The following is a 57671-nucleotide window of genomic DNA, read 5'->3' as shown; positions in this document are numbered from 1 at the left end:
AATCGACCGGTGAAGTGATGGGTGTCGGTGACAGCTTCGGTGAAGCCTTCGCCAAGGCCCAGATGGGTGCAAGCGAAGTGCTGCCGACCGGTGGTACTGCGTTCATCAGCGTGCGTGACGACGACAAGCCACAAGTGGCTGGCGTTGCCCGCGACCTGATCGCCCTGGGCTTCGAAGTGGTTGCCACTGCCGGTACCGCCAAGGTTATCGAGGCGGCTGGCCTGAAAGTGCGCCGTGTGAACAAAGTGACCGAAGGTCGCCCACACGTGGTCGACATGATCAAGAACGACGAAGTGTCGCTGATCATCAATACCACCGAAGGTCGCCAGTCGATCGCCGACTCTTACTCGATTCGTCGCAATGCGTTGCAGCACAAGATCTACTGCACCACTACCATTGCGGCTGGTGAAGCCATCTGCGAAGCGCTGAAATTCGGTCCGGAAAAGACCGTTCGTCGCTTGCAAGATCTGCATGCAGGACTGAAAGCATGAGCATTACCAAATACCCGATGACCGTCCAGGGCGCTCGCGCCCTGGAAGAGGAACACCTGTTTCTGAGCAAGACCGAGCGCCCGCGCCTGAGTCAGGCCATTGGTGAGGCACGTGAGCTGGGTGACCTCAAGGAAAACGCTGAATATCATGCAGCCCGTGAGGAGCAGGGCATGGTCGAAGCGCGTATCCGTGACATCGAAGGCCGTCTGCAGAACTCGGTGGTCATCGATGTGACCACTATCCCTCACACCGGCAAGGTGATTTTCGGTACCACCGTGGTACTGGCCAACACCGAAACCGATGAAGAGGTGTCCTACCAGATCGTTGGCGAGGATGAAGCCGACGTGAAGCAGGGCAAGCTGTCGAGTGGCGCACCCATTGCCCGTGCCATCATCGGCAAGGAAGAAGGTGATACTGTCGTCGTCAAGACGCCTAGCGGCACGGTCGAGTACGAGATTGTCGAAGTCAAGCACATCTGACCGGCGCCTGCGGGCGCCATCCCTTGAGGGGATCCTCTGGCAGCTGGCCCAGGTTTTCTGGGTCGGTGGCCTGTGGGTGTTCCATGTGGGGCTGGTGCCTGCGCTCAAGGTCAGTGGCCTGGCGCCGCTGCTGGTGCAGGATGTTGCCGGGCAGATCGACCGCTGGTTGATCGGCGTGGCGATGCTTGGCTTGTTGACTCAGCTGGCGGTGCTGGCGAGGGTGGACGGCCTGGCTGCCTGGTGGCGGCAGTTCCGCGGCCAGATGCTGTTGCTCGGCTTCGGTGCCTGCGTGGGGTATTACACCTTGCGCTACGGTATTTCCGTGGGTGAGCGCTGGCAGATGTTCTGCTTCCTGGTGCTGGGTTTTTCCGGCATCGTGCTGGTGGCCCAGCCGGTACCGGTCAGGGCGCGTTCACCGCGCCACTGATCGGAGCTACCGTTACTTGTAACGGTGGATGTTGGACAGCTGCTTGTTCGGCTGTGGGTTCTTGCGGTAGATCAGGGCTTTCTTGCCGATGGTCTGCACCAGCTCGGCGCGGCCGGCCTTGCACAGCTCGGCGATGGTTTCGGCGCGTTCCTCGCGGTCTTCCGAGCGAATCTCGACCTTGATCAGCTCATGGTCGACCAGCGCGCGCTCCAGTTCGGCGATGACGCCTTCATTCAAACCGTTGCCAGCAACGATCAGGACCGGCTTCAGGTCATGACCAATGGACTTGTATTGCTTCTTCTGCTCGTTATTGAGCGGCATAATCTGACCCTTTCCGTCTGATTCTGTAAAATTGACCGGCATTTTACCCGAGGGCCACCGGCTCCGCCCAGTCAATCACGACGCATATCATCGAGGTGCCCCGTGGTACAACGTTCCAAAAGCAGCGCAAACTGGCTGCGAGAGCATTTCAACGACCCTTTTGTGAAGCAGGCGCAGAAGGATGGCTATCGCTCGCGTGCGAGCTACAAACTGCTGGAGATCCAGGAGAAGGACCGCCTTATCCGCCCAGGCATGAGCGTGATCGATCTCGGCGCGGCCCCTGGTGGCTGGTCCCAGGTGACCAGTCGTCTGATTGGTGGCCAAGGTCGGCTGATCGCTTCGGACATTCTGGAAATGGACGCGATCGCCGACGTGACCTTCATTCAGGGGGACTTCACCCAGGACGAAGTGCTGCAGCGCATTCTCGAAGCGGTCGGCGATTCGCATGTAGACCTTGTGATTTCCGACATGGCCCCCAATATGAGTGGTACGCCCGCGGTAGACATTCCGCGTGCCATGTTCCTCTGCGAGTTGGCCCTCGATCTGGCGACCCGTGTACTCAAGCCCGGGGGCGACTTCCTGATCAAGATTTTCCAGGGCGAAGGTTTTGACGTGTACCTGAAGGACGTGCGCAGCAAGTTCGACAAGGTGCAAATGCGCAAGCCGTCGTCGTCGCGGGACCGTTCCCGGGAGCAATACCTGTTGGGCAGGGGCTTCAAAGGGTAATGAAAGGTGTGAAGCGGGGTGGTCGATAGTTAATTCCAATCGGCCGCTGCGTCAGGATCGTCCGAACTTCGTGTAGTCTAGCTTTCACAAAGGGTTACAGACGGTGCCTGCGGCTGCGTAGGTAATGTAGTAAGTTAGGGCGATGAATATCATGCGAGGCACGGCTGCGTCGTGCGCCGGCCTCAGAGGGTAGCTAATTGAACGACATGGCAAAGAATCTGATCCTGTGGTTGATCATCGCAGCTGTCCTGGTGACAGTGATGAACAACTTCTCCAGCCCTAACGAGCCGCAGACCCTCAACTACTCCGACTTCATCCAGCAGGTCAAGGATGGCAAGGTCGAGCGTGTGACCGTCGATGGCTACATCATTACTGGCAAGCGCACCGATGGCGACAACTTCAAGACTGTGCGCCCGGCCATCACCGACAATGGCCTGATCGGCGATCTGGTCGACAACCACGTGGTCGTCGAAGGCAAGCAGCCTGAGCAACAGAGCATCTGGACGCAGTTGCTGGTGGCGAGCTTCCCGATCCTGGTGATCATTGCCGTATTCATGTTCTTCATGCGCCAGATGCAAGGTGGTGCGGGCGGCAAGGGCGGGCCGATGAGCTTCGGCAAGAGCAAGGCTCGCCTGCTGTCCGAAGACCAGGTCAAGACCACCCTGGCTGACGTTGCCGGCTGCGACGAGGCCAAGGAAGAGGTTGGCGAGCTGGTCGAGTTCCTGCGCGATCCGGGCAAATTCCAGCGTCTGGGTGGCCGTATCCCGCGCGGTGTGCTGATGGTTGGCCCGCCCGGTACCGGTAAGACCCTGCTGGCCAAGGCCATTGCGGGCGAAGCGAAAGTGCCGTTCTTCACCATTTCCGGTTCGGACTTCGTGGAAATGTTCGTGGGTGTCGGTGCCAGCCGTGTCCGCGACATGTTCGAGCAGGCCAAGAAGCATGCCCCGTGCATCATCTTCATCGACGAAATCGACGCCGTTGGTCGCCATCGTGGCGCCGGCATGGGCGGCGGTCACGACGAGCGTGAACAAACCCTCAACCAGTTGCTGGTGGAGATGGACGGCTTCGAGATGAACGATGGCATCATCGTCATCGCCGCTACCAACCGTCCGGATGTGCTCGACCCGGCGCTGCTGCGCCCGGGCCGCTTCGACCGCCAGGTGGTGGTTGGCCTGCCGGACATCCGTGGCCGTGAGCAGATCCTCAAGGTGCACATGCGCAAGGTGCCGATCGGCGAGAACGTCAACCCGGCGGTCATCGCACGTGGTACCCCAGGCTTCTCCGGCGCCGACCTGGCCAACCTGGTCAACGAGGCTTCGCTGTTTGCCGCGCGTTCCAACAAGCGCCTGGTCGAAATGAAGGAGTTCGAGCTGGCCAAGGACAAGATCATGATGGGCGCCGAGCGCAAGACCATGGTCATGTCCGAAAAGGAAAAGAGAAACACCGCCTATCACGAGGCCGGCCACGCCATTGTCGGTCGCCTGGTGCCTGAGCACGACCCGGTCTACAAGGTTTCGATCATCCCGCGTGGTCGTGCCTTGGGTGTGACCATGTTCCTCCCGGAAGAAGACCGCTACAGCCTGTCCAAGCGTGCGCTGATCAGCCAGATCTGCTCGCTGTATGGCGGCCGTATCGCCGAGGAGATGACCTTGGGCTTCGATGGCGTGACCACCGGCGCGTCCAACGACATCATGCGTGCCAGCCAGCTCGCTCGTAACATGGTGACCAAATGGGGCCTGTCCGAGAAGCTCGGCCCGCTGATGTATGCAGAGGAAGAGGGCGAGGTGTTCCTCGGCCGTAGTGCTGGCAGCCAGCATGCCAGTGTGTCCGGCGAGACTGCCAAACTGATCGACTCCGAGGTGCGCAGCATCATCGATCAGTGCTATGCCACTGCCAAGCAGTTGCTGATCGACAACCGCGACAAGCTCGAGGCAATGACCGAAGCGCTGATGAAGTATGAAACCATCGATGCCGATCAGATTGACGACATCATGGCTGGGCGCACACCACGTGAACCGCGTGATTGGGACGACGACAAGCACTCGGGCACGCCTGCTGCCCAGGATGATCGTCCGGAATCGCCAATCGGCGGCCCAGCGGCAGAACACTAAGGGCATCTATGAGCTCAGTGCAGTACCCGACCCGGTTGCCTTGCGGCAACCGGGTTCTTGATTTGTCGCATACCCATGTCATGGGTATTCTCAATATCACCCCCGATTCCTTCTCCGACGGTGGTCGCTTCAGTCAGCGCGACGAGGCCCTGCGCCATGCCGAGGCCATGCTTGCCGCCGGTGCAACGCTGATCGACATCGGTGGCGAGTCCACGCGCCCGGGTGCGCGTGCAGTGTCGGTCACCGAGGAGCTGGAGCGTGTGGCGCCAATGGTCGAGGCCATCAACAGTCGCCTCGATGTGGTCATTTCGGTCGATACCTCCACACCTGCCGTCATGCGCGAAGCTGCACGCCTTGGTGCCGGGCTGATCAACGACGTTCGGGCCCTGGAGCGCGATGGCGCCCTGGACGCTGCAGCGGACACCGGTCTGCCGGTGTGCCTCATGCACATGCGTGGCGAGCCAGGTAACATGCAGGATGATCCGCATTACCAGGACGTGACCGCTGACGTCACGCGTTATCTTGAACAGCGGATGGCCGCCTGCGCAGCAGCGGGCATCGACGCGGACAGAATCATCCTTGACCCGGGCTTCGGTTTCGCCAAGACACTGGCGCACAATCTGAGCCTGTTCAAGCACATGGAAGCGCTCTATCGCCTTGGGCGCCCACTGCTGGTGGGCGTTTCACGAAAGAGCATGATCGGCCTGACGCTGGAACGTCCGGTCGGCGAGCGCTTGTACGGCAGCCTTGCGCTGGCGGCGTTGGCCATGACCAAGGGGGCGAGCATCCTTCGTGTACATGACGTGGCTGAAACCGTCGATGTGGTGCGCATGATCGCTGCAGTGCAAAACGCCGAATAAGAATATTGGAGTCCCTATGAGCAGAAAATACTTTGGTACCGACGGCATTCGTGGCCGCGTCGGGGAATACCCGATCACGCCTGAATTCATGCTGAAGCTCGGCTGGGCGGCCGGCATGGCCTTCCGCAAGCAAGGCCATTGCCGCGTGCTGGTGGGCAAGGACACGCGTATCTCCGGCTACATGTTCGAGTCCGCACTCGAAGCCGGCTTGTCCGCAGCAGGTGCCGATGTGCTGCTGCTCGGGCCGATGCCGACACCGGCCATCGCTTATCTCACGCGCACCTTCCACGCAGAAGCCGGCATCGTCATCAGTGCCTCGCACAACCCACACGATGACAACGGCATCAAGTTCTTCTCGGGCCAGGGCACCAAGCTGCCGGACGAGGTCGAACTGATGATCGAGGAACTGCTCGACCAACCGATGACCGTTGTCGAGTCGGGCAAGCTGGGCAAGGTTTCGCGTATCAATGATGCCGCCGGCCGCTACATCGAATTCTGCAAGAGCAGCGTGCCGAGCAGCACCAGCTTCGATGGCCTCAAGCTGGTGGTCGACTGCGCCCATGGTGCTACCTACAAGGTTGCGCCCAGCGTATTCCGTGAGCTGGGTGCCGACGTGACCGTGCTGCATGCGCAACCGGACGGCCTGAACATCAACGAAGGTTGCGGCTCGACACACATCGAATCGCTGCAGGCCGCTGTACTGGTCGGGCATGCCGATCTCGGCATTGCCTTTGACGGTGACGGCGATCGCGTGCTGATGGTCGACCACACGGGTGCCATCGTCGACGGTGACGAGCTGCTGTTCATCATTGCTCGCGACCTGCAGGAGCATGGCAAGCTGCAGGGCGGGGTGGTCGGTACGCTGATGAGCAACCTTGGTCTGGAGCTGGCGCTCAAGGACCTGGACATCCCGTTTGTGCGGGCCAAGGTCGGCGACCGTTACGTCATGGCCGAGCTGTTGGAGCGTCAATGGCTGGTCGGCGGTGAAAACTCCGGTCACGTCGTGTGCTGCAATCACACCACCACCGGCGACGCGATCATTGCCGCGCTGCAGGTGCTGATGGCGCTCAAGCGCCGTGGCGAAACCCTGGCTCAGGCCCGTCAGGCACTGCGCAAGTGTCCGCAGGTGCTGATCAATGTGCGCTTTGGCGCCAGCAAGGTCGACCCGCTGGAGCATCCCGCCGTCAAGGAAGCCAGTGCCAAGGTTACCGAAGCGCTGGCGGGGCGTGGTCGTGTGCTGTTGCGCAAGTCCGGTACCGAGCCGTTGGTGCGGGTCATGGTTGAGGGCGAAGACGAAAGCCAGGTGCGGGCCCATGCTGAAGCGCTGGCCAAACTGGTCAGCGAAGTTTGTGTCTGAAGGCGCTTGCCAGCGCAGATCTGGTTGGGTAAGATCTGCGCCCACTTTGACCGACGAGGTAAAGCATGCGTCGCCCTATGGTAGCTGGTAACTGGAAGATGCACGGTACCCGCGCTAGCGTCGCTGAGCTGACCAAAGGCTTGAGCAATCTCGCCTTGCCGAGCGGAGTGGAAGTCGCCGTATTTCCACCGTCCTTGTTCATCAATCAAGTGATCGATGGGCTGGCAGGTAAAGAAATTACTGTCGGCGCACAGAATTCTGCTGTACAACCCGAACAGGGTGCGCTGACCGGGGAAGTTGCTCCCGAGCAGCTGGTTGAAGCAGGTTGCAAGTTGGTGTTGATTGGTCATTCGGAACGTCGCCAGATCATTGGTGAAACCGACGAAGTGCTCAATCGCAAGTTTGCAGCGGCCCAGGCCAAAGGCTTGAAACCAGTGCTTTGCATAGGGGAAACCCTTGAAGAGCGCGAAGCTGGCAAGACGCTCGAAGTTGTCGGGCGTCAACTAAGCAGTATCATCGAAGCATTCGGTGTTAAGGCTTTTGCCGATGCAGTAATTGCCTATGAGCCTGTATGGGCCATCGGTACAGGCCTTACGGCCACGCCGCAGCAGGCTCAGGATGTGCACGCAGCCATCCGCAGCCAGTTGGCGGCAGAAGATGCTGAAGTGGCTGCGAAGGTGCAGTTGCTATACGGCGGCAGCGTGAAGGCGGCCAATGCGGCCGAACTGTTCGGCATGCCGGATATCGATGGGGGGCTCATTGGTGGGGCTTCCCTGAACGCAGACGAATTCGGTGCAATTTGTCGCGCCGCAGGAAACTGAACAAATGCTGGAAACAGTCATCGTTGTTTTTCATCTGTTGGCAGCGCTGTCGCTTGTAGTGCTGGTTCTGTTGCAACAGGGTAAAGGTGCTGAAGCAGGTGCATCTTTCGGCGCGGGTGCCTCAAACACCGTGTTCGGGAGCCAAGGCTCTGCAACGTTCCTAAGTAAATTAACTGCTATACTCGCTGCCACTTTCTTTTTGACAGCACTTGGGTTAGGATACTTCGCGAAGCAACAAGCTCACCAGCTTAGCCAAGCAGGTCTTCCAGATCCAGCAGTGCTAGAAGTGAAAGAGCCGCAGAAACCGGCAGTTAATGATGATGTACCGGTGCTCCAACAGCAGAAGAGCGAAACCACCAATAATACGGGTGATGTACCTCCTCCGGCTCAAGAGCAGAAGTAACGGGTTTCAAGTAGTAGTATTGCCGAGGTGGTGGAATTGGTAGACACGCAACCTTGAGGTGGTTGTGCCCATAGGGTGTAGGGGTTCGAGTCCCCTTCTCGGTACCAATTAAAGCTTGAGAGCCCGCTTTAGCGGGCTTTCTTGTAGGTGAATGTTTGGATTTGACCCTCAACAGGGTTCGGTCTTATACTTTTGCCCCAGCTTTGTCGCGGGGTGGAGCAGCTTGGTAGCTCGTCGGGCTCATAACCCGAAGGTCGTTGGTTCAAATCCAGCCCCCGCAACCAGCTTCAGCGGAGCCCCTTTTCAGGGGCTTTTTGCTAACCGAACAGTTTCGGCGTCGTTGTCCTACGGCGCTTTCAGGGATGGGCGCTTCGCCCATTTTTTATTTGCACAGCATGCACGAGGGGGTTCAGGTGTCGAGCAAGCTAGAACAGTTGCAGGCCTTGTTGGCCCCGGTTGTCGAGGGTCTGGGCTATCAGTGCTGGGGGATCGAATACGTTTCCCAGGGTAAGCATTCGGTACTGCGCATCTACATCGACAAGGAAGGCGGTATTCTGGTGGACGACTGCGAAGCAGTCAGCCGTCAGGCCAGCGCAATCCTCGATGTGGAAGATCCAATCAGCAGTGAGTACACCCTCGAGGTGTCTTCTCCAGGCATGGATCGCCCACTGTTCACGCTGGAACAGTTTGCCTCGCATGCCGGCGAACAAGTGAAGATCAAGCTGCGCTCACCCTTCGAGGGTCGTCGTAACTTCCAGGGCCTTCTCCGCGGTGTGGAGGAGCAGGATGTGGTGGTCCAGGTGGACAACCAGGAGTTCCTGTTACCGATCGACTCGATCGACAAGGCCAATATTATTCCCAGTTTTGACTGAGACGTGCCGGGCCCGGCGGACTATCCGGGCCCAATGGCTTGCGCAAGGCGAGGCGTACGATGAGCAAAGAAGTACTGCTGGTTGTTGAATCGGTATCCAACGAAAAAGGTGTACCGCCCGGCGTCATTTTCGAAGCGCTGGAAGTGGCCCTGGCCACTGCAACCAAAAAACGTTTTGAAGACGAAGTCGACCTACGTGTGGAAATCAACCGCCACACGGGTAGCTACGAGACTTTCCGTCGCTGGACCGTGGTCGACGAAGCCGATCTTGATGATCCGGCGATCGAGACCTGGCTGGACAAGATCAAGGACACCCACCCTGAAGCCAAGGTCGGTGACGTGATCGAAGAGAAGATCGAGTCCATCGAGTTCGGTCGTATTGCCGCCCAGACCGCCAAGCAGGTCATCGTGCAGAAGGTCCGTGAGGCCGAGCGTGCCCAGGTGGTCGATGCCTACCGTGAGCGCGTTAGCGAGATCATCTCCGGTACCGTAAAAAAGGTTACCCGCGACAACGTCATCGTTGACCTGGGCAACAACGCAGAGGCCTTGCTGGCCCGCGAAGACATCATTCCGCGCGAAACCTTCCGTGTTGGCGTGCGCCTGCGTGCGCTGCTCAAGGAAATTCGCACTGAAAACCGTGGCCCACAGCTGATCCTGTCGCGCACTGCGCCGCAGATGCTGATCGAGCTTTTCCGCATTGAAGTGCCGGAAATTGCCGAGGGCCTCATTGAAGTCATGGCTGCTTCCCGTGATCCGGGTTCGCGAGCCAAGATTGCCGTCCGCTCCAAGGACAAGCGTATCGATCCGCAAGGTGCCTGCATCGGCATGCGTGGTTCGCGCGTCCAGGCCGTATCCGGGGAGTTGGGTGGTGAGCGTGTGGATATCGTCCTTTGGGACGATAACCCGGCGCAGTTCGTCATCAACGCCATGTCGCCGGCTGAAGTCGCGGCGATCATCGTTGATGAAGATGCCCATGCCATGGACATCGCCGTCGCCGAGGACAACCTGGCCCAGGCCATTGGCCGTGGCGGTCAGAACGTTCGCCTGGCCAGTCAGTTGACCGGCTGGACCCTGAACGTGATGACCGAAAAGGACATCCAGGCCAAGCAACAGGCCGAAACCGGTGACATCCTGCGCAATTTCATCGAGGAACTGGAAGTCGACGAGGAGCTGGCCCAAGTGCTGGTCGACGAAGGCTTCACCAGCCTTGAAGAAATTGCCTACGTACCGTTGGAAGAAATGCTCAACATCGATGGCTTTGACGAAGATATCGTCAATGAGCTCCGCGCTCGAGCCAAGGACCGTTTGTTGACCAAGGCCATCGCTACCGAAGAAAAACTGGCAGACGCCCACCCGGCCGAAGACCTGCTCTCCCTTGAGGGCATGGACAAAGACCTGGCGGCTGAACTGGCGGTGCGCGGCGTGGTTAACCGCGAAGACCTGGCCGAGCAGTCGATCGACGATCTGCTCGACATCGACGGCATCGACGAAGAGCGTGCCGGCAAGTTGATCATGGCCGCCCGAGCCCACTGGTTCGAGTAATTAGGCGCGGCCTGAGGAGAGAAGTGCATGACGCAAGTCACGGTGAAAGAACTGGCCCAAGAGGTCGAGGCACCGGTAGAGCGCCTGCTGCAGCAGATGCGTGAGGCAGGTCTGCCGCACACCGACGCCGGTCAGGTAGTGACCGACAATGAGAAGCAGACCCTGCTGACTCATTTGAAAAGCAGCCACAAGAGCAAGGCGGAAGAGCCGCGCAAGATTACCTTGCAGCGCAAAACCACCAGCACCCTGCGTGTCGCCGGTAGCAAAAGCATCAGCGTAGAAGTACGCAAGAAGAAAGTTTTCGTTCAGCGCAGCCCTGAAGAAATCCAGGCTGAGCAGAAGCGTGAGCAAGATGAGCGCCGCGCGGCTGAAAATGCCGCTCGCGACAAGGTCGAGGCCGAAGTTCGCCAGCGCAACGAAGAGCAGGCTCGCCGTCAGGCGGCCGGCTCCGCAGCCGCCGCTCCTGCACCTGCCGCCAAGCCAGAGCCGGCGCCTGCCGCTGCTCCGGCCCCGGTAGTCGCAGACGCCCCGGCCTCTGAAGACGCCGCAGCCCGTGCTGCAGAGCGCAAGAAAGACGAGACCCGTCGCAACGAAAGCCGTACCCGTGATGACGACCGTCGTCGTGGCGAAGCACCTCGTGTGTCGATCAAGGTCAAGGTCAAGGAGAAGGAAAAAGCGCCGACTCCACGTGCGGCTCCGCGCACTACCGACGAAGAGAGCGATGGCGCTCGTCGTGGCCGCGGTGGCAAGAGCAAGCTGAAAAAGCGTAATCAGCACGGCTTCCAGAACCCGACCGGCCCCGTCATCCGTGACGTGACCATCGGCGAGACCATCACGGTCTCCGAGCTGGCTAACCAGATGTCCGTCAAGGGCGCTGAAGTGGTCAAGTTCATGTTCAAGATGGGTACCCCGGTCACCATCAACCAGGTGCTCGACCAGGAAACCGCTCAGCTGATCGCAGAAGAGCTGGGCCACAAGGTCACGCTGGTCAGCGATACCGCCCTGGAAGACTCCCTGGCCGAATCGCTGAAGTTCGAAGGCCAGACCGAGTCGCGTGCGCCGGTGGTTACCGTCATGGGTCACGTTGACCATGGTAAGACCTCGCTGCTCGACTACATCCGTCGTGCCAAGGTTGCCGCTGGCGAAGCCGGTGGTATTACCCAGCACATCGGTGCCTACCACGTGGAAACCGACCGCGGCATGGTCACCTTCCTCGATACCCCAGGTCACGCTGCGTTTACCCAGATGCGTGCCCGTGGTGCCAAGGCGACCGACATCGTCATCCTGGTGGTGGCGGCGGACGACGGTGTGATGCCACAAACCCGCGAAGCCGTTCAGCATGCCAAGGCAGCCGGTGTTCCGCTGGTCGTTGCGGTGAACAAGATCGACAAGCCAGGTGCTGACCTCGATCGCATCCGTAACGAGCTGTCCGTCGAAGGCGTTACCTCCGAGGACTGGGGTGGTGACACGCCGTTCGTCAAGGTTTCGGCGAAGATGGGTACCGGTGTCGACGAACTGCTCGAAGCCGTTCTGCTGCAGGCCGAGATCCTCGAGCTGACCGCTACCCCGACCGCCCCAGGTCGTGGCGTGGTCGTCGAATCGCGCCTGGACAAGGGCCGCGGCCCGGTGGCGACCATCCTGGTTCAGGACGGTACCCTGCGTCAGGGCGACATGGTCCTGTGCGGTTCCAACTATGGCCGCGTACGCGCCATGCTCGACGAGAACGGCAAGCCTGTGAAGGAAGCCGGCCCGTCGATCCCGGTCGAAATCCTCGGCCTGGACGGTACTCCGGAAGCCGGTGACGAGCTGTCCGTGGTTGCCGACGAGAAGAAAGCCCGTGAAGTTGCCCTGTTCCGTCAAGGCAAGTATCGCGAGGTCAAGCTGGCCCGTGCTCACGCCGGCAAGCTGGAAAACATCTTCGAGACCATGGGTCAGGAAGAGAAGAAAACCCTCAACATCGTTCTCAAGACCGATGTGCGTGGTTCTCTGGAAGCGCTGCAGGGTTCGCTCGGCGGCCTGGGCAACGACGAAGTGCAAGTGCGCGTGATTGGTGGTGGCGTCGGTGGTATCACCGAGAGCGATGCCAACCTGGCGCTGGCTTCGAATGCAGTACTGTTCGGCTTCAACGTGCGTGCCGATGCCGGTGCGCGCAAGATCGTCGAGCAGGAAGGTCTGGATATGCGTTACTACAACGTGATCTACGACATCATCGAAGACGTCAAGAAGGCCCTGACCGGTATGCTCGGCAGCGATGTTCGCGAGAACATCCTGGGTGTCGCCGAAGTACGTGACGTGTTCCGTTCGCCGAAGTTCGGCGCCATCGCTGGCTGTATGGTCATCGAGGGTACCGTGTACCGCAACCGTCCGATTCGCGTACTGCGTGATGACGTTGTGATCTTCGAAGGCGAGCTGGAATCGCTGCGTCGCTTCAAGGACGATGCCTCCGAAGTCCGTTCGGGCATGGAGTGCGGTATTGGCGTCAAGAGCTACAACGACGTCAAGGTCGGCGACAAGATCGAAGTCTTCGAGAAAGTCCAGGTGGCTCGTACCCTTTAAGGGCGAGCGAGCCGCAAGCGCCTGCTACAGGGCGGCTTGCGGTACCTCTTCAGGTAGCGCCCGGTCAGGCATTCGTCTGTCCGGGCGTTTGCCGCTTTAAGTTACAGGTAGCAAGAATGGCCAAAGAATATAGCCGTACCCAACGTATTGGCGATCAGATGCAGCGCGAGCTGGCCGAGCTGATCCGTCGCGAAGTCAAGGACCCGCGTGTCGGTCTGGTGACTATCACCGCCGTGGACGTGAGCCGTGACCTGGGCCATGCCAAGGTGTTCATCACCGTCATGGGCGAGGAAACCCCGGATGCCGTGCAGCAATCGCTCAAGGCATTGAATAGCGCCGCCAGCTTCCTGCGTCTGCACCTGGGGCGTTCGATGCAACTGCGCAGCGTGCCGCAGCTGCACTTCCATTTCGATGAAAGTGTCAGCCGTGGTGTGCACCTGTCGGCGCTGATCGAGCGTGCAGTGGCCGAAGACCGCCTGCACAAGGATGCCGACGAGTCGGACACCAAGGAGTAAGCGGTGGCCCAGGTCAAACGTATCCGCCGCAATGTCAGCGGCATCATCCTGCTCGACAAGCCGCTGGGCTTCACGTCCAATGCCGCCTTGCAGAAAGTGCGTTGGCTGCTCAACGCGGAAAAGGCCGGCCACACCGGTAGCCTCGACCCGCTGGCAACCGGCGTGTTGCCGCTGTGCTTCGGTGAAGCGACCAAGTTTTCGCAGTACTTGCTGGATTCCGACAAGGGCTACGAAACCGTCATGCAGATGGGGCAGACTACCAACACCGGCGATGCCGAAGGTGAGGTGCTGCAGACCCGCGACGTGACCGTTGGTCGCGCCGACATCGAGGCGCTGCTGCCACGTTTTCGCGGCCCGATCAGCCAGATACCGCCTATGTACTCGGCGCTCAAGCGTGACGGCCAGCCGTTGTACAAACTGGCACGTGCAGGAGAGGTAGTGGAGCGCGAGGCGCGTTCTGTTACTATTAACCGCTTGGAGTTGCTCGAGTGCGAAGGCACCCGTGCACGGCTGAGCGTAGGATGCAGCAAAGGCACCTATATCCGCACGCTGGTGGAGGATATCGGTGAAGCCCTTGGTTGCGGCGCCTATGTCGCCGAGCTGCGCAGGACCCAGGCTGGGCCCTTTGCGCTGGCACAGACGGTCACCCTCGAGGAACTCGAACAGGCCCATTCCGAAGGTGGCAACGAAGCGCTCGACCGCTTCCTGATGCCATCGGACAGCGGGCTGCAGGACTGGCCGTTGGTCAGCCTGTCGGAACACAGTGCGTTCTACTGGCTGCATGGGCAGGCTGTACGCGCGCCGGACGCGCCACAATTTGGCATGGTCCGGGTACAGGATCACAATGCGCGCTTCATCGGTATCGGTGAAGTGAGCGAAGACGGGCGCATTGCGCCGCGTCGGCTGATTCGGTCGGAATGACCGAAACCGCGGGGCCAGGCAGTTGCCGAGCCCCACGGCATCAAGGGTGGCTGTCAGTAGGCACGGTCACACCTTTTTTATTAATACAGGGATTTGTCCCTGGCCTATTGGACCCCGCATGCGGGATCCGTTATCAGGAGAAGCCAAATGGCCCTCAGCGTTGAAGAAAAAGCTCAGATCGTTGCCGAATATCAGCAAGCCGCCGGCGATACCGGTAGCCCGGAAGTGCAGGTTGCTCTGCTGACCGCCAACATCAACAAGCTGCAAGGCCACTTCAAGGCCAACGATAAAGACCACCACTCCCGTCGTGGTCTGATCCGTATGGTCAACCAGCGTCGTAAGCTGCTGGATTACCTGAAGGGCAAAGACACCACTCGTTACAGCGCCCTGATCGGTCGCCTGGGCCTGCGTCGCTAATAGCGGCCTGGTCAGTGGTGTGCGTGGGGTGTCGCAGGCTTCGGCAGGGCTGTTTTGCAGCGCTGCCGTTGGACATGCCACGCGTATCTCCGAGGTTGGCAGCCTGGCAATGCTGAGCGGTTTTTCCGCTTGGTGCCAGGCTCCCAGCCTCGTGTTGTATCTGGACGGTCAATGGGGCCGATTCCCCGTTCTGCCCAAGAATTCGCAAGAAACCAGTTCCCCCAAGAGCCACTGAAAAAGGTAGGAAACCGTGAACCCGGTAATCAAGACTTTCCAGTTCGGTCAATCGACCGTCACTCTCGAAACGGGCCGTATTGCCCGTCAGGCAACCGGCGCCGTGCTGGTTACCGTCGACAACGACGTCACCGTGCTGGTGACTGTGGTAGGCGCCAAACAGGCTGATCCAGGCAAGGGTTTCTTCCCGCTGTCGGTTCACTACCAGGAAAAGACCTACGCCGCTGGCAAGATCCCAGGTGGCTTCTTCAAGCGTGAAGGCCGTCCTTCCGAGAAAGAGACGCTGACCTCGCGCCTGATCGACCGTCCGATCCGTCCGCTGTTCCCGGAAGGCTTCATGAACGAAGTGCAGGTCGTCTGCACCGTGGTTTCCACCAGCAAGAAGACCGATCCGGACATCGCTGCGATGATCGGTACCTCGGCTGCCCTGGCCATTTCCGGTATTCCGTTCGAAGGCCCGATCGGCGCTGCCCGCGTTGCCTTCCACGAAAGCACTGGCTACCTGCTGAACCCGACCTACGAGCAACTGGCTGCCTCGAGCCTGGACATGGTCGTTGCCGGTACCTCCGATGCTGTACTGATGGTTGAGTCGGAAGCTCAAGAGCTGACCGAAGACCAGATGCTGGGTGCCGTACTGTTCGCCCACGACGAGTTCCAGGCTGTTATCCAGGCTGTCAAAGAGCTGGCTGCCGAAGCTGGCAAGCCGACTTGGGACTGGAAACCTGCCGTTGCCAACACCGAGCTGTTCAATGCTATCCGCGCCGAGTTCGGCGAAGCGGTTTCGCAGGGCTACACCATCACCGTCAAAGCCGACCGCTATGCGCGTCTGGGTGAGCTGCGCGACCAGGCGGTTGCCAAGTTCTCCGGTGAAGAAGGCCAGCCTTCGGCTTCCGAAGTCAAAGACATCTTCGGCGAAATCGAATACCGCACCGTTCGCGAAAACATCGTCAACGGCAAGCCACGTATCGACGGCCGCGACACCAAGACTGTACGCCCGCTGAACATCGAAGTAGGTGTGCTGCCGAAAACTCACGGTTCTGCACTGTTCACCCGTGGCGAAACCCAGGCCCTGGTCGTTGCGACCCTGGGTACTGCCCGTGATGCCCAGCTGCTGGACACCCTCGAAGGCGAGAAGAAAGACCCCTTCATGCTGCACTACAACTTCCCACCGTTCTCGGTAGGTGAGTGTGGCCGCATGGGCGGTGCTGGCCGTCGCGAAATCGGCCACGGCCGTCTGGCCCGCCGTTCGGTTCAGGCCATGCTGCCTGCTGCTGACGTGTTCCCGTACACCATCCGTGTGGTTTCGGAAATCACCGAATCCAACGGCTCCAGCTCCATGGCTTCGGTCTGCGGTGCTTCCCTGGCCCTGATGGACGCCGGTGTGCCGATGAAGGCGCCGGTTGCCGGTATCGCCATGGGCCTGGTCAAGGAAGGCGACAAGTTCGCGGTCCTGACCGACATCCTGGGTGACGAAGACCACCTGGGCGACATGGACTTCAAGGTAGCCGGTACCGCCAAAGGCGTCACTGCGCTGCAGATGGACATCAAGATCAACGGCATCACCGAAGAGATCATGGAAATCGCCCTGGGCCAGGCCCTGGAAGCGCGCCTGAACATCCTCGGCCAGATGAACCAGGTCATTGGCCAGTCGCGTACCGAACTGTCGGCCAACGCCCCGACCATGATCGCGATGAAGATCGACACCGACAAGATCCGCGACGTCATCGGTAAAGGCGGCGCCACCATTCGCGCCATCTGCGAAGAGACCAAGGCTTCGATCGACATCGAAGACGACGGCTCCATCAAGATCTTCGGCGAAACCAAGGAAGCGGCAGATGCTGCCAAGCAGCGCATCCTGGGCATCACCGCTGAGGCCGAGATCGGCAAGATCTACGTCGGCAAGGTTGAGCGCATTGTCGACTTCGGCGCCTTCGTCAACATCCTGCCTGGCAAGGACGGCCTGGTGCACATCTCCATGCTGAGCGATGCTCGCGTCGAGAAAGTCACCGACATCCTGAAAGAAGGCCAGGAAGTCGAAGTGTTGGTACTGGACGTGGACAACCGCGGCCGTATCAAGCTGTCGATCAAAGACGTTGCTGCGGCCAAGGCCTCGGGCGTCTAAGCGACACACGCTACAGAGAAAGGGCCCCTCGGGGCCCTTTTTTCATGGGCGACGGGAACCTTTTGCGGACTTGCATCTTGCATGCAGGTTTACCGCGCTGATTGCAAAATGCACGACCATCGAAGTGATGGCTGTTTGCTAACTTATTGATTTAAAAGAGAATAATAGAAGCGGCAAAGCTGGCACAGCCCGTGCAACTACCTTCATACCTGCCGCCAGGACATACGGCGCAGACCTTTCGAAAAACAGGAGTGACCCACATGAAGAAGTTCGCCATTGCTGCCGCTACTGCTACCGCTCTGACCCTGACCATGGCTAACGGTGCATTTGCCGCTGAGCCAACCCAGGCTCCAGTCATGTTGGCGGCCAACACCGTCGACAACGCCAAGCAAGAAGGCTCCGACACTTGGATCACTACCAAGGTGAAAGCTGACCTGCTGACTGAAAAAGGCATCCCAGGCAGCGACATCAAAGTCGAGACCAGCCAAGGTGTTGTGTCCCTGTCTTCTGATGTGAAGGTTACCGAATCGCAGAAAGAAGAAGCGGTACGCATCACCAAGAACATCAAAGGCGTCAAGAGCGTAATGTCTGACGGCCTGAAAGCCGAATAAGGAATGTCCCGTCGGCCAAATGGATTTGGCCACTTTCATCAAAGCCCTGGCCCGTGCCAGGGCTTTGTCTTGCGCTCAATACGCCGGGTTGCGTGTGATGACATCGCTTTCGAAGCATTCCTGCTCAAGGATCAGAGGCTCTACCAATGGGCGGCTGTCGCGAAAATGCGCGGTCTGGGTATGTGCTTCATACGCAGCATCATCGCGGTAGATTTCGTACAGGTAGATCACCTCCGGATCGACTCGGTCCTGTGACACATCGAACACCAGGCAGCCTGGCTCACTCGCCACGGAAGCTGCAGCATTGACCTTGATTGCACTCAGAAAAGCGTCGGCGCATCCAGGCTTCACTCGGGTCTTGATGAACAGGCTATACACAAATGGCTCCTTTTGTTTTAAATTCAATAATGAATTGTATACAAAAATGGAGCTTCGCCAATGTCCGAATTGCCTGCACGCCCTGGCCGCCTGAATGGCCTGCGCCACATCGCCCTGCTGGTGCCCAACCTGGAGGAATGTGAACGCTTCTACGTCGATGTGCTGGGCATGGAAGTGCTGAATCGCGCCAATGAGGACCTGGTGTATCTCACCTGCGGTAACGACAACCTGTCGCTTGGGCGTGGGGCAGGGGCGGCCAACGGGTTACAGACCCTGGATCACTACGGATTCATCGTCGACAGCGTGGAGGAGCTGGAAGCCTGGTACCAGTACTTCAAGGCTCATGGTGTGACCTTGCTCGACCGGCCGTTCAATCATGGTGACGGCGCGCGTAGCTTCCACCTGCTGGACCCGGCTGGGAACAAGGTTCAACCGCTGTATCACCCGGCGGTGTCGGGGCAGCGGTTGGTTTGAAGCCCGTACTGGCCTCTTCGCGGGCACGCCCGCTCCCACAGGTATTGCGCAGGTCCGAGGTTGTGCGCCATCTCTGTGGGAGCGGGCGTGCCCGCGAAGAGGCCAGGCCTGCCAGAGGGGATTACTCGGCATCCAGGTGCATCGGCGTAATCACTCGCCCATCGTCCTCAGGCTGGCCCAGGCTGGTATCGATGAAGTACACCCGGTCATCTTCCAGCTTGCCCTTGTCCACCAGGTAATCCTTGATGCTGCTGGCCCGCTCCTGGCCCAGTGTACGCAGCAAGGCGGTACTCTCAGCCCATGACTTGATCACCGCCTCGCGCAGCTTGGCGGTACGCTCGTCACGGCTCAGTTGCTCCCATTCTGCGGGGGGCTGCTTTTTCAGGCGGCTGCGGTAAATGCCTTCGAGCATCGCGGGCTTGTCGCTGTCGTCGACCACCAGCATCGAGGCATTGGCCGGCACCTTGTCACCCCGTCGCTGCAGGATTTTGTACCAGGTGGCCTGGTACTCACGCTCCAGACGCTGTTGGGCGATCAGCGGGCCGTCGCTGGCCTGGGCGCTGGTGCCTTCGATTTCCAGGCGCAGTCCCGGGCGCTCTTTCAGTGCGGATGCCAGCTTGTCCAGGGACGCCTGGGCATCGCCGCTGAGTTCGCTGGAGCCCGGGGCGAACGCCACGTTGCCAAGGTCTTCCGAGCCGCCGCCGCTGATCAGCCCGCCAATGAATTTGAATGGCGCCTGCGCCGCGCGCAGTACCAGGTTGCGTAGGGTTTGCCAAACGATCGGCATCACGCTGAATTGCGGGTTGTTGAGGTCGCCAGACACCGGCAGCTCGATCGAGATCTTGCCCTCGGTATCCTTCAGCAGTGCTACCGCCAGGCGGATAGGCAGGTCGACCGCATCCGGGCTGTCGACTTTCTCGCCCAGCTGCAGTTGTTCCACTACCACCTTGTTCTCGGCCTTGAGCTGGCCGTTGGTGATCAAGTAGTGCAGGTCCAGGTTCAGCCGGCCCTTGCGGATTCGGAAACCGGCGAACTTGCCGGAGTAGGGCGTCAACGTGGTCAGTTCGACGCGCTTGAAGCTGGTGGCAATGTCCAGGCTGGCCAGTGGGTTGAACGGGTTGAGTGCGCCCTTGATGGTAACCGGAGCGTAGCGGTCTACCTTGCCCTTGACGTCGACCTTGGCCGGCAGCGGCTTGCGGTTGTCGATGGTGCCGATCTGGCCGTTGAGTTGCTGGATGGCCGTGGCGAAGTTGGGGGTAAGCGACAGGTCGGCAAAGTTGGCCGAGCCGTCCTTGATGTCGATCTGGCCGATATGGATGCCGAGCGGCTTGCTGTTGCTGGCCGTGGTCGGCTTGGCCTGGCTGCTCGTCGGGGCGCCGGCCGGTTGCGGGATCAGCAGGTCATTGACGTTGGTAGTACGGTCTTCGTTGATGATGAAGCGTGCATAGGGCTGCAGCAGGGTCACCTTGTCGATCGACAGTGCATCGCCGTGCACGTAGGACAAGCCGTCCACGTTCACCTGTTGCCATTTGACGAAGTCGCGGCTCTTGATGGTGTCGAGGGTATGCAACTGGCTGACCTGCGCCTTGCCGGTAACATTGAAGGCCAGCGGTGCGGTGTTCTTCAGGTCGACCTTGAGGTCGCTGGAGAGCATGCCACTGCGCAGCTCCAGCAGGATGAACGGGCTGATGTAGGCCTGGGCCACACGCAGGTCGATGTCGCGGGTGCTCACATCCAGCTTTGCCCATATCGGTGCCAGGTTGACTTGGCCTGCGGCCTGCAGCTTGCCTTGCTTGCCCACACCAGTGTCGAGTTTGACGGTGAAGGGCGACTGGTTGAGGCTGTCGAAACCTTGCAGGTCGGCATTGAGAGGGCCAATGTCCAACGCTACCGGTTCCTTCTGGCTGCGATCTGCCAGGTGCACCAGGTAATTGCGCAACTGCACGTCCTTGAGCAGCACTTGCCAGGGTTTGCTTGGCTCCTTGGCAGCTTTCTCTTCAGGCGTAGGTTCTGCGGCAGCTGGCTCGGCCTTTTCCTTCGGCGTGGCCTTGGCGGGTTGGCTGGCGAACAGCTTCTGCCAGTCGAGCTGGCCGTCTTTTTCCAGCGCCGCCCAGGTTTCGAGTTTTTCGCTACGGACCTTGCCCACGATGACCTGCTGTTTGACCAGATCAATGGAAGTTTCGCTAACCGCCAGGCTGGCCAGGCGTGCCAGCGGTCGGCCATCCGGCGCCTTGATGGCGAATGGCGCGATCTGTACGGAAGCGTTATCCAGCAGCAGCTCGGTCTGTTTGGCGAGGTTGAGCGTGTAATGCGTATCGAGGTTGAACACGCCGTCTTCCAGCACCAGAGGCACGGCATCGCGCACGTAGGGCCAGAACAGCTTCATCTTGCCGTCAGTGACCTTCAGTGTGCCTTCGGAGGCGATCGGCGACAGGCTCAGTGTACCCTTCCAGTCCACGCGTCCGCCGTTGGGGCCGCTGGCCACCAAGGTCATGTCGGCGCTGTCGTTGGGCAGGGTGCTGAGGTTTTTCAGCTCCAGACTCATGTTGTCGTAGAGGAACTCGATCGGCTCGCTGGGGCGCAGGTCCTCGAAGTGCAGGTAGCCTTCGACGAGCTTGATGCTGCCAATACGTAGCGGGAACGGGTCGCTGGGTGGCTCTTCGGGTTTGGCTTCGCTGGCCGGTAGTTTGAACAATCCGGTCAGGTTGAGGGTGCCGTCTTTGGCGAACAGCACTTCGTTGCGCGGTTTGTCGAGTTCCACTGCTTCCAGATGCAGGGCTTTGGTCCACAGGCTGTCGAGCGAGGCGTTAGCGTAAAGACGCTCGAAACCGACCTGCTCCTTGCCCGGCTCGCCGATCTGCAGGCCCCACAGCGTCAGCTCGAGGCTGAAGGGGTTGAGTTCGATCCGCTCGAGGTGGGCCGGCACGGTGGCGTATTGGGCCAACTGCTGGTTGGCGATGCGCAGTGCAACACCGGGAAGAATGAGAAAGCCGAGCAGGCTATACAGGGCTACCAGGGCCACGATTGCGCCAGCGGCGCGAGTCAATCCTTTGTACATGTGTCGCTTCGTCTGTCTAAGCCGGAGTGCTTGGAGTATGGCACGTTAAATCAGTTCCGCAGGGGCGACCTTTTGCGCTCAATCAATGCCCATGCGTCGTTTGGCCCGGTGTGCCGAGCCGTCGCGCATTGCCCAGCGCAGAACCGGCGCGGTGCCGCGCAGGCCCAGGCGGATCAGGCGCTGCTGCAGGGGCCCGTGCTGCAGCCCGAGCATGGCCTGGGCCCAGCCGGGCAGCAAGTCGATACCCGCGTGCAGCATCAGTTTGCCAACCGGCTGTGCCAGGCGGCTGGGGGCCGGGGCGTCGAGCAGGATCTGTATGACCTTATGGCTGCGCGCATCACAGTGCAGCTGCGGGCGCATGTGTTGCAGATAGTCTTCAACTTGCTGGCACGAGCGCGGTACGTCACGGGCACCAAGGCGCTCGGCGATCAGGGCGATTTCGTTGTAATAGGCATTTTGCTCGGCGCGTGGCAGGTGTGGGTTGCGGTAACGTAGGTGGGCGGCGAGGAAACTGCTGACCTCCGCTACGTGCACCCAGGTCAACAGATCCGGGTCGCTGGCCGCATAGGGGCGGCCATCTGGTGCCGTGCCGGTGACCTGCAGGTGAATGGTGCGCACTTTGTCGATCAGCCACTCGGCATCGCCGGTGGCGCCGAAGGTGGTGCCGGAAATGAACTGGCTGGTGCGGCGCAAGCGGCCGAGCAGGTCTTCACGAAAATTGGAGTGGTCCCATACACCGGCCAGGGCCAGAGGATGCAACAACTGCAGCATTAGCGCGCTGATGCCACCGACCAGCATGCTAGGGAAGTCGCCATGTACCCGCCAGCTGATGCTGTGTGGGCCGAACAGGCCGGGGTCGCCCTTGGGCGACTCCAGGTCGAGCTGGCCGAGGGCCAGCCCAGTGAGGCTCATGACCTGGGTTTCGATGCGGCGACGAAGGGCTTCCATGGCGACCTGTTGTGCAGGGCGGCCATGGTTGGCGGCCGCCGGTTACTGGTTGAGGCGTTTGTCGATCAGGCCCTGTACCACGCTTGGGTCGGCCAGGGTCGAGGTATCGCCCAGGTTTTCCAGCTCGTTGCAGGCGATTTTGCGCAGTATACGCCGCATGATCTTGCCTGAGCGCGTCTTGGGTAGCGCTGGCGCCCACTGAATCAGCTCAGGCTTGGCGAAACTGCCGATTTCCTTACTGACCAGGGCAAACAGCTCGGCCTTGAGTGCGTCATCCGGCGACACGCCATTCATGGTCGTGACGAAGGCGTAGACGCCCTGGCCCTTGAGGTCGTGGGGGTAGCCGACCACTGCGGCTTCCGCCACGCTGTCATGCAGCACCAGTGCGCTTTCTACTTCCGCGGTGCCGATGCGGTGCCCGGAAACGTTGATCACATCGTCGATGCGCCCGGTGATCCAGTAGTCGCCATCGGCGTCGCGGCGGGCACCGTCGCCGGTGAAGTAGTAGCCAGGCAAAGGCTTGAAGTAGGTGTCGACCATCCGCTGGTGGTCGCCGTAGACACTGCGGATCTGCCCGGGCCAGCTGGCCTTGATTGCCAGCAGGCCGGCGCCGGGGCCTTCGATCAGTTTGCCTTTTTCATCCAGTAGCACGGGTTGCACGCCGAACATTGGCTGGGTGGCGCAGCCGGGTTTGAGCGACTGCGTGCCGGGCAGTGGGGTGAGCATGATGCCGCCGGTTTCGGTCTGCCACCAGGTATCCACAATCGGGCAGCGCTTCTGCCCGACCTCCTCGAAATACCATTCCCAGGCTTCCGGGTTGATCGGCTCACCGACGCTGCCCAGCAGGCGCAGGCTTTTGCGCGAGGTGCTCTGCAGTGGCGCGGAGCCCTCGCGCATCAGGGCGCGCAGGGCGGTCGGGGCGGTGTAGAAGATGTTCACCTGGTGCTTGTCCACCACCTGCCAGAAGCGCGAGGTGTCCGGGTAGTTGGGCACGCCTTCGAACATCAGCGAGATTGCGCCATTGGCCAGCGGGCCGTAGACGATGTAGCTGTGGCCGGTCACCCAGCCGACATCGGCGGTGCACCAGAACACTTCGCCGTCACGATAATCGAACACCACCTTGAAGGTCATCGTTGCCTGCAGCAGGTAGCCGGCGGTGGTATGCAGCACCCCTTTGGGTTTGCCGGTACTGCCGGAGGTGTAGAGGATGAACAGCGGGTCTTCGGCTTCCATCGGCTCAGGAGGGCAGTCGTCGCCGGCGGCCTCCGTCGCTTCGTGGTACCAGAGGTCGCGGCCCTCGGCCCAGGCCACATCGCCGCCAGTGCGGCGCACCACCAATACACTACTGACCGCTGGGCAGTTGGCCAGGGCCTTGTCGACATTCTGTTTCAGCGGGATGCGCTTACCGCCACGCACACCTTCATCGGCAGTGATCACGGTGCGGCAGTCGGCATCGAGAATTCGGTCACGCAGGGCATCGGGGGAGAAACCGCCGAACACCACCGAGTGGATGGCGCCGATGCGGGTGCAGGCAAGCATGGCGAAGGCGGCCTCGGGGATCATTGGCATGTAGATGCACACCCGATCGCCTTTCTTCACACCACGCGCTTTCATTGCATTGGCCAGGCGGCAGACCTGACGGTGCAGTTCGCGGTAGGTGATGGCCTTGGAGTCCTTGGGGTCGTCGCCCTCCCACAGCAAGGCCGGTTGCTCGCCGCGCTGGGCCAGATGGCGGTCGATGCAGTTGTAGCTGACATTGAGTTGCGCACCGTCGAACCAGCGGGCCTTGCCGGTATGCAGGTCGCATTGCTGCACGCTCGACCAGGGCTTGATCCAGTCCAGACGTTTGGCTTGTTCGGCCCAGAAGGTGTCTGGGTCTTCGACCGACTGGCGGTAGAGGCGGCGGTAGTCTTCGGGGGTGAGGGCGGCGGACTGGCTGACAGCCAGGGCCTGGGGGTATTTGCGGATATCGAACATGGCGGGTGGTCCTGCTCTTGTAAGGGGCGATGGACTGCAACGGCTATTCGATAAGACAGTGTAGCTGGGAGCGGTGTTCAACCTGGGCAGGCCTCTTCGCGGGCTTGGCCGCTCCCATAGGTACTGCACAGTCGTCGAGGGCTGTGTTGTACCTGTGGGAGCGGGCAAGCCCGCGAAGAGGCCGGCGAAGGTATCAAATCACCCGCGGTGACGGCCGCGGAAGTAGTTGATCAGGCCCTGGGTAGAACCGTCTTCGGCGCTGTCTTCCAGGCTGCCGACCAAGCGCTGGTAAACGCCCTTGCCCAGTTCCTTGCCCAGCTCGACGCCCCACTGGTCGAAGGCGTTGATACCCCAGATAACGCTCTGGACGAACACCTTGTGCTCGTACATGGCCACCAGCGCGCCCAGGCGGCGCGGGCTGATGCGCTCGACCACCAACGTGTTGCTCGGGCGGTTACCCGGGATCACCTTGTGCGGGGCCAGCTTTTCGATGTCCGCTTCGTTGAGGCCTTTGCCGCGCAATTCGGCTTCGGCTTCCTCGCGGGTTTTGCCCAGCATCAGCGCCTGGCTCTGCGACAGGCAGTTGGCGTACAGCCACTGGTGGTGGTCGGCCACTGGGTTGAAGCTCACCACCGGCACGATGAAGTCGGCCGGAATCAGCTGGGTGCCCTGGTGCAGCAACTGGTGGTAGGCGTGCTGGCCGTTGCAACCCACGCCGCCCCAGATTACCGGCCCGGTGTCGGTCTTCACCGGGGTACCGTCTTGCAGCACGCTCTTGCCGTTGGATTCCATGTCCAACTGCTGCAGGTGCTTGGTGATGTTGCGCAGGTAGTGGTCGTACGGCAGGATCGCGTGGCTGTTCGCGTCCCAGAAGTTGCCATACCACACGCCCAGCAGAGCCAGTAGCACCGGCATGTTCTTGTCGAACGGTGCGGTCTGGAAGTGCTGGTCCATGGTGTAGGCACCGGACAGCAGTTCCTTGAAGTTGGCAGTGCCGATGGCCAGGGCGATCGGCAGGCCGATGGCCGACCACAGCGAGTAGCGCCCGCCCACCCAGTCCCACATCGGGAAGATGTTTTCTTCGCGGATACCGAACGCTACAGCAGCGGCCTTGTTGCTGGAAACTGCAATGAAGTGGCGGTACAGCTCGGCTTCCGAGCCGCCTTGGGCCAGGTACCAGGTCCGCGCGGCCATGGCGTTTTTCAGCGTCTCGAGCGTATTGAACGACTTCGACGAGACGATGAACAAGGTGGTTTCGGCGCGCAGGTTGGCCGACAGTTCGTGGAACTCACTGCCGTCGATGTTGGCCAGGTAATGGCAGCGTACGCCGCGCTGGGCGTAGGGTAGCAGCGCTTCGGAAACCAGCTCGGGGCCAAGGAAGGAACCGCCAATACCAATGTTGACCACGTCGGTGATTGGCTTTTCGCTGTAGCCGCGCCACAGGCCATCGTGAATGCGGCCGACCAGTTCGGTAATCTGGTTGAGCACCTTGTGCACTTCCGGCATGACGTTCACGCCGTTGACACTGAGTTTGTCACCTACAGGCCGGCGCAAGGCGGTGTGCAGCACCGGGCGGCCTTCGGAGGCATTGATGATCTCACCACCGAACATCGACTTGATGGCGTCCTGCAGGCCCACTTCATTGGCCAGGTTGACCAGCAGATCGCGGCTTTGCTCGGTGATCAGGTTTTTCGAGTAGTCGAGGAACAGGCCGCAAGCGCTGAGGGAAAACTGGTCGAAGCGCTTGGCATCGGCGGCGAAGGCTTCGCGCATGCTGAAGCTTTGCATGGCGTCGCGGTGTTTCTGAAGCGCCTGCCAGGCGGGCAGGGCCGTCACATCGTGGGGTGTACGGTAATACGCCATTGCGCGGGGGTCCCTTGGTGCGTGGTGAGGGCTTGGACACGGCAGTCATTGCCGGGTTCAGGCTGGCATCATTATAGGCAAAGGCCACGCGCTGGGAATGGGTATGGCAGGGGGATTTTGGGGGACTTTGTAAGCAAATCCGCTCCTGCAAGTGAATATAGGAGCGGGCTTGCCTGCGAATGGGCTGCAGGCAGCCCAAGGCCATTATGCGGTCTTCTCTTCCACATGCAGGTAGAGGTTGTCGATCAACCGCGTGTTACCCAGGTAAGCCGCCGCAATCACCACCAGGTCTCGATCATCGATCACTGCCGGGCGCAGGCTTACGGCATGGCGTACTTCCAGGTAATCCGGGCGGAAACCCGCTGCGCTCAGTTGTGCCTGGCCTTCAGCGACCAGCGCGGCAAAATCCCGCTGGCCACGGCCGATGCCCACTGCGATGTGTTGCAGCGTGCGGTACAGCGCTGGCGCAGCAGCACGCTGCTCTGGCGTGAGGTAACCATTGCGCGATGACAGCGCAAGGCCATCCTCGGCACGCACAGTGGGTTCGCCGATGATCTGGATCGGCATGTTCAGGTCGCGCACCATGGCGCGGATCACCGCCAGCTGCTGATAGTCCTTTTCGCCGAACACGGCGAGGTCTGGCTGGACCATGTTGAACAGCTTGTTCACTACGGTGGCCACACCCTCGAAGTGCCCAGGCCGGCTGGCGCCGCACAGGCCTTCGGAAAGCTGGGGCACGCTGACACGGGTTTGCACGCTCATGCCGTCGGGGTACATCTCTTCCACGGTGGGCGCGAACAGCAGGTTGCAGCCGGCCTGCACCAGGCGCTCCTGGTCGGCTGCCAGGGTGCGTGGGTATTTGTCGAGGTCTTCGTTGGCGCCAAATTGCAGCGGGTTGACGAAGATGCTGGCGACCACGAAATCGGCGCGCTGCGCCGCCTTGGATACCAAGGCTGCGTGGCCACTGTGCAGGTTGCCCATGGTCGGCACGAAACCGATGCGTTTGCCTTCACCGCGAGCGCGGGCCACTGCCGCGCGCAGTTCGCGGACGGTCTTGACTGTATTCATGCACTGAACCCGTGTTCGCTGCCTGGGAAACTGACTTGCTTGACTGCCTCGACGTAAGCGACGAGGGCACTGTGGATATCCGGTTGGCCCTGCATGAAGTTCTTCACGAACTTCGGTACCCGGCCGCTCAGCGACAGGCCGAGCATGTCGTGCAGTACCAGCACCTGGCCATCGGTGGCGTTGCCGGCGCCAATGCCGATTACCGGGATGCCTACGGCGTTGGTGATTTCCGCCGCCAGTTCGCTGGGGACGCATTCGAGCAGCAGCATAGCCGCACCGGCCTGTTCCAGGGCAATGGCGTCGGCGCGCATCTGCCGGGCCTGGGCTTCCTGGCGGCCCTGCACTTTGTAGCCGCCCAGCACGTTGACGGTTTGCGGGGTCAGGCCCATGTGCGCGCACACTGGCACACCACGTTCGGCCAGCAAGCGGATGGTTTCGGCCAGCCAGGCTGCGCCTTCGATCTTGACCATGTGGGCGCCGGCCTGCATCAGTGTGGCGCTGTTGGCAAAGGCCTGCTCCGGCGTGGCGTGGGCCATGAACGGCAGGTCGGTGAGGATCAGCGCGCCGTCGTTGCCGCGTTTGACGCTGGCGGTGTGGTAGGCCATTTCCGCCGTGGTGACCGGCAAGGTGCTGTCGTGGCCCTGCAGGACCATCCCCAGCGAGTCGCCCACCAGCAACACTTCAACGCCGGCCTGGCTGGCAGCCTTGGCGAAGGTCGCGTCGTAGCAGGTCAGCATGGTGATTTTTTCACCCTTGGCCTTGAGGCCGTTAAGGGTGGTAAGGGTTACTTCAGGCATGTAGGAAATTCCTCGTTCAGGCGCTGTAAAAAACGACTGCATTCAACGCGTGTAGTCATCTTCCGGAGCGGCACATCATCGCGCGTGATGTTCGGGCACAGGTCCGTCCGGGCCTAAATACGGGTATGCGGCACTTTGGTGCCACACGGGACGCCTATAGTCGTGAGCGAGGTGTGGGAAGTCAATCACCCTGTTACCGCATTGTTACGATCAGGGTGTTACTGGCGTTACCGAGGTGGCAATGCAGGCTGGAACGCCCGGTTTACAGGCGTTCCAGGCCGACGAACGGGCATTCGTCGAGCAGTTGCGCGAGGGCGCGGCCATCGGCCAGGCGGAAATCGCCCGGTACCAGTTCGGCCAACGGATACAGCACGAAGGGGCGGGCATGCATGTGGTAATGCGGCACTTTCAGGCGTGGCTGGTCGAGCACCTGGTCACCGAACAGCAGGATGTCCAAATCCAGCGTGCGCGGGCCCCAGCGCTCTTTGCGCACGCGGCCCTGGTCGTTTTCGATGGCCTGCAGCGCATCGAGCAATGCCAGTGGTGCCAGGGCGGTGTCCAAGGCGGCGACAGCATTGGTGTAGCGCGGTTGGCCGGGCAGCAGCGAATCGCTGGTGTACAGGGCCGAGGCGGCTACCAGGCGCGTGGCTTCGACCTGGTCGAGCGCCTGCAGGGCGCTACGCAACTGCTCGGCAGGGGCGTCCAGGTTGCTGCCCAGGCCTATGTAGGCGCGAATGGTCACTCGAACGCCTCGTCGCCACTGCGCTTGCGTTTGCTGCCGCTGCGCTTGCGCTTGCGCGGGCCGGCGCTTTCGTCGCGGCTGCCAAGCTCACGGATCATCTCGCGGCGCTCGCTGTCGTTTGCGTCCTGGTAATCGGTCCACCACTGGCCCAGGTCGTCGGTTTCTTCCCCGGCGCTTTCACGCAGCAGCAGGAAGTCGTAACCGGCGCGGAAACGCGGGTTGTCCAGCAGCATGTCGGCGCGTTTGCCGCTGCGGCGCGGCAGGCGCTCCTGCATGTCCCAGATTTCGCGGATCGGCAGGGTGAAACGCTTGGGGATGGCAATGCGCGCGCACTGCTCAGCGATCAGGTCGTGGGCCGCACCGTTCATGGCCGGGATCGGCGGTACGCCCTGGTTCTGCAGGTGCAGCACACGGGCCGGCAGAGCTGGCCAGAGCAGAGCCGCAAACAGGAAGGCTGGCGTCACCGGCTTGCCCTGCTTCACGCGCAGGTCGGTGTTGTTCAGCGCCTGGCTGATCAGCGTGTGGGTGTAGGTCGGCCGCTCGTCCAGCGCGTGGGCACTGGCCGGGAACAGCGGTTCGAACAACTCCAGATCGACCAGCATTTCGAAGGCCATGGCACCTTGGCCGCTGAGGAACAGCTTGAGGCATTCCTCGAACAGGCGTGCGGGTGGAATCTCGCGCAGCATCGGGGCCAGACCGCGAATCGGCAGGAAGGTGTGCTTTTCGATGCCAAAGTCGAGCTTGGCAGCAAAACGCACCGCGCGCAGCATGCGCACCGGGTCTTCCTGGTAGCGGTGGGTCGGGTCCCCGATCAGCCGCAGCAGGCGATTGCGCACGTCGTGCACACCGTTGGCGTAATCGAGAATGCGTTCGCTGACCGGATCGTAGTACAGGGCGTTGATGGTGAAGTCGCGGCGTTGCGCGTCCTCTTCCAGGGTGCCGTACACGTTGTCTCGCAGAATGCGACCACTGGCGTTATGCGACGAACGGTGGGCATCGCCCTGATCGCCCTCGGAGTGGTGGGCGCGGAAGGTGGCGACTTCAATGATCTCACGGCCGAAATGCACATGGACCAATTTGAAGCGGCGACCAATGATGCGGGCGTTGCGGAACTCGGCACGGACCTGTTCGGGGGTGGCGCTGGTGGCCACGTCGAAGTCCTTCGGCGTAATGCCCAGCATCAGGTCGCGGACACAGCCACCGACCAGGTAAGCCTGGTAGCCGGCGCTTTGCAGGCGCTCCACGATGTTGACCGCATGACGGCTGAACTGGTGGCGCTGCAGCGAATGCTGGCTCTTGTTGATCACCTCGGGCGTGGTGCGCCTGTGGTGCGGGCCCGGTACGGGCGGGCGGAAAGACTGGAACAGCTTCTTCAGCATGGGATGCACTGTGTGAAGGAATGTTCGGCCAAGAATAGGAGAATGGCCGCATGATGGGCGGGGATTCTAGCATTTACTCGGGGAATGGTGTAGGCGGGTAGCAGGATGCCTGCCAGAAGGGTAGAAATGACAAGGGGAGCCTAAGCTCCCCAAGAAGTCATTGCGTGCTCTTATTGTTTTTTTGCTGGGCTTCTTGTTTTTGTTGAGTGCCCTGTCCACAAATCTCGAAGCTTGTGGACGACCCCCAAACCGGGGGTAAAGAGCAAACGGATTGCTTTGGCCGCTGATGACACGTTGATCTGTCGATCCAACCAGTTCAGGCGCTGCTTTTTAGTGCAGTTTTTGTTGTTCTCTGCCTGGTTGTGGGGCAAGCCCCAAACACGCATCCTCTCCAAAAGAATCAGTTAGCTGCGCCTCCGCCGTCTTGTTTTTATTGTGCGTGAGCCGTTTCGTCTTGTTCTTATTCTGAGTTGCAGTGCTTGTTATTGTTCTTGTACCAAACATATAGCAGGTGCCGTGCCAACTTTTCAAAACCCAGTAAAATCAAGGGGTTGAGTAGGTTTCGCAATTTTCGGAAGGTCGAAAATGTCGGAATTTCGTTACCGTACGCCTCGGGGGCTGTTACGGCGGAAAGCGTGGGTAACAGATTTTTACGGGAGGTGATGTGTTACCTGGGGTGTTCCCAGGCCAGATGTGTTCGCCACACCCCGTTCAGCGCCTGTGCCATTGGCGCGCATCCCCCTCGGTGCACGACAGGATATTGAAGGGGACACACAAGGGGCCGCGCGCCAATGGCTCAGGATTGATTGGCCCGAAACAGATGTAGGAGCGAGCTTCGCTCGCGATGCGCCGCGTGGGCGGCGCTCGATCTCACAGGCGCCGCACTTGCTGCGGCGAACACTGGGCAGGTTGAATTACTCGCTGGTAGCGTTGCTCTTGCGTCGTGGTATGCCCAAGCGTTGGCGGCGTTCCCACAGGCACTTGCGGCTGACGCCGAGCTTGCGTGCCAGTTCGGTCTCGGTCATGTGGTCCTGGTGCTCAAGCACGAAGTGCTGGAAGTAGTCTTCCAGCGACAGGTCCTCGGTCGGCTCGTGGCTCGCGTTGGCCGCGCCGGCCACCACCAGGGCATTGTCGAGGAGGTCGTCCTCTTCCAGATCGCTCAGTTCGATGTCGATGCCCAGCAGCTCGGCGGAAATTTCTGCGCTCTCGCTGAGGATCACCGCGCGCTCCACGGCGTTTTCCAGTTCACGCACGTTACCGGGCCAGCTGTAGTGGCGAATGGCTTGCTCGGCCTCGGCCGAGAAGTGCAAGTCGTCGCGGCCGATGCGAGCGCTCTGGCGGGCGAGGAAGACGCTGGCGATCTCGTTGACGTCGCTGCCACGCTCGCGCAGTGCTGGCAGCTTCAGGGCGATCACGTGCAGGCGGTAATACAAGTCTTCACGGAACTGGCCGGCCTTGGCCAGGTTTTTCAGGTCGCGGTGGGTCGCGGCAATCAGGCGCACATCGACCTTTTGCGACTGCACCGAACCTACCCGGCGAATTTCGCCTTCCTGCAGCACACGTAGCAGGCGTGCCTGGGCTTCGAGCGGCAGTTCGCCAATTTCATCGAGGAACAGCGTACCGCCATCGGCGGCTTCCACCAAGCCGGCGCGCCCGGCGCTGGCGCCAGTGAAAGCGCCTTTTTCGTGGCCGAACAGTTCGGATTCGATCAGTGTTTCGGGGATGGCCGCGCAGTTCACCGAGATCATCGGTGCCTTGGCCCGGCGAGACAGGTTGTGCAGGGCGCGGGCCACCAGCTCTTTACCGGTGCCCGACTCGCCCTGGATCAGCACATTGGAGTCGGTTGGGGCGACTTTGCGGATCTTGCTGTACATGTCCTGCATGGGCTGGCACGAGCCGATGATGCCGATTTCGCCATTGGCCGTTGTCGCACTGCCTTTGTCGGAGGCTGCAACCTTGCCATTGCTGGCGCGTGGCTCGGCAGGCGGTGCAGCAGCCGGGGCGTTCTGCCGGTCGCGCAGAATACGCGCCACTGCCTGCAGCATCTCGTCATGGTCGAAGGGCTTGGCGATGTAGTCCACCGCGCCCATTTTCATCGAGTCCACCGCTGAGCGCAGGCTGGCGTAACTGGTCATGATCAGCACCGGGGTGCCCTGGCCGAGCTTGATCAGCTCGGTGCCGGGGGCACCTGGCAGGCGCAGGTCGCTGACGATGAGGTCGAAAGTGGCAATGCTGAAGCGTTCCTGGGCTTCCTGCACCGAGCCGGCCTCGCTGACCTGGTACTGGTTCCGCTCAAGTAGACGACGCAGGGCCGAGCGGATGATGGTTTCGTCTTCGACGATCAGAATGTGCGGCATTGATTCAATTCTCTCGACGGTCTCGAATTTCAGGGGACGTCGCTACGACATGCCGGGGCAGGGTCACGCGGATCCGGGTGCCTCGTTGCCGTTCGATATCGGCCGGGCTGTCGATGGTGATTTGCCCATAATGCTCTTCCACGATGGAATAGACCAGAGCGAGCCCCAGTCCGGTTCCTTCGCCCGGGTCCTTGGTGGTGAAGAAGGGCTCGAACAGGCGGTCCATGATGTTCTTCGGAATCCCGCTGCCTTCGTCTTCGACGATCAGGTCGACGGTGTGCTCGCTAACCTCGCTGCGCACGCGTACGGCGCTGCCGGGCGGCGAGGCGTCGCGGGCGTTGGAGAGCAGGTTGATCAGCACCTGGGCCAGGCGCTGCGGGTCGCCTTCAGCCCAATGGTCCGGGTCGCAAAGGTTGAAGAACTGTACTTCGAAATTGCGCCGGTTCAACGCCAGCAGACCGATGGCATCTTGTGCCACTTCGGCCAGGCACACGGGCTCCTCGCTGTTCTGGTGGCTGCCGCCGGCATGGGCAAAGCTCATCAGCGACTGGACGATGCGCGATACGCGCTTGGTCTGGTCAAGGATCTGGCTGGACAACTCGATGATTTCGCCATCGTCTTCGCGTTCCTCGCGCAGGTTTTGCGCCAGGCAGGCGATGCCGGTGATCGGGTTACCGATCTCGTGGGCCACGCCGGCGGCCAGGCGGCCGATGCTGGCCAGGCGCTCGGAGTGCACCAGCTTGTCTTCCAGTGCCTGGGTTTCGGTAAGGTCTTCCACCAGCAGTACCAACCCGCTGTTACCGGGGGCCAGTGGCTCGTCGATGGCTGCCTTGTGCAGGTTCAGCCAGCGCGGCTGGCCATCCAGTGCCAGGCGCTGCTTGTGCAGATGCTCGTCGGGCACGTTGATGAAGCCTTGCAGCAGGCCGCGCCAAGGCTCGTCGATGGTGACCAGGCGCGAGCCGACCACATGCTTGGCGGCAATGCCGGTGAGCTCTTCCATGGCCTTGTTCCACATCAGGATTTCCTGGTCCTTGGCCAGTGAGCAGACGCCCATGGGCAACTCCTGCAGGGTCTGGCGATGGTAGCGGCGCAGGGCATCGAGTTCGGCGGCCAGCCCGGTCAGGCGCGAGTGGTAGTCCTCCAGGCGGCTTTCGATGAAGTGGATGTCTTCGGTTACGTAGTTTTCGTTACCGGACTTGTACGGCAGGAAAGTCTCGACCATGTCCTGGGCCACGCTCGGCCCCATCAGGCCGGACAGGTTGGCTTCGATGCGGTCGCGCAGGCGGCGCAGGGCATAGGGGCGGCGTTCGTCGAACGGCAGGTAGAGGTCGCGCAGTGCTTGCTCGACTTCCTTTTGCGCGGCCTTGGCGCCCAGCGGCTTGGCCAGTTGGGTGGCAAATTCCTGCGGCGAGGCGGCGTGCAGCTCGCGGCGCTGCGGGCGGCGCACGTTATCCACGGCACAGGCTTCGGCCGCGCTGACCTCTTCGGTACTGGCGTTGGTGAACAGTGAGATCAGGGTGAACAGCAGCACGTTGGCCGCCAGCGAGGCGATGGCTGCCATGTGCCAGCTGGTATCGTCCAGCACATAGATCATGTCCAGCAGCGGGATGTAGAAGCCCTGCAAATTGCCGAGAAGCGGCAGCAGCATGGTCACCATCCACACCAGGGTGCCGGCCAGCAGCCCGGCGATGAAACCGCGGCGGTTGGCGGTTGGCCAGTAGAGCACCGACAGCACCCCAGGCAGGAACTGCAAGGTGGCGACGAACGCAACGATGCCCAGGTTGGCCAGGCTCTGGTGGTAGTTCTGGCTCAGGTAGAACATGAACCCGGCGGTGATGATGGCGACGATTAGTGCACGGCGGGTCCACTTCAGCCACCGGTAGATGTTGCCTTCGGCCGGGGGCTGGTAAAGCGGCAGCACCAGGTGGTTCAGGGCCATGCCCGACAGCGCCAGGGTGGTTACGATGATCAGGCCGCTGGCTGCCGACAGGCCGCCAATGTAGGCCAGCAGTGCCAATGCCTGGTTGTTGGCGGCGATGCCCAGACCCAGGGTGAAGTACTCGGGGTTGGTGCTGGCGCCCAGGCGCAGGCCGGCCCACAGCACCAGCGGCACGGCAAGGCTCATCAGCAGCAGGAACAGCGGCAGGCCCCAGCTGGCGCTGACCAGCGAGCGCGGGTTGAGGTTTTCGGTAAAGGCCATGTGGTACATGTGCGGCATGACGATGGCCGATGCAAAGAACACCAGCAGCAGGGTGCGCCATGGGCCTTCCTGCAGGGGGGTGTGCAGGGCGGCGAGGGCGGTCTGGTTCTGCAACAGCCAGACTTCCAGCTCGTGCGGGCCGCCGAATACGCCATACAAGGCATACAGGCCAATACCGCCCAGGGCCAGCAGCTTGATCACCGACTCGAAGGCGATGGCGAAAACCAACCCCTCATGCTTTTCGCGCGTGGCGATGTGCCGCGAGCCGAAGAAGATGGTGAACAGAATGATCAGCGTGCAAAAGGCAAAGGCCACCCGGGCCTTGACCGGCTCACCGGTAAGGATGCTGATCGAGTCGGCCACCGCCTGGATCTGCAGGGCCAGCAACGGCAGCACGCCAATCAGCATGATGATGGTGGTCAAGGCCCCGGCCCACGTGCTGCGGAAGCGGAAGGCCAGCAGGTCGGCCAGCGATGACAGCTGATAGGTGCGGGTGATCTTGAGGATCGGGTAGAGCAGCACCGGCGCCAGCAGGAATGCGCCAGACACCCCCAGGTAACAGGCAAGGAAGCCGTAGCCATACTGGTAGGCCAGGCCAACCGAGCCATAGAAGGCCCAGGCACTGGCGTAAACGCCCAGCGAAAGGGTGTAGGTAAGTGGGTGGCGAATGATCGAACGCGGGATCAGCCCGCGCTCGCTGATCCAGGCCACGCCGAACAGCACCATGAGGTACCCGGCGCTGATCAGGATCATCTGGGTCAGGCTAAAGCTCATCGGCATCTCGTTGGCTCTGCAGGATGAAGGTGACGACGATCAGGATCAGCCAGAGCAGGTAGGGGCGGTACCAGGCTCCGGTCGGTTCGATCCACCAGTCCATGATGGCCGGGGAGAACAGGTAGATCCCCACGACCAGAAGCAGGACCAAACGATAGATGTACATGCTGGCCTCGATGGTTGGGCGCTGCGGGCTTGAACTTATTATTGGCGCAAATGGCAGGGGGGATGCTAGCGGGAATCCACAGCGTTCGCCAAGGGTTTGAATTTACTGGGCTTTTGTTTTTAGGGGGGCTTTACCTGTGCCGGCCCTTTCGCGGGCATGCCCGCTCCCACAGGTAGACCACAGGCCTTGAAGGCGGCGTGGTTCCTGTGGGGGCGGGCGCGCCCGCGAAAAGGCTGGTAAAGGTTCAGCGCAAATCAGCCTCCGGCACCGTGGTCCGCTGCGCGATCGCTTCTGGCCGCCACTGCGTGCGCGCGACTGCCAGCACCTCTGCTGGCGTCGCCAACAGCAGTTCCGGATCCGTCTCCTGCCCCAGCGCCCGCAGTGCCCGCAGTAGCAGGGGAGTAGCATGCTCCGCCTGCAGTGGCGGGGAACGGTACGACTTGCCCAGCTTGTGCCCATCTGGCTGCACGATCAGCGGAATATGCAGGTAACGCGGCTGTGAGAAGCCCAGCAGTTCCTGCAGGTACAGCTGGCGCGGGGTATTGTCGAGCAGGTCGGCGCCACGCACGATGTCGGTAACACCCTGCCAGGCATCGTCCAGCACCACGGCCAACTGGTAGGCGTACAACCCGTCACGACGCTGGATGACGAAATCGCCCACCTCACGCCCCAGGTGTTGCTGGTATTCACCCTGCACACGATCGGTAAAACGGTAGATCAGCTCCGGCACCCGCAGGCGGATGGCCGCCCCTTCACGGGCATGCCCGGCGTTACGGCAAAAGCCCGGGTAAATGCCGTTGTAGCTTTCCAGTTGCTTGCGCGAGCAGGTGCAAGCGTACGCCAGGCCCATGTTGAACAGGCGGTCTACCACGGCAGCATAGGCATCGTGGCGCTGGCTCTGGAATACCACCTCGCCATCCCAGTGCAGGCCGTAACGTTCCAGCGTCTGGAGGATGGCATCGCGGGCGCCGGGCATTTCCCGGGGCGGATCGGTGTCTTCCATGCGCAGCAGCCAGCGGCCGTTGACGGCGCGGGCATCGAGCCAGGAGGCGAGGGCGGCGACCAGCGAGCCGAAGTGCAGGAAGCCGCTGGGGGTGGGGGCGAAGCGCCCGATGTAGCTGGAGTCGGTCATGGTCAGGCTGGGCATATAAATGAAACGGGGCGCATGATGCGCCCCGTTCAGGTGGAAGAAAGATCAGCCTTTGCCGACCGTTTTTTCCTTTTTCTCGGCAATTTCCTTGCAGTCGAAGCACAGGTCGGCGGTTGGGCGGGCTTCCAGGCGGCGCAAGCCGATCTCGATGCCGCACGACTCGCACCAGCCGTACTCTTCGTCCTGAATCTTCTGCAGGGTTTTATCGATTTTCTTGATCAGCTTGCGCTCGCGGTCGCGGTTGCGCAGTTCGAGGGCGAATTCCTCTTCCTGGGATGCCCGGTCTGCGGGATCTGCGAAGTTGGCTGCCTCTTCTTTCATATGGTCAACGGTCTTGTCGACGCCGACCATCAGCTCTTGCTTCCAGCCAGTGAGGATCTTGGTGAAGTGCTTGCGCATGGGCTCACCCATGTACTCCTCACCCTTGGTCTCCTGATAGGGTGCAACCCCATAAAGATTCTGGTTGGCTTTTTGCTTTTCTAGGGTGGACATGAATAGACCGCCTCTCACTCATCTGATCCAATGCGCAGGATGCTCCATCTCCGGCGACCGCCGGCCCTGCGACTGCGAGCCGCCGAACTTACCAGATAGATCGGGGGTGCGCTACCCCGCCCGATCCTGCTAATTGACACTGGCCTGAGCGGTACGTTCGGTGGTGTGCAGAGGTAGAATCTCCAGTTTAGACCCAATTGAGAGAAGGTCATGGCCCAACCCTACAGTGCGCGCAGCCGCGCCATCGAACCTTTCCACGTCATGGCGCTGCTGGCCCGGGCCAACGAGCTGCAGGCGGCCGGGCACGACGTGATCCACCTGGAAATCGGCGAGCCGGACTTCACCACGGCCGCACCCATCGTCGCTGCCGGCCAGGCCGCGCTGGCCGCCGGGCACACTCGCTATACCGCCGCACGCGGTCTGCCGGCACTGCGTGAGGCAATTGCCGGCTTTTATGGGCAGCGCTATGGCCTGAATATCGACCCGCAGCGCATCCTTGTTACCCCGGGTGGCTCCGGCGCGCTGCTGCTGGCCAGCAGCCTGCTGGTGGACCCGGGCAAGCACTGGCTGCTGGCCGATCCGGGTTACCCGTGCAATCGCCACTTCCTGCGCCTGGTCGAGGGCGGGGCCCAATTGGTACCGGTGGGCCCGGACGTTAACTACCAACTGACTGCCGAACTGGTTGAGCGCTACTGGGACAAGGACACCGTCGGCGCTCTGGTCGCTTCGCCGGCTAACCCGACTGGAACCGTGCTGGGGCGCGAAGCGTTGGCCTGCCTGGCCAAATCCACCCATGAGCGGCATGGTCATCTGGTGGTGGACGAGATCTACCACGGCCTCACCTATGGCATGGACGCGCCAAGCGTGCTGGAAGTCGACGACTCGGCCTTTGTCCTGAATAGTTTTTCCAAGTATTTCGGCATGACCGGTTGGCGCCTTGGCTGGCTGGTGGCCCCGCCCGGTGCGGTGGCCGACCTGGAGAAACTGGCGCAGAACCTGTACATCAGCGCGCCGAGCATGGCCCAGCATGCCGCGCTGGCCTGTTTCCAGCCCGAGGCGCTGGCCATTTTCGAAGAGCGCCGCGCCGAGTTCGCCCGCCGTCGCGACTACCTGCTGCCTGCCCTGCGTGAACTGGGTTTCCGCATTGCCGTCGAGCCGCAAGGCGCGTTCTACCTATATGCCGATATCAGCGCTTTTGGCGGTGACGCATTCGCATTCTGCCGACATTTCCTGGAAACCGAGCACGTGGCGTTCACGCCGGGCCTGGACTTTGGTCGCCACCTGGCCGGGCACCATGTGCGCTTCGCTTATACCCAGAGCCTGCCGCGCCTGGAAGAAGCGGTGCAGCGTATTGCCCGTGGCCTGCGGAGCTGGCAAGGCTGATGCGTTTCTCTCCGTCACTCGAGCAGGGCCGCCTGCTGCGTCGCTACAAGCGCTTTCTGGCCGATATCGAACTGGCCAGCGGCGAGCAGATGACTATCCACTGCCCGAATACCGGCTCCATGCTCAACTGCATGCGTGAAGGTGGGCAGGTGTGGTTCAGCCGCTCCAACGACCCCAGGCGCAAGCTGCCAGGGACCTGGGAAATCAGCGAAACCCCCCAGGGGCGGTTGGCCTGCGTGAATACCGGGCGGGCCAATGCATTGGTCGAAGAGGCCCTGCGCGCCGGCACTATCACTGAACTGGCTGGTTTCACTGCACTCAAGCGCGAAGTGGCCTATGGCGAGGAAGGCAGCCGTATCGACTTTCGGCTGGAGTTCGAGGGTGCTCCGACCTATGTCGAGGTCAAGAGTGTGACGCTGGGCTACCCCGACACTGCAGTTGCGGCCTTCCCTGATGCGGTGACTCAGCGCGGTGCGAAACACCTGCGCGAGCTGGCAACGCTGGCCCGGCAGGGCGTGCGGGCCGTGCAGCTGTATTGCGTGAACCTGACCGGTATCGACGCTGTGCGCCCGGCCGAGGAAATCGATATGGCCTACGCCCAGGCGCTGCGCGCTGCAGTAGCGGACGGGGTGGAGGTGCTGGCCTATGGCACCCGCCTGGACGCCGAGGGTATCGTTATCGATCGCCGCTTGCCGGTGTTGCTTACCCCTTGAACCAGATGCCCAGGCTGTCTTCGTGGCAGCCCAGGGGCTGCAGCTGCTCACCCTCGCAGGGCCCCGCCACGCATTCGCCGCTTTCTATCAGGAACAGCGCACCGTGATGGGCGCAGTGGATGAGGCTGGCGCTGTCATCCAGAAACGCGTCCTCTGCCCAGTTCAGCGGGATGTCCCGGTGCGGGCAGCGGTTGCGGTACAGGTACACCTGGCCTTGGCGGCGTACGCCGAACAATTCGAGGCCGTCTACGCTGAAGGCGCGGCTTTGGCCCTCGGCCAGGCCGAGGGATGTACAAAGGAAGTGCATGGCAAGGATGGCTCGTGGAACATATGTTGGCTTGACGCTTCAATGCGAATAATTATCAAATTGATCGCGTTCGCTGCGCCTGGCTGTCTATGGTGCGCAGTTCCGCCGCTCGCCACAAGGCGTGTAGCCGTCTTCAGAAGGAACCCGATGATGCGCCGTCCAACTGCTTTCCTCGCTTTGTGTGCAAGCCTTGTGCTCTCTACCCAAGCCTTGGCAGCCGAGCTGCCGCAACGCTGGGTCAGCGCGGGTGGCGCCTTGAGCGAGTGGATAACCGCATTGGGGGGTGAAGCGCGCCTGGTCGGTGTGGACACTACCAGCCAGCACCCTGCCTCGTTGAAATCGTTGCCCAGTGTGGGTTATCAGCGACAGCTGTCGGCCGAAGGTATTCTCAGCCTGCGCCCGGATGTGCTGGTGGGCACCGAGGAAATGGGCCCGCCACCGGTACTGGCGCAAATCCGCAAGGCCGGCGTGCGGGTTGAGTTGTTCTCCAGCAAGGCCGAGCTGCCGGCGGTAGATGAAAACCTCAGGCACCTGGGGAAGTTGCTCGGCGCAGAGCAGCAAGCGTCCACGCTTGCAGCGGACTACCGCCAGCGGCTCGATGCGTTGCATGCCAACGTCAAGCTGGCCCAGGCCGGGCAGCAGGCTCCTGGGGTGTTGCTGCTGGTCGGCCATGCCGGGGCCAAGCCGCTGATCGCCGGGCAAGGCACTGCCGGTGACTGGCTGCTGAGCCAGGCGGGTGGGCGTAACCTGGCCGCGCACCAAGGTTACAAGAACTTCTCCAACGAAGCCTTGGCGGCGCTTGACCCGGATGTGATCGTGTTTTCCGACCGGGCGCTGGCCGATGGGCAGGCGTTGCAGGCGCTGTTGAAAGAAAACCCCGCACTGGCGGCCTCGCGGGCCGTGCGTGAGAAACGCCTGGTCTCACTGGACCCGACGCTGTTGGTCGGCGGGCTTGGGCCTCGGCTACCGGCGACCTTGCAGTCGCTGGCAGCCACCTTCTACCCCCTTGCTCAGGCCAGCTTCGCGCAATGAAACAGCGGGTCCAGCCACGTACGTTGTTCATTAGCCTGAGCCTGTTGTGCCTGTTGGCGATCTGGCTGTCACTGGCGTTGGGGCCAGTCAGCCTGCCGATGTTCGATACGCTGCGCGCTGGCCTGCGTCTGCTGGGGCTGCCTGTTTCCGAAGATGGCCTGCAGCAGGCCGAGATGATCCTTGGCCAGATCCGCCTGCCGCGCACTCTGTTGGGCTTGGCGGTGGGCGCGGTGCTGGCTCTGTCCGGGGTGGCCATGCAGGGGCTGTTCCGCAACCCGCTGGCCGACCCCGGGCTGGTAGGTGTTGCCGCCGGTGCCGCAGTGGGGGCTGCGGTTGCCATTGTTGGCGGCGCCTGGCTTGGCGGCATGCCGGATGCTTTCGCGCCTTATCTGCTGTCGTTCTGCGCTTTTGTCGGCGGGCTTGGGGTAACTGCGCTGGTCTACCGCCTGGGGCGCCGCGATGGCCAGACCAACGTTGCCACGATGCTGCTGGCTGGCGTGGCCATGACCGCGCTGGGTGGCGCGGCCGTGGGGCTGTTCTCTTACCTGGCCGATGATGCCACCTTGCGCACGCTGACATTCTGGAACCTTGGCAGCCTCAATGGCGCCAGCTATGAGCGACTGTGGCCATTGTTGCTGGTGGCGACAGGGGTTGCGGTGTGGTTGCCGCGCCGGGCCAAGGCGCTGAATGCCCTGTTGTTGGGTGAGTCTGAGGCGCGTCACCTGGGCGTTGACGTGGAGCGGCTCAAGCGTGAGCTGGTGTTCTGCACGGCACTGGGGGTTGGGGCGGCAGTGGCTGCAGCCGGGTTGATCGGCTTCATCGGCCTGGTAGTGCCGCACCTGGTACGCCTGCTGGCCGGCCCCGATCACCGTGTGGTGCTGCCAGCCTCGCTGCTGGCCGGCGGTGTGCTGATGTTGTTCGCCGACCTTGCGGCGCGGCTGCTGTTGGCGCCTGCCGAGCTGCCGATTGGTATCGTCACGGCCTTCATTGGTGCGCCGTTCTTCCTGTTCCTGCTGATGCGAGGACGCGGCTGATGTTGCAAGTAGAGGGCCTGTATCTGCGCAGGGGTAGCAATGAGGTGCTGCACGACATTCACCTGCAGTTGCCTCCGGGGCAGGTAGTGGGTGTGCTCGGCCCCAACGGCGCCGGCAAGAGCAGCCTGCTGAGTGTGCTGTGTGGTGAACTGGCGCCTGACCGCGGGCGGGTGACGCTGCAGGGCCGCCCACTGGCCGATTGGGCTGGGCAGGAACGGGCAAGGCGCCTGGCAGTGTTGCCACAGGTGTCCAGCCTGAGTTTCTCGTTTCGGGTCGAGGAAGTGGTGGGTATGGGGCGCATGCCTCATGGCACAGGGCAGCGGCGTGATGCGGAAATTGTCGAGGCGGCGTTGCAGGCGACAGACGCCTGGCACTTGGTGGAGCGCAGTTACCTGGCGCTTTCCGGTGGCGAGCGGCAACGGGTGCACCTGGCCCGCGTGCTGGCGCAGCTATGGCCGGGCGAGGAGGGGGCCACGTTGCTGCTCGACGAACCGACCTCGATGCTCGACCCGCTGCATCAGCACACCACCCTGGAAGCCGTACGTCGCTTCGCCGACTGCGGTGCTGCAGTGTTGGTGATCCTGCATGACCTGAACCTGGCGGCGCGTTACTGTGATCGTATCCTGTTGCTGGAGCAGGGGCGTTGCCACGCGTTTGCCACACCCGAAGCGGTACTGACCCCGGCGGCACTGAAGGCGGTGTACGGTATCGACGTACTGGTGCAAGCGCACCCCGAGCGCGGGCATCCGCTGATCATCACCCGTTGATTCTCAAGCCATGCACGGCCTGTGTGGAAGCGGCCTTGTCTCGCGACAGATCCGCCCCCCTCGGGGAAGGCCATTCAAATTGTGGATGACATGGAGTAACTGCCGATGCGACACCCGCTGCTGTCTGGTTTCTCGCTGTGCCTGGTACTGGCGCTGGGCGGTTGTCAGGCCAGCCTGCCGCCGTTGCCCGCCTGGCAGAGTAGCGAAGGTCGCACCCACGCCGAGCTGGGTAAGATTGTCGATCTGTCCAATGAGCAGGTCATAAGCCCCGAAAAGCTGGTGCATCGCCTGGCTGTCGCCCCCCGCGTGCTTGTCGGCGAGAAGCACGACAACCCTGACCATCACGCGCTGCAGCTATGGCTGCTGCGCGCTCTTCAAAGCCAGCGTACTCAGGGCAGCCTGTTGCTGGAAATGCTGCAGCCCGAACAGCAGTCACGGGTGGACAAGCTGGTTGGGCAGCCTTTGCCGGAAGACTTGCCCAAGGCGCTGGCCTGGCAGGAGGGCTGGGATTGGCAGTTGTACGGGCCGATTGTCACCGACGCCTTGCAGCATCGGGTGACGTTGCTGGCAGCCAACCTTTCGCCCGCCGAGATGCGTCAGGCCTATCGACAACCGGCTCCGGTGCAGGGCGAAAAGTCCAATGCACCCGCGGTAAAGGCTGCCTTGCTGGAACAGGTGCGCGCCGGGCATTGCGGGATGCTGCCGGAAAGCCAGTTACCGGCGATGCTGGCCGTTCAGCAGCAGCGCGACCGGCGCATGGCCGAGCGTTTGCAGGCGGCGCCGCAACCGGCACTGTTGTTTGCCGGGGCTTACCACGTGCGCAAGGACTTGGGCATACCCTTGCATCTGGCTGACCTAGAGGCATCGGGGGAGAGCAAGGTATTGCTGCTGGCTGAGGTAGGCGAGCGAATCGAGCCTGGCGAGGCTGATTATGTGTGGTACACGGCAGCGATGCCGGAGCAGGATTATTGTGCGCAGTTGCGGCGTTGATCCTTGAAAAGCACAGGCAAAAAAAGACCCGGCAAATTGCCGGGTCAATAACCGTGATTAGCCTGATGAGGAGATAATCTGAGAGTCCGAACCAAGGTCTCTTAGCTTATCCAACCAGTCTCGCGACCAGTTGCGATAATCATAACAATTCTCATTTAGCCGTCAATCCCTTTACCCTGATTATTTTGGTTTTTCTGCGTAGGTTTTTTCGCGTCCAATTGTTGGTTGAGTGCTTCCTTGCGTTCGAGCGGCAAATCGTTCCAGTGCATGTCCAGCAGGGCGCCTTCAATGGCATACAACAGCACCTTCGATGCACGGAACCCTCGTGTTTTCACGGCCTGGTACGCACCCACCGCGCCCAGGCGGCGCAAATCCGATGCACTGTGGATGCCGGCTGCATGCAGCCACTGCGCAGAAGTCTTGCCAAGGTTCTTCAGATGCTGCAATTCATCGTTCATCGAGCCTCCTTGCGATGGCTGAACGGGAATGGGGGATAAATCGCGAGCAGGGTCAGAGAGGAGTGTAGCGGGGGTTCGGGAATACGCGGCTTTTTGCCATCGGATGATGAGCGGCCTGTGCCTGCCCTTTTGCCGGCAGGCACAGGAAGATGATGAACTTACAGGCCAGGCAATCGCTGGCGAATCTGCTCGATCACCTGGTCCATGCTGCCGGCAGTTTGGGTATCGACGCGTGTGCTGTGCACCAGCTCCTGCGCATCCAGCGCCTCACGGCCTGCCTGCTGGGCCTTGATCACCTCCAGCGTGGCATCCGACGGGTCGCTGTTTTCGGCCTGGCGCTGCGCCAGCCAACTGGCGATGACCGCCTCTGGCGCGTGGCAGTCAAGGATGAGGAACGGCACTCCGGTCTGGCTGGCAACGTCTGCCGCAGCCTGGCGCTGCTCATGCTTGAGGTAGGTGGCGTCCAGCACCACCGGGAAGCCGGCGCGCAGCACGGTCGCAGCTATCTCGTGCAGGCGCAGGTAGGTCGCAGCGCTGGCGTCCTGGTCATAGATGCCCGTGCTCAGTTGGCCGGCGTCGGCCTGTTGTTGTTCGCCGAACAGGCGCTTGCGCTCCACGTCCGAACGCACGCGCACAGCACCCAAGGCCTCGACCAGGCGCATGGCCACGTGACTTTTGCCCACCGCCGAAACGCCATGGGTGATGGCCAGCAGCCGCGACGGGATGGCACTGTAGCTTTCGGCCAGGTTGGCGTAATTGCGGTAGGTGCGCAGGGTGGTGGCACGTTGCACGCCATCAGCATCGGCCGGCATGCTGAACAGTGCGACCTTGGCCCGCACCAGCGCACGGTAGGCCTTGTAGAAGTTGAGCAGTTCCAGGCCTTCATAGTCCCCCGTCAGTTCCAGGTACTGGCTGATGAAGCGCCGGGCCAGGCATTTCAGGCCTCGGTCTTCCAGGTCCATGGCCAGGAAGGCGGTGTCGGCGTAGACGTCGGTCAGTCGGAAAGGCTCGTTGAACTCGATGCAATCGAAGATCACTACCTTGCCATCGATCAAGGTGGCGTTGCCCAGGTGGATGTCACCGTGGCACTCACGGATGAAGCCATTGGCCTTGCGCTTTTCCAGCAGGCCGTGCAGGCGCTCGAAGCTGCTGCGGGCCCAGGCCTGCAGGGCGTCGAGTTGCTGCAGATCGGCTTTGTCGCTGAGGAATGGGCGGATTTGCTCGAAGTTCTGCTCCACCGGGGCCATCACGCTGTCTGGCGTGCCCAGCGGGTGCTCCATCGGCACACGTGGGGCCTGCAGGTGAAACTCGGCAATCTGCCGGGCCATCTGGTCGATGTGCGTGGCGTTCAGCTCGCCATTGGCCTGCAGGGTGTTGAGCATCTGGCCCTGAGGGAACTGGCGCATCTTCAGCACGTACTCGATGGCTTCACCTTCGCCACCTATCTGCGGTGCGTCGACGCTACCGGTGATCGGCAGCACTTCCAGATACAGGCCTTCGGTCAGGCGCTGGTTCAGGCGCAACTCTTCGTTACAGAAATGCCGGCGCTGGTCCAGCCCGGTGAAGTCCAGGAAGCCGAAATTCATCGGTTTCTTGACCTTGTAGGCGTACTCGCCAGTGAGCAGGACCCAGGAGATATGCGTCTCGATGAGCTGAAACCCATCCACGGGGTGAGGGTACAGGGCAGGGTTCTGCAACGCAGTAATAAGAGCTTGGCTCACGGCAAATCCTTCCGGGGCAAGGGAATTCGAATGCGCCATTATGGTCAATGGTGCCGTCCCTGCCTACCGCCGGGCCGTCTGCCCAGCCTTTATAAAGTGCGTATAATCCGCCGCCATGACCCGAACCCGAAATTCCCGTACCCCTCAGAAACGCCCGACCGGCCGCTCCCGCGCCTGGCTGGGCTGGGCTTTGAAGCTCAGCCTGGTAGGCCTGGTGATAGTCGCCGGCTTCGCGGTTTACCTCGATGCCGTCGTCCAGGAAAAGTTCTCCGGCAAGCGCTGGACCATCCCGGCCAAAGTGTATGCCCGGCCGCTGGAGCTGTTCACCGGCCAGAAGTTGAGCAAGAGCGACTTCCTCACCGAGCTCGATGCCCTCGGCTACCGTCGCGAGAGCGCGGCTAACGGCCCCGGCGCTGCGTCCGTCAACGGCAATACCGTCGACCTCAATACCCGTGGCTTCCAGTTCTACGAGGGCATGGAGCCGGCGCAGTTCGTCCGCGTGCGCTTCTCTGGCGACTACGTTGCGGGCCTTTCCGGCGCCAACGGCAAGGCGCTTGACGTGGTGCGCCTGGAGCCGCTGATGATCGGCGGCATCTACCCGAAAAACCTTGAAGACCGCATCCTGATCAAGATCGATCAGGTCCCCAAGTATCTGCTCGAAACCCTGGTGGCCACGGAAGACCGCGACTTCTACAGCCACTACGGCGTGTCGCCCAAGTCCATCGCCCGGGCCATGTGGGTCAATACTTCGTCCGGTTCCATGCGCCAGGGTGGCAGTACCCTGACCCAGCAGTTGGTGAAGAACTTCTACCTCAGCAGCGAGCGCAGCCTCAGCCGCAAGCTGACCGAGGCGATGATGGCGATACTGCTCGAACTGCATTACGACAAGCGCGAAATCCTTGAGGCCTACCTCAATGAGGTGTTCGTCGGTCAAGACGGTCAACGCGCCGTGCACGGCTTTGGCCTGGCTAGCCAGTTTTTCTTCAGCCAGCCGTTGTCCGAGCTGAAACTGCATCAGATCGCCCTGCTGGTGGGCATGGTCAAAGGGCCGTCCTATTACAACCCGCGGCGTCACCCCGAGCGCGCCCTGGCGCGCCGCAACCTGGTGCTCGACCTGGTGGCCGAGCAGGGCGTGGCCAGCCAGGCAGAAGTCGATGCGGCGAAGAAAATGCCGCTGGGCGTAACCAAGCGTGGCAGCCTGGCCGACAGCTCGTTCCCGGCCTTCCTTGACCTGGTCAAGCGACAGCTACGTCAGGACTACCGCGACGAAGACTTGACCGAAGAAGGCCTGCGCATCTTTACCAGCTTCGACCCGATCCTTCAGATGAAGGCCGAAACCTCGATGAGAGAGACCTTCAAGCGCCTGTCGGGCCGCAAGGGGGCTGACGAGGTGGAAGCGGCAATGGTCGTGACCAACCCTGAGACCGGTGAAGTACAGGCGCTGATCGGTAGCCGCCAGGCAGGCTTCGCCGGCTTCAACCGGGCCATCGATGCCGTGCGGCCGATCGGCTCGCTGGTCAAGCCGTCGGTATACCTGACTGCGCTGGAGCAGCCGAGCAAATACACCCTGACCAGTTGGGTGCAGGATGAGCCATTTTCGGTCAAGGGGGCTGACGGCCAAGTCTGGCGCCCGCAAAACTATGACCGTCGCCCGCACGGCACTATCTACCTGTACCAGGGGCTGGCCAACTCGTACAACCTGTCGACCGCCAAGCTCGGCCTGGAAGTGGGCGTGCCGAACGTGATCAAGACCATTGGTCGGTTGGGGGTAAATGTTGACTGGCCAGCGTTCCCGGCCATGTTGCTGGGCGCTGGTGGCATGTCACCGATGCAGGTGGCAACCATGTATCAGACCATCGCCAACGGTGGCTTCAACACGCCGATGCGCGGTATCCGCAGCGTGCTCACCGCCGAGGGCGAGCCGCTCAAGCGCTACCCGTTCCAGATCCAGCAAACCTTCGACCCGGGTGCCATCTACCTGGTGCAGAACGCCATGCAGCGCGTAATGCGCGAAGGTACCGGGCGCTCGGTGTACAACACCTTGCCACGCTCGCTGACCTTGGCGGGCAAGACCGGTACCAGTAACGACTCGCGTGACAGCTGGTTCTCCGGCTTCAGTCAGGATCTGCTGGCCGTGGTGTGGATGGGCCGTGACGATAACGGCAAGACACCGTTTACCGGCGCCACCGGAGCCTTGCAGGTGTGGACCAGTTTCATGAAGAAGGCCGACCCGCTGCCACTGGATATGCCGCAACCGGACAACGTGGTGCAGGCCTGGATCGACCCGTACACTGGCCATGGGTCTGATGCCAGCTGTCCGGGAGCGGTGCAGATGCCGTATATTCGCGGGAGTGAGCCGCCGGCCGGCGCAACCTGTGGCGGCGAGCAGGATCCAGTCGAATCGGTAATGGACTGGGTCAAGGGCTGGATGAATTAAGCACAGGCTGCATTGATGAGGTGTGACGTGAACAAGTGGCTGTTTCCTGCCGTGACGGCGTTGGCTGTGCTCCAGGGGTGCTCCAGCGTCCCGCGTGGCAATATTCCGGTGGTCGATTCGAGCACCCGCGTGTCCAACAGCGAGCGCGTGACGGCCAACCGCTCGGCGGGTGGCTATAACACCGGCACCGCCCAGGCGCAGACGCTGCCGGAGGATTCCGGCGTCACCGTGATGATCCCGCAGGGCGCAGGTGCTTCGGGCATCCAGACGTTCCCGGCGAACAATGGCGCAGCGCCGATCACTCCAGGGCCCATCACTCCAGGCCCTGTCAGTTCGGCACCGATGACCACCAATCCCAACCCGATTGCCGATGAACCCTTCGACATTGCCGCGATGAACAACACCCCGCAAAGCGCCAGTGCGCCCACCGGTATTCCGCGCAGCGCTGCCGCCGGTGGTCTGTCGGCCGACGAGCAACTGGACGGCCCGGTGCTGGCATTGCTGACCACTGCGCAGACGCAGCAGGGCAGTGGCGACTTCAACGGTGCCGCCTCGAGCCTGGAGCGTGCCCAGCGTATTGCTCCGCGTGAGCCGCAGGTGCTGTATCGCCTGGCCCAGGTGCGCCTCTCGCAAGGTGATGCAGCGCAGGCCGAGCAGTTGGCGCGTCGCGCTCTGACCTACGCCAACGGCCGCCCAAGCCTGCAGGCCGAGCTATGGAACACGATCGCCCAGGCGCGTGAAAAGCAGGGTGACAGCGCTGGCGCTGCGCTGGCCCGGCAAAAGGCGCGGGTCAACTCGTGATGATCGAGCAGCGCATTCTGGATATTGCCGACCACCTGCTATTGATCGAGCGTGAACTGCAGGTGCAAGGCTGGTGGGATGACGAGCCGCCAAGCGACGAGGCGCTGGCCAGTACGGTCCCGTTCGCCGTGGATACCCTCAGTTTTGAGCAGTGGCTGCAATGGATCTTCCTGCCCCGCATGAAGATCATCATCGAGCTGGGCCACCCGTTGCCCAATGCATCGAGCATCCTTGTCATGGCCGAAACCGTGTTTACCGACCGGCCGGAGCAAAGTCGTGAGCTACGGCGCCTGTTGGCAGCTTTTGATCAATTGATCGCTCCTTCCGCCTGATTTCTTCAGTTTTTCCTTCTAGGGCCGCAGATTGTGGCCCTTTTTATTGGAAATCTTCTTAATTCTGCTGCTGAAGCGATTTTTAGTGGTGGCAGGAATTCATCTTGGGGAAAAATTGGCAATAATTTTTCTTGACTTGTTGGCGCCGAATCACAAGAATCCAACTTCCGCTGTAGAGGGACTGCCAGAAGCAGACCCGCTAAGCAGATCATGAGGTGCACACCCGCGCCGACCTGTTACACCCCGCAACGCGTTACCTCGCGCTGGGTGGGAAACCCCCGCAACACTCTGGGGATCTCCCAATACTTGCTCAGTCAGTGCTGACGTTCGCTCATGCTCTGCTTGGCAGTAAACCTATTAAGACCCGTCCAGTGAGGGCGGTATTCTGGCGTTTTAGAGGTGAACAACGTGGAGCTTTTATCTGGCGCTGAGATGGTCGTCCGCTTCTTGCGTGACGAAGGCGTTAAGCACATCTACGGGTACCCTGGTGGTGCTCTCCTGCATGTTTACGACGCACTGTTCAAAGAACCGGAAGTGGAACACATCCTGGTTCGTCATGAGCAGGCGGCAACCCATATGGCGGACGGCTACGCTCGTGCCACCGGCAAGGCCGGTGTGGTACTGGTAACCTCCGGTCCTGGCGCGACCAATGCCATTACCGGCATTGCCACCGCCTACATGGACTCGATTCCGATGGTCATCCTGTCCGGCCAGGTGCCTAGCACCATGGTGGGCACCGATGCCTTCCAGGAAACCGACATGATCGGTATCTCGCGGCCGATCGTGAAGCACAGCTTCATGATCAAGAACCCGACCGAGATCCCTGAAATTCTGAAAAAAGCTTTTTATCTGGCGCAATCCGGTCGCCCAGGTCCAGTCGTGGTCGACATTCCAAAAGATATGACCAACCCGGCTGAAAAGTTTGAATACGTCTACCCGAAAAAGGTCAAGCTGCGCTCCTACAGCCCGGCGGTCCGCGGTCACTCCGGGCAGATCCGCAAGGCTGCCGAGATGCTTCTGGCTGCCAAGCGCCCGGTTGTCTACTCCGGTGGCGGTGTGATCCTCGGCGGTGGCTCCGAAGCCCTGACTGAAATCGCCAAGTCGCTGAACCTGCCGGTCACCAATACCCTGATGGGGCTGGGTGGCTTCCCGGGTACCGACCGCCAGTTCCTCGGCATGCTTGGCATGCATGGCAGCTACACCGCCAACATGGCCATGCACAATGCCGACGTCATCTTTGCCGTCGGTGCGCGTTTCGACGACCGCGTTGTAAACGGCCCGGCCAAGTTCTGCCCGAATGCCAAGATCATCCACATCGACATCGACCCGGCGTCGATCTCGAAGATGATCAAGGCCGACGTGCCGATCGTCGGCCCGGTCGACAGCGTGCTCAGCGAAATGCTCGGCATCCTCAAGGAAATCGGCGAGCAGCCTGACAAGGCGGCGCTGGATGCCTGGTGGAAGCAGATTGACGAATGGCGTGGCAATGGCGAGTTGTTCCCTTACGACAAGGGCGATGGCAACGTCATCAAACCGCAAAAAGTCATCGAGACACTGTGCGAAGTGACCAATGGCGATGCCTTCGTCACTTCCGACGTGGGCCAACACCAGATGTTTGCCGCGCAGTACTACCGCTTCAACAAGCCAAACCGCTGGATCAACTCCGGTGGCCTGGGCACCATGGGCTTCGGCTTCCCGGCGGCGATGGGCATCAAGCTCAACTTCCCGGATCAGGACGTGGCCTGTGTGACCGGCGAAGGCAGTATCCAGATGAACATCCAGGAGCTGTCCACCTGCATGCAATACGGCCTGCCGGTGAAGATCGTCAACCTGAACAACGGTGTGTTGGGCATGGTCCGCCAATGGCAGGACATGGCCTACAACGGTCGCCATTCGCACTCATACGTCGAGTCGCTGCCTGACTTCATCAAGCTGGCCGAGGCCTATGGCCATGTGGGTATCCGCATTACCAGCCTGAAAGACCTCAAGCCGAAGCTGGAAGAAGCGTTTGCGATGAAGGACCGTCTGGTGTTCATCGACATCGCGGTTGACCGCAGTGAGCACGTCTATCCGATGCAGATCAAGGATGGCTCGATGCGTGACATGTGGCTGAGCAAGACGGAGCGTACCTGATATGCGGCACATCATTTCCCTGCTGCTGGAAAACGAACCAGGTGCGTTGTCCCGTGTGGTCGGCCTGTTCTCCCAGCGCAACTACAACATTGAAAGCCTGACTGTAGCGCCGACCGAAGATCCGACCCTGTCGCGTCTGACGCTGACCACCGTTGGCCATGACGAAGTGATCGAACAGATCACCAAGAACCTGAACAAGCTGGTCGAAGTGGTCAAGCTTGTCGACCTGTCGGAAAGCGCTCACATCGAGCGTGAACTGATGCTGGTCAAGGTCAAGGCCACCGGTGCCCAGCGCGCCGAGATCAAGCGCACCACGGATATCTTCCGCGGCCAGATCGTCGACGTGACCGCCAGCGTGTACACCGTGCAGCTGAGCGGTACCAGCGACAAACTGGACAGCTTCATCCAGGCGATCGGCACTGCATCGATTCTGGAAACCGTGCGCAGCGGCGTTACCGGCATTGCCCGTGGCGACAAAGTGCTCAGCATCTAAATTTAAAAATTAGCGATGGCTCCGCAGGGGCCGAGATATAACCAGGGGTATTTTCATGAAAGTTTTCTACGATAAAGACTGCGACCTTTCCATCATCCAGGGTAAGAAAGTCGCCATCATCGGTTACGGCTCCCAGGGCCACGCTCAGGCGTGCAACCTGAAAGATTCCGGTGTAGACGTTACCGTCGGTCTGCGTAAAGGTTCGGCTACCGTTGCCAAGGCTGAAGCTCACGGCCTGAAAGTTGCTGATGTTGCTACCGCTGTCGCTGCGGCTGACCTGGTCATGATCCTGACCCCGGACGAATTCCAGGGCACTCTGTACAAGAACGAAATCGAGCCGAACATCAAGAAGGGCGCTACCCTGGCCTTCTCGCACGGTTTCTCGATCCACTACAACCAGGTTGTTCCGCGTGCCGACCTCGACGTGATCATGATCGCGCCGAAAGCCCCGGGCCACACCGTTCGTTCCGAGTTCGTCAAAGGCGGCGGCATCCCTGACCTGATCGCTATCTACCAGGACGCCTCCGGCAACGCCAAGAATGTCGCGCTGTCCTACGCTTCGGGCGTGGGTGGTGGCCGCACCGGCATCATCGAAACCACCTTCAAGGACGAAACCGAAACCGACCTGTTCGGTGAGCAGGCTGTTCTGTGTGGCGGTACTGTCGAACTGGTCAAAGCCGGTTTCGAAACCCTGGTCGAAGCTGGCTACGCGCCGGAAATGGCCTACTTCGAGTGCCTGCACGAGCTGAAGTTGATCGTAGACCTCATGTACGAAGGCGGCATCGCCAACATGAACTACTCGATCTCCAACAACGCCGAATACGGTGAGTACGTGACTGGTCCGGAAGTCATCAACGAAGAATCCCGCAAGGCCATGCGCAATGCTCTGAAGCGCATCCAGGACGGCGAGTACGCGAAGATGTTCATCTCCGAAGGTGCTACCAACTACCCATCGATGACCGCCAAGCGTCGCAACAACGCCGCTCACGGCATCGAAATCATCGGTGAGCAGCTGCGCTCGATGATGCCGTGGATCTCGGCTAACAAAATCGTCGACAAGACCAAGAACTAAGTCTTATCGAAAGATGAAAAACGCGGCTTTGGCCGCGTTTTTTCGTTCTGGCATCCCGCTTCTGGTATAAAGCAGACCAGTGGCTCGCTGTCAGAACCTGTTTCGCGGGCCCGTGTCGAACATTTTCCATCCTGTTGCAAGGTACCCTCCATGAGCGAACGTCCCGAAGAGCCGAACAAGCCCTCCGACGCCGAAAGCCTGCTACCTGTCGATGAGCACGTTGAAGAAGGGCATGACGCCGAAGGCCGTAAGGTGCGCCACCGCGGCATCTACCTGCTGCCCAACTTGTTTACCACCGCCAACCTGTTTGCCGGTTTCTATTCCATCATCAGCTCGATGAGCGCACAGAGCGCCCTGAGTGCCGGCGACCCGCGCGAGGCGAGCAAGTACTTCGCTTTTGCCGCTATCGCCATTTTCGTGGCCATGGTGCTCGACGGTCTGGACGGCCGCGTTGCGCGCATGACCAACACCCAGAGTGCCTTCGGTGCCGAGTATGACTCGCTATCGGATATGGTCGCCTTCGGCGTGGCCCCGGCTTTGCTGGCCTTCGGCTGGGCGCTGGGTGACATGGGCAAGGTCGGCTGGATGGTTGCATTCATCTATGTGGCCGGTGCCGCGTTGCGCCTGGCGCGTTTCAATACCCAGGTCGGTACCGCCGACAAGCGCTACTTCATCGGTCTGGCCAGCCCGGCTGCCGCCGGTGTGGTGGCGGGCACCGTATGGGCGTTCAGCGACTATGGCATTCAGGGCTCCAAGCTGTCGTTCCTGGTGGCGCTGTTGGTGGCTGCTGCTGGCATGCTGATGGTCAGCAACATCAAGTACAACAGCTTCAAGGAGCTGGACCTCAAGGGGCGCGTGCCGTTCGTGGCGATCCTGGCGGTGGTGCTGGTGTTTGCCGTCGTGTTCAGCGACCCTCCGCGTATCCTTCTGTTGATCTTCCTTGCCTATGCAGCATCGGGGCCGATCCAGTTCCTGCTGAAGGCACGCCGTCGCAAAGTGTGAAAATCACTTAACGCTGGAATAACCTCACGGCTCCATAGTCTTACTGGTACATCCGTTACTCAGTGCTATGGAGCCGTTCATGCTTATCAAGCTTCCCAGGTCTTCCGAGTGCAAGGCGTCGGAGATCACCCCCGAAGGCATTTACCTTTCCCGTCGTACCCTGCTGGGCGGCTCATTGGCTGGCTTGGCGCTAGGCGCATTACCGGGCGGGGTGGGCGCGGCGCAAGTGTCCCGTTATGCCGATGTGCAGGCTGGGGTCGCACCAGCCTGGTTCACTGACAAGCTCGCGGCCACGCACTGGCAGGCGGTGACGGTGAAGGACGAGGCGATCACGCCATTCAAGGATGCCACTCACTACAACAACTTCTACGAGTTCGGGCCCGACAAGGGCGACCCGGCGGCCAATGCCGACAGCCTGAAGACCGAACCGTGGTCTGTTGTGGTGGATGGTGAGGTTGGCAAACCCGGACGCTATGCACTGGAGGACTTCGTCAAACCCTATCAGCTTGAGGAGCGGATCTATCGGCTGCGCTGTGTTGAGGCGTGGTCGATGGTCATTCCGTGGCTGGGGTTCCCTTTGGCTCAGGTGCTCAAGCAGGTCGAGCCTACTTCCAAGGCGCGTTATGTGCGTTTCGAAACGCTGAACGATCCGCAGCATATGCCCGGGCAGCGCTCAGGATTCGCCTTGATCGACTGGCCTTATAGAGAAGGGTTGCGCCTGGATGAGGCGATGCACCCGTTGGCAATTCTCGCGGTGGGTATGTACGGCCGGGAGCTGCCCAACCAGAACGGCGCGCCGTTGCGTCTGGTGGTGCCTTGGAAGTATGGCTTCAAGAGCATCAAGTCGATTGTGCGCATCAGCCTGGTAGCGGAGCAGCCCGGTACTACCTGGGAAGGGCTGGCGCCGGATGAATATGGCTTCTATGCCAATGTGAACCCTACAGTCGACCACCCGCGCTGGAGTCAGGCGCGCGAACGTCGCTTGCCCAGCGGACTGTTCAGTCCCAACGTGCGGGAGACCCAGATGTTCAATGGCTATGCTGATGAAGTGGCGTCGCTGTATGCCGGGCTCGATCTGCGGAAGAACTACTGATGCGTTACCCCTGGTTTCGTTTGGCCATCTTCGTCGTAGGCTGCCTGCTTCCGATGTGGTGGCTATATGAAGCAGCGATGAACCTGCTGGGGCCTGACCCCGGGAAGATCATGATGGACCGCCTTGGGCTCGGGGCGCTTACCTTCTTGCTGGTGACCTTGAGCATGACCCCTCTGCAGAAGTTGACGGGCTGGTCTGGCTGGATCGTGGTTCGCCGGCAGCTGGGGTTGTGGGTGTTCGCTTATATAGTGCTGCACATACTGGCTTACCTGTTTTTCATTCTTGGGCTGGATTGGGGGCAGTTGGCGGTGGAACTCAGCAAGCGGCCCTACATTATTGTGGGGGCGCTGGGCTTCCTGGGTTTGCTGGCGTTGGCGGTTACCTCTAACCGGTACAGCCAACGGCGGCTGGGGGCGCGGTGGAAGAAGCTGCATAGGTTGGTGTATGCGGTGCTTGGGTTGGGCTTGCTGCATTTCCTGTGGATCGTGCGTTCCGACCTTCGGGAATGGTCGATCTATGCGTTTATTGGGGCTGTGTTGATGGTGTTGCGGATACCTGCTGTTGCGCGGGCTCTTCCCAGGGTTGCCAGGAGGCAGGGTAGGGCGGTTTGAGAGGGGGTGGGGCTGCCACGGGCCTGTCTTGAGATAGCAATGGCTGTGGAGGGGGGGGCCGCCTTTGTTTCTCTGGTGTCTGTGAGATCGAGCGCCGCCCGCGCGGCGCATCGCGAGCTGCGCTCGCTCCTACGTTTGTTTCGGGCCAGTCACGCCTGTGATAGACGCGCGCGACCGCCTTGTTTGTACGACGCGATATCGCGCCATGCGCCAAGGCGCTCGCGCGCAAATCCCCAGAAATAATAGGCCCGAAACAAACGTAGGAGCGAGCGACAGCTCGCGATGCGCTTGTTTGTACGACGCGATATCGCGCCATGCGCCAAGGCGTTCGCGCGCAAATCCCACAGGCATAATTGGCCCGAAACAAACGTAGGAGCGAGCGCAGCTCGCGATGCGCCGCGCGGGCGGCGCTCGATCTCACAGGCGCTGAATGTGTTGCGGCGAGCACCTGGTGGCCTTGATACGGTCTTCACCTGGAATATTCCAAATAAATGAAATTAAAGGTTGACGCGCTTTCGAATCCCCTTATAATGCGCCCCACTTCCAGCGACATCGGAACGAAAAACTCCTTGATATTCAACGAGTTAAGTAGTTAAGGCGAAAGCTGGAGGGGCTACGATCGAATGGTCGAAAGCGGTTGAAAAGGTGGTTGACAGTGCTTCTAAGTGCTGTATGATTCGCCTCCCGCTACGAGAGATCGCAGCGAGCCAAGTGTTTGAAGCTAAACGAGTTTCTCGCAAAAAACTTCAAAATAAACGCTTGACAGGCTCTGAGGAATGCGTAGAATGCGCGCCTCGGTTGAGGCGAAAAGCTCTTAACCAAACGCTCTTTAACAAATCGAATCAAGCAATTCGTGTGGGTGCTTGTGAGTACGGACTGATAGTCAAAAAGATTATCAGCATCACAAGTGGCCATGCGAGAAATCACATAGTCATTTGAGATTGCTGAGCCAAGTTTAGGGTTTCTTAAAAACCCAAGCAGTATTGAACTGAAGAGTTTGATCATGGCTCAGATTGAACGCTGGCGGCAGGCCTAACACATGCAAGTCGAGCGGATGACGGGAGCTTGCTCCTTGATTCAGCGGCGGACGGGTGAGTAATGCCTAGGAATCTGCCTGGTAGTGGGGGACAACGTTTCGAAAGGAACGCTAATACCGCATACGTCCTACGGGAGAAAGCAGGGGACCTTCGGGCCTTGCGCTATCAGATGAGCCTAGGTCGGATTAGCTAGTTGGTGGGGTAATGGCTCACCAAGGCGACGATCCGTAACTGGTCTGAGAGGATGATCAGTCACACTGGAACTGAGACACGGTCCAGACTCCTACGGGAGGCAGCAGTGGGGAATATTGGACAATGGGCGAAAGCCTGATCCAGCCATGCCGCGTGTGTGAAGAAGGTCTTCGGATTGTAAAGCACTTTAAGTTGGGAGGAAGGGCAGTAAGCTAATACCTTGCTGTTTTGACGTTACCGACAGAATAAGCACCGGCTAACTCTGTGCCAGCAGCCGCGGTAATACAGAGGGTGCAAGCGTTAATCGGAATTACTGGGCGTAAAGCGCGCGTAGGTGGTTTGTTAAGTTGGATGTGAAAGCCCCGGGCTCAACCTGGGAACTGCATCCAAAACTGGCAAGCTAGAGTACGGTAGAGGGTGGTGGAATTTCCTGTGTAGCGGTGAAATGCGTAGAT

Annotated in this window: 51 protein-coding genes, 2 tRNA genes and 1 rRNA gene (2 of these 54 only partly in view); 36 read left to right on the top strand and 18 right to left on the bottom strand. The window is 61.0% G+C overall.

Annotated elements, in window-relative coordinates; translation table 11 throughout:
* The 3 genes in view from carB to ACE4QZ_RS23590 are tightly spaced (each overlapping or abutting the next) and all read left to right on the top strand, a layout consistent with a single transcriptional unit that may run on beyond the window.
* Positions 1-491 carry the 3' portion of a carbamoyl-phosphate synthase large subunit gene (gene carB / locus ACE4QZ_RS23600; RefSeq protein WP_028697606.1) on the top strand. 2731 nt of this gene lie to the left of the window's left edge, so only the last 491 of its 3222 coding nucleotides appear in the window; the start codon falls outside the window, past its left edge; the stop codon is at positions 489-491.
* The gene (gene greA, locus ACE4QZ_RS23595; RefSeq protein WP_013974292.1) at positions 488-970 is read left to right on the top strand and encodes a transcription elongation factor GreA; all 483 of its coding nucleotides are present in this window, start codon (positions 488-490) and stop codon (positions 968-970) included. The genes carB and greA overlap by 4 nt, the downstream gene beginning before the upstream one ends.
* Positions 948-1397: a hypothetical protein gene (locus ACE4QZ_RS23590; protein WP_028697604.1), complete on the top strand. Its 450-nt coding sequence runs from the start codon at positions 948-950 to the stop codon at positions 1395-1397. Before greA ends, ACE4QZ_RS23590 begins: the two co-directional genes overlap by 23 nt.
* Before the next feature lie 12 nt (positions 1398-1409).
* Here ACE4QZ_RS23590 and yhbY read toward each other — a convergent pair whose 3' ends face one another.
* Positions 1410-1718 (bottom strand): ribosome assembly RNA-binding protein YhbY, encoded by a 309-nt coding sequence (gene yhbY, locus ACE4QZ_RS23585; protein WP_003249945.1) that lies wholly within the window; start codon positions 1716-1718, stop codon positions 1410-1412.
* Positions 1719-1820: 102 nt separating this feature from the next.
* Here yhbY and rlmE point away from each other — a divergent pair, with 102 nt between their 5' ends.
* The 16 genes from rlmE to ACE4QZ_RS23505 all read left to right on the top strand — a co-directional run bounded on the left by rlmE (position 1821) and on the right by ACE4QZ_RS23505 (position 17785).
* Positions 1821-2444, top strand: coding sequence for a 23S rRNA (uridine(2552)-2'-O)-methyltransferase RlmE (gene rlmE, locus ACE4QZ_RS23580; RefSeq protein ID WP_021784331.1), 624 nt, complete (start codon positions 1821-1823; stop codon positions 2442-2444).
* A gap of 206 nt (positions 2445-2650) precedes the next feature.
* A complete protein-coding gene (gene ftsH / locus ACE4QZ_RS23575) occupies positions 2651-4555 on the top strand; it encodes an ATP-dependent zinc metalloprotease FtsH (protein ID WP_021784330.1) in 1905 nt (634 codons plus the stop codon).
* 8 nt (positions 4556-4563) lie between these two features.
* The gene (gene folP, locus ACE4QZ_RS23570) at positions 4564-5415 is read left to right on the top strand and encodes a dihydropteroate synthase (protein WP_021784329.1); all 852 of its coding nucleotides are present in this window, start codon (positions 4564-4566) and stop codon (positions 5413-5415) included.
* Positions 5416-5431: 16 nt separating this feature from the next.
* On the top strand, positions 5432-6772 hold the full coding sequence (glmM, locus tag ACE4QZ_RS23565) for a phosphoglucosamine mutase (RefSeq protein WP_021784328.1): 1341 nt from the start codon (positions 5432-5434) through the stop codon (positions 6770-6772).
* Positions 6773-6837: 65 nt separating this feature from the next.
* Entirely contained in the window at positions 6838-7593 is a 756-nt protein-coding gene (tpiA, locus tag ACE4QZ_RS23560) for a triose-phosphate isomerase (RefSeq protein ID WP_021784327.1), read from the top strand.
* A 4-nt stretch (positions 7594-7597) separates the two neighbouring features.
* Positions 7598-7996, top strand: coding sequence for a preprotein translocase subunit SecG (gene secG / locus ACE4QZ_RS23555; RefSeq protein ID WP_020193781.1), 399 nt, complete (start codon positions 7598-7600; stop codon positions 7994-7996).
* Positions 7997-8017: 21 nt separating this feature from the next.
* Positions 8018-8103 (top strand) — tRNA-Leu (locus ACE4QZ_RS23550).
* Between the two features lie 100 nt (positions 8104-8203).
* Positions 8204-8280 (top strand) — tRNA-Met (locus ACE4QZ_RS23545).
* A gap of 129 nt (positions 8281-8409) precedes the next feature.
* Positions 8410-8868, top strand: coding sequence for a ribosome maturation factor RimP (gene rimP / locus ACE4QZ_RS23540; RefSeq protein WP_003249960.1), 459 nt, complete (start codon positions 8410-8412; stop codon positions 8866-8868).
* Between the two features lie 59 nt (positions 8869-8927).
* Positions 8928-10409, top strand: coding sequence for a transcription termination factor NusA (nusA, locus tag ACE4QZ_RS23535; RefSeq protein WP_410480201.1), 1482 nt, complete (start codon positions 8928-8930; stop codon positions 10407-10409).
* A gap of 27 nt (positions 10410-10436) precedes the next feature.
* Entirely contained in the window at positions 10437-12965 is a 2529-nt protein-coding gene (gene infB, locus ACE4QZ_RS23530; protein WP_021784326.1) for a translation initiation factor IF-2, read from the top strand.
* Positions 12966-13081: 116 nt separating this feature from the next.
* Complete coding sequence (rbfA, locus tag ACE4QZ_RS23525) at positions 13082-13480, top strand: 30S ribosome-binding factor RbfA (protein ID WP_003249967.1); 399 nt, start codon at positions 13082-13084, stop codon at positions 13478-13480.
* Between the two features lie 3 nt (positions 13481-13483).
* Positions 13484-14401 carry a tRNA pseudouridine(55) synthase TruB gene (gene truB, locus ACE4QZ_RS23520; RefSeq protein ID WP_021784325.1) on the top strand — a complete coding sequence of 306 codons (918 nt, stop codon included), beginning with the start codon at positions 13484-13486 and terminating at the stop codon, positions 14399-14401.
* A 147-nt stretch (positions 14402-14548) separates the two neighbouring features.
* Positions 14549-14818 (top strand): 30S ribosomal protein S15, encoded by a 270-nt coding sequence (rpsO, locus tag ACE4QZ_RS23515; protein WP_003249971.1) that lies wholly within the window; start codon positions 14549-14551, stop codon positions 14816-14818.
* A gap of 250 nt (positions 14819-15068) precedes the next feature.
* A complete protein-coding gene (gene pnp / locus ACE4QZ_RS23510) occupies positions 15069-17174 on the top strand; it encodes a polyribonucleotide nucleotidyltransferase (RefSeq protein ID WP_004575780.1) in 2106 nt (701 codons plus the stop codon).
* Positions 17175-17434: 260 nt separating this feature from the next.
* Positions 17435-17785, top strand: coding sequence for a BON domain-containing protein (locus ACE4QZ_RS23505; RefSeq protein ID WP_021784324.1), 351 nt, complete (start codon positions 17435-17437; stop codon positions 17783-17785).
* Between the two features lie 75 nt (positions 17786-17860).
* On the opposite strand, the gene ACE4QZ_RS23500 is transcribed toward ACE4QZ_RS23505, so the two are convergent.
* Positions 17861-18163, bottom strand: a complete 303-nt coding sequence (locus ACE4QZ_RS23500) for a putative quinol monooxygenase (protein ID WP_021784323.1) — start codon at positions 18161-18163, stop codon at positions 17861-17863.
* Between the two features lie 60 nt (positions 18164-18223).
* Here ACE4QZ_RS23500 and ACE4QZ_RS23495 point away from each other — a divergent pair, with 60 nt between their 5' ends.
* Positions 18224-18637 (top strand): VOC family protein, encoded by a 414-nt coding sequence (locus ACE4QZ_RS23495; RefSeq protein WP_010955354.1) that lies wholly within the window; start codon positions 18224-18226, stop codon positions 18635-18637.
* 121 nt (positions 18638-18758) lie between these two features.
* Here ACE4QZ_RS23495 and ACE4QZ_RS23490 read toward each other — a convergent pair whose 3' ends face one another.
* The 13 genes from ACE4QZ_RS23490 to dksA form a co-directional block, all read right to left on the bottom strand.
* Complete coding sequence (locus ACE4QZ_RS23490) at positions 18759-21695, bottom strand: DUF748 domain-containing protein (RefSeq protein WP_274102053.1); 2937 nt, start codon at positions 21693-21695, stop codon at positions 18759-18761.
* 78 nt (positions 21696-21773) lie between these two features.
* Positions 21774-22643 carry an oxygenase MpaB family protein gene (locus ACE4QZ_RS23485; protein WP_274102052.1) on the bottom strand — a complete coding sequence of 290 codons (870 nt, stop codon included), beginning with the start codon at positions 22641-22643 and terminating at the stop codon, positions 21774-21776.
* A 42-nt stretch (positions 22644-22685) separates the two neighbouring features.
* On the bottom strand, positions 22686-24620 hold the full coding sequence (gene acs / locus ACE4QZ_RS23480; protein ID WP_021784320.1) for an acetate--CoA ligase: 1935 nt from the start codon (positions 24618-24620) through the stop codon (positions 22686-22688).
* Positions 24621-24818: 198 nt separating this feature from the next.
* On the bottom strand, positions 24819-26483 hold the full coding sequence (gene pgi, locus ACE4QZ_RS23475) for a glucose-6-phosphate isomerase (protein ID WP_021784791.1): 1665 nt from the start codon (positions 26481-26483) through the stop codon (positions 24819-24821).
* Positions 26484-26687: 204 nt separating this feature from the next.
* Positions 26688-27551, bottom strand: a complete 864-nt coding sequence (panC, locus tag ACE4QZ_RS23470; protein WP_021784790.1) for a pantoate--beta-alanine ligase — start codon at positions 27549-27551, stop codon at positions 26688-26690.
* Entirely contained in the window at positions 27548-28348 is an 801-nt protein-coding gene (gene panB, locus ACE4QZ_RS23465; protein WP_021784789.1) for a 3-methyl-2-oxobutanoate hydroxymethyltransferase, read from the bottom strand. Before panB ends, panC begins: the two co-directional genes overlap by 4 nt.
* 262 nt (positions 28349-28610) lie before the next feature.
* Positions 28611-29090, bottom strand: a complete 480-nt coding sequence (folK, locus tag ACE4QZ_RS23460) for a 2-amino-4-hydroxy-6-hydroxymethyldihydropteridine diphosphokinase (RefSeq protein ID WP_021784788.1) — start codon at positions 29088-29090, stop codon at positions 28611-28613.
* A complete protein-coding gene (locus tag ACE4QZ_RS23455) occupies positions 29087-30469 on the bottom strand; it encodes a polynucleotide adenylyltransferase PcnB (RefSeq protein WP_021784787.1) in 1383 nt (460 codons plus the stop codon). Before ACE4QZ_RS23455 ends, folK begins: the two co-directional genes overlap by 4 nt.
* Before the next feature lie 914 nt (positions 30470-31383).
* Positions 31384-32826: a sigma-54-dependent transcriptional regulator gene (locus ACE4QZ_RS23450; RefSeq protein ID WP_021784786.1), complete on the bottom strand. Its 1443-nt coding sequence runs from the start codon at positions 32824-32826 to the stop codon at positions 31384-31386.
* A gap of 4 nt (positions 32827-32830) precedes the next feature.
* A complete protein-coding gene (locus tag ACE4QZ_RS23445; RefSeq protein ID WP_021784785.1) occupies positions 32831-35806 on the bottom strand; it encodes a sensor histidine kinase in 2976 nt (991 codons plus the stop codon).
* Positions 35790-35966, bottom strand: a complete 177-nt coding sequence (locus ACE4QZ_RS23440; protein WP_003250005.1) for a hypothetical protein — start codon at positions 35964-35966, stop codon at positions 35790-35792. The genes ACE4QZ_RS23445 and ACE4QZ_RS23440 overlap by 17 nt, the downstream gene beginning before the upstream one ends.
* A gap of 244 nt (positions 35967-36210) precedes the next feature.
* Positions 36211-37098 carry a tRNA glutamyl-Q(34) synthetase GluQRS gene (gluQRS, locus tag ACE4QZ_RS23435; RefSeq protein ID WP_033730627.1) on the bottom strand — a complete coding sequence of 296 codons (888 nt, stop codon included), beginning with the start codon at positions 37096-37098 and terminating at the stop codon, positions 36211-36213.
* 63 nt (positions 37099-37161) lie between these two features.
* Entirely contained in the window at positions 37162-37608 is a 447-nt protein-coding gene (gene dksA, locus ACE4QZ_RS23430; RefSeq protein WP_003250009.1) for an RNA polymerase-binding protein DksA, read from the bottom strand.
* A gap of 210 nt (positions 37609-37818) precedes the next feature.
* Here dksA and ACE4QZ_RS23425 point away from each other — a divergent pair, with 210 nt between their 5' ends.
* Both ACE4QZ_RS23425 and sfsA read left to right on the top strand, forming a co-directional pair.
* Entirely contained in the window at positions 37819-38991 is a 1173-nt protein-coding gene (locus ACE4QZ_RS23425) for a pyridoxal phosphate-dependent aminotransferase (RefSeq protein WP_021784784.1), read from the top strand.
* Positions 38991-39704: a DNA/RNA nuclease SfsA gene (sfsA, locus tag ACE4QZ_RS23420; RefSeq protein ID WP_410480200.1), complete on the top strand. Its 714-nt coding sequence runs from the start codon at positions 38991-38993 to the stop codon at positions 39702-39704. The genes ACE4QZ_RS23425 and sfsA overlap by 1 nt, the downstream gene beginning before the upstream one ends.
* Here the strand turns inward: sfsA and ACE4QZ_RS23415 are convergent.
* Positions 39694-40011 (bottom strand): Rieske (2Fe-2S) protein, encoded by a 318-nt coding sequence (locus ACE4QZ_RS23415; protein ID WP_028697598.1) that lies wholly within the window; start codon positions 40009-40011, stop codon positions 39694-39696. The genes sfsA and ACE4QZ_RS23415 overlap by 11 nt on opposite strands.
* A 147-nt stretch (positions 40012-40158) precedes the next feature.
* On the opposite strand from ACE4QZ_RS23415, the gene ACE4QZ_RS23410 reads away from it, so the two are divergent.
* The 4 genes from ACE4QZ_RS23410 (at position 40159) to ACE4QZ_RS23395 (ending at position 43834) form a co-directional block, all read left to right on the top strand.
* Complete coding sequence (locus ACE4QZ_RS23410) at positions 40159-41043, top strand: hemin ABC transporter substrate-binding protein (protein ID WP_392522044.1); 885 nt, start codon at positions 40159-40161, stop codon at positions 41041-41043.
* A 50-nt stretch (positions 41044-41093) separates the two neighbouring features.
* Positions 41094-42077 carry a FecCD family ABC transporter permease gene (locus tag ACE4QZ_RS23405; protein ID WP_172402780.1) on the top strand — a complete coding sequence of 328 codons (984 nt, stop codon included), beginning with the start codon at positions 41094-41096 and terminating at the stop codon, positions 42075-42077.
* Positions 42077-42844, top strand: coding sequence for a heme ABC transporter ATP-binding protein (locus tag ACE4QZ_RS23400; RefSeq protein WP_084850158.1), 768 nt, complete (start codon positions 42077-42079; stop codon positions 42842-42844). Before ACE4QZ_RS23405 ends, ACE4QZ_RS23400 begins: the two co-directional genes overlap by 1 nt.
* A gap of 105 nt (positions 42845-42949) precedes the next feature.
* Positions 42950-43834 carry a ChaN family lipoprotein gene (locus ACE4QZ_RS23395; protein ID WP_274102050.1) on the top strand — a complete coding sequence of 295 codons (885 nt, stop codon included), beginning with the start codon at positions 42950-42952 and terminating at the stop codon, positions 43832-43834.
* Between the two features lie 155 nt (positions 43835-43989).
* On the opposite strand, the gene ACE4QZ_RS23390 is transcribed toward ACE4QZ_RS23395, so the two are convergent.
* Both ACE4QZ_RS23390 and ACE4QZ_RS23385 read right to left on the bottom strand, forming a co-directional pair.
* A complete protein-coding gene (locus ACE4QZ_RS23390) occupies positions 43990-44292 on the bottom strand; it encodes a TfoX/Sxy family protein (RefSeq protein WP_021784777.1) in 303 nt (100 codons plus the stop codon).
* A gap of 158 nt (positions 44293-44450) precedes the next feature.
* Positions 44451-46013, bottom strand: a complete 1563-nt coding sequence (locus tag ACE4QZ_RS23385; RefSeq protein ID WP_028697595.1) for a bifunctional aminoglycoside phosphotransferase/ATP-binding protein — start codon at positions 46011-46013, stop codon at positions 44451-44453.
* A gap of 115 nt (positions 46014-46128) precedes the next feature.
* Here ACE4QZ_RS23385 and mrcB point away from each other — a divergent pair, with 115 nt between their 5' ends.
* From mrcB to ACE4QZ_RS23335, 10 genes are all read left to right on the top strand, one after another.
* Positions 46129-48450, top strand: a complete 2322-nt coding sequence (gene mrcB, locus ACE4QZ_RS23380; RefSeq protein ID WP_021784775.1) for a penicillin-binding protein 1B — start codon at positions 46129-46131, stop codon at positions 48448-48450.
* 15 nt (positions 48451-48465) lie between these two features.
* Positions 48466-49251, top strand: a complete 786-nt coding sequence (locus ACE4QZ_RS23375) for a tetratricopeptide repeat protein (protein ID WP_021784774.1) — start codon at positions 48466-48468, stop codon at positions 49249-49251.
* Positions 49251-49583 (top strand): YqcC family protein, encoded by a 333-nt coding sequence (locus ACE4QZ_RS23370; protein WP_019099850.1) that lies wholly within the window; start codon positions 49251-49253, stop codon positions 49581-49583. The genes ACE4QZ_RS23375 and ACE4QZ_RS23370 overlap by 1 nt, the downstream gene beginning before the upstream one ends.
* Before the next feature lie 408 nt (positions 49584-49991).
* Positions 49992-51716, top strand: a complete 1725-nt coding sequence (locus ACE4QZ_RS23365; protein WP_028697593.1) for an acetolactate synthase 3 large subunit — start codon at positions 49992-49994, stop codon at positions 51714-51716.
* Between the two features lies 1 nt (position 51717).
* On the top strand, positions 51718-52209 hold the full coding sequence (ilvN, locus tag ACE4QZ_RS23360; RefSeq protein ID WP_003250040.1) for an acetolactate synthase small subunit: 492 nt from the start codon (positions 51718-51720) through the stop codon (positions 52207-52209).
* Between the two features lie 55 nt (positions 52210-52264).
* Entirely contained in the window at positions 52265-53281 is a 1017-nt protein-coding gene (ilvC, locus tag ACE4QZ_RS23355; protein WP_021784771.1) for a ketol-acid reductoisomerase, read from the top strand.
* A gap of 150 nt (positions 53282-53431) precedes the next feature.
* Positions 53432-54283, top strand: a complete 852-nt coding sequence (gene pssA / locus ACE4QZ_RS23350) for a CDP-diacylglycerol--serine O-phosphatidyltransferase (RefSeq protein ID WP_021784770.1) — start codon at positions 53432-53434, stop codon at positions 54281-54283.
* 79 nt (positions 54284-54362) lie between these two features.
* On the top strand, positions 54363-55376 hold the full coding sequence (gene msrP / locus ACE4QZ_RS23345; protein ID WP_028697592.1) for a protein-methionine-sulfoxide reductase catalytic subunit MsrP: 1014 nt from the start codon (positions 54363-54365) through the stop codon (positions 55374-55376).
* A complete protein-coding gene (gene msrQ / locus ACE4QZ_RS23340; RefSeq protein ID WP_392520041.1) occupies positions 55376-55987 on the top strand; it encodes a protein-methionine-sulfoxide reductase heme-binding subunit MsrQ in 612 nt (203 codons plus the stop codon). The genes msrP and msrQ overlap by 1 nt, the downstream gene beginning before the upstream one ends.
* A 985-nt stretch (positions 55988-56972) precedes the next feature.
* Positions 56973-57671 (top strand): 16S ribosomal RNA (locus ACE4QZ_RS23335); it runs 838 nt beyond the window's last position.

Source organism: Pseudomonas sp. DCA-1, from assembly GCF_046523955.1.
GTDB lineage: Bacteria > Pseudomonadota > Gammaproteobacteria > Pseudomonadales > Pseudomonadaceae > Aquipseudomonas > Aquipseudomonas putida_Y.
The sequence above is the reverse complement of the archived record's forward strand: the minus strand, read 5'-3'. Positions and strand labels throughout refer to the sequence as shown.

Excerpts from the sequence above, each read along its gene's own strand:
- greA (WP_013974292.1), top strand. The coding sequence starts at position 488 with ATGAGCATTACCAAATACCCGATGACCGTCCAGGGCGCTCGCGCCCTG.
- yhbY (WP_003249945.1), bottom strand. The coding sequence starts at position 1,718 with ATGCCGCTCAATAACGAGCAGAAGAAGCAATACAAGTCCATTGGTCAT.
- ftsH (WP_021784330.1), top strand. The coding sequence starts at position 2,651 with ATGGCAAAGAATCTGATCCTGTGGTTGATCATCGCAGCTGTCCTGGTG.
- folP (WP_021784329.1), top strand. The coding sequence starts at position 4,564 with ATGAGCTCAGTGCAGTACCCGACCCGGTTGCCTTGCGGCAACCGGGTT.
- glmM (WP_021784328.1), top strand. The coding sequence starts at position 5,432 with ATGAGCAGAAAATACTTTGGTACCGACGGCATTCGTGGCCGCGTCGGG.
- tpiA (WP_021784327.1), top strand. The coding sequence starts at position 6,838 with ATGCGTCGCCCTATGGTAGCTGGTAACTGGAAGATGCACGGTACCCGC.
- secG (WP_020193781.1), top strand. The coding sequence starts at position 7,598 with ATGCTGGAAACAGTCATCGTTGTTTTTCATCTGTTGGCAGCGCTGTCG.
- nusA (WP_410480201.1), top strand. The coding sequence starts at position 8,928 with ATGAGCAAAGAAGTACTGCTGGTTGTTGAATCGGTATCCAACGAAAAA.
- infB (WP_021784326.1), top strand. The coding sequence starts at position 10,437 with ATGACGCAAGTCACGGTGAAAGAACTGGCCCAAGAGGTCGAGGCACCG.
- rbfA (WP_003249967.1), top strand. The coding sequence starts at position 13,082 with ATGGCCAAAGAATATAGCCGTACCCAACGTATTGGCGATCAGATGCAG.
- rpsO (WP_003249971.1), top strand. The coding sequence starts at position 14,549 with ATGGCCCTCAGCGTTGAAGAAAAAGCTCAGATCGTTGCCGAATATCAG.
- ACE4QZ_RS23505 (WP_021784324.1), top strand. The coding sequence starts at position 17,435 with ATGAAGAAGTTCGCCATTGCTGCCGCTACTGCTACCGCTCTGACCCTG.
- ACE4QZ_RS23495 (WP_010955354.1), top strand. The coding sequence starts at position 18,224 with ATGTCCGAATTGCCTGCACGCCCTGGCCGCCTGAATGGCCTGCGCCAC.
- ACE4QZ_RS23490 (WP_274102053.1), bottom strand. The coding sequence starts at position 21,695 with ATGTACAAAGGATTGACTCGCGCCGCTGGCGCAATCGTGGCCCTGGTA.
- ACE4QZ_RS23485 (WP_274102052.1), bottom strand. The coding sequence starts at position 22,643 with ATGGAAGCCCTTCGTCGCCGCATCGAAACCCAGGTCATGAGCCTCACT.
- acs (WP_021784320.1), bottom strand. The coding sequence starts at position 24,620 with ATGTTCGATATCCGCAAATACCCCCAGGCCCTGGCTGTCAGCCAGTCC.
- pgi (WP_021784791.1), bottom strand. The coding sequence starts at position 26,483 with ATGGCGTATTACCGTACACCCCACGATGTGACGGCCCTGCCCGCCTGG.
- panC (WP_021784790.1), bottom strand. The coding sequence starts at position 27,551 with ATGAATACAGTCAAGACCGTCCGCGAACTGCGCGCGGCAGTGGCCCGC.
- panB (WP_021784789.1), bottom strand. The coding sequence starts at position 28,348 with ATGCCTGAAGTAACCCTTACCACCCTTAACGGCCTCAAGGCCAAGGGT.
- ACE4QZ_RS23455 (WP_021784787.1), bottom strand. The coding sequence starts at position 30,469 with ATGCTGAAGAAGCTGTTCCAGTCTTTCCGCCCGCCCGTACCGGGCCCG.
- ACE4QZ_RS23450 (WP_021784786.1), bottom strand. The coding sequence starts at position 32,826 with ATGCCGCACATTCTGATCGTCGAAGACGAAACCATCATCCGCTCGGCC.
- ACE4QZ_RS23445 (WP_021784785.1), bottom strand. The coding sequence starts at position 35,806 with ATGCCGATGAGCTTTAGCCTGACCCAGATGATCCTGATCAGCGCCGGG.
- ACE4QZ_RS23440 (WP_003250005.1), bottom strand. The coding sequence starts at position 35,966 with ATGTACATCTATCGTTTGGTCCTGCTTCTGGTCGTGGGGATCTACCTG.
- gluQRS (WP_033730627.1), bottom strand. The coding sequence starts at position 37,098 with ATGACCGACTCCAGCTACATCGGGCGCTTCGCCCCCACCCCCAGCGGC.
- dksA (WP_003250009.1), bottom strand. The coding sequence starts at position 37,608 with ATGTCCACCCTAGAAAAGCAAAAAGCCAACCAGAATCTTTATGGGGTT.
- ACE4QZ_RS23425 (WP_021784784.1), top strand. The coding sequence starts at position 37,819 with ATGGCCCAACCCTACAGTGCGCGCAGCCGCGCCATCGAACCTTTCCAC.
- sfsA (WP_410480200.1), top strand. The coding sequence starts at position 38,991 with ATGCGTTTCTCTCCGTCACTCGAGCAGGGCCGCCTGCTGCGTCGCTAC.
- ACE4QZ_RS23415 (WP_028697598.1), bottom strand. The coding sequence starts at position 40,011 with ATGCACTTCCTTTGTACATCCCTCGGCCTGGCCGAGGGCCAAAGCCGC.
- ACE4QZ_RS23410 (WP_392522044.1), top strand. The coding sequence starts at position 40,159 with ATGATGCGCCGTCCAACTGCTTTCCTCGCTTTGTGTGCAAGCCTTGTG.
- ACE4QZ_RS23400 (WP_084850158.1), top strand. The coding sequence starts at position 42,077 with ATGTTGCAAGTAGAGGGCCTGTATCTGCGCAGGGGTAGCAATGAGGTG.
- ACE4QZ_RS23395 (WP_274102050.1), top strand. The coding sequence starts at position 42,950 with ATGCGACACCCGCTGCTGTCTGGTTTCTCGCTGTGCCTGGTACTGGCG.
- ACE4QZ_RS23390 (WP_021784777.1), bottom strand. The coding sequence starts at position 44,292 with ATGAACGATGAATTGCAGCATCTGAAGAACCTTGGCAAGACTTCTGCG.
- mrcB (WP_021784775.1), top strand. The coding sequence starts at position 46,129 with ATGACCCGAACCCGAAATTCCCGTACCCCTCAGAAACGCCCGACCGGC.
- ACE4QZ_RS23375 (WP_021784774.1), top strand. The coding sequence starts at position 48,466 with ATGAGGTGTGACGTGAACAAGTGGCTGTTTCCTGCCGTGACGGCGTTG.
- ACE4QZ_RS23370 (WP_019099850.1), top strand. The coding sequence starts at position 49,251 with ATGATCGAGCAGCGCATTCTGGATATTGCCGACCACCTGCTATTGATC.
- ilvN (WP_003250040.1), top strand. The coding sequence starts at position 51,718 with ATGCGGCACATCATTTCCCTGCTGCTGGAAAACGAACCAGGTGCGTTG.
- ilvC (WP_021784771.1), top strand. The coding sequence starts at position 52,265 with ATGAAAGTTTTCTACGATAAAGACTGCGACCTTTCCATCATCCAGGGT.
- pssA (WP_021784770.1), top strand. The coding sequence starts at position 53,432 with ATGAGCGAACGTCCCGAAGAGCCGAACAAGCCCTCCGACGCCGAAAGC.
- msrP (WP_028697592.1), top strand. The coding sequence starts at position 54,363 with ATGCTTATCAAGCTTCCCAGGTCTTCCGAGTGCAAGGCGTCGGAGATC.
- msrQ (WP_392520041.1), top strand. The coding sequence starts at position 55,376 with ATGCGTTACCCCTGGTTTCGTTTGGCCATCTTCGTCGTAGGCTGCCTG.